Origin of the sequence: Nocardia sp. SSK8, assembly GCF_037034205.1 — a bacterium.
In the GTDB taxonomy this organism is placed as follows: domain Bacteria; phylum Actinomycetota; class Actinomycetes; order Mycobacteriales; family Mycobacteriaceae; genus Nocardia.
Window position 1 is genome coordinate 1 of record NZ_JBAGKD010000006.1, and the last position, 57,671, is coordinate 57,671.

At 69.3% G+C, this 57,671-nt stretch carries 52 protein-coding genes and 1 pseudogene; 20 read left to right on the plus strand and 33 right to left on the minus strand.

Annotated features, from left to right (window positions below; genetic code table 11):
* A partial coding sequence (locus tag WA675_RS13160) for an FAD-binding and (Fe-S)-binding domain-containing protein (protein ID WP_336084543.1) occupies positions 1–2,245 on the minus strand: 2,245 nt, incomplete at its 3' end.
* Positions 2,246–2,381: 136 nt separating this feature from the next.
* On the opposite strand from WA675_RS13160, the gene WA675_RS13165 reads away from it, so the two are divergent.
* A complete protein-coding gene (locus tag WA675_RS13165) occupies positions 2,382–4,268 on the plus strand; it encodes an ABC transporter ATP-binding protein (RefSeq protein WP_336084544.1) in 1,887 nt (628 codons plus the stop codon).
* 140 nt (positions 4,269–4,408) lie between these two features.
* On the opposite strand, the gene WA675_RS13170 is transcribed toward WA675_RS13165, so the two are convergent.
* Complete coding sequence (locus WA675_RS13170) at positions 4,409–5,404, minus strand: acrylyl-CoA reductase family protein (protein ID WP_336084545.1); 996 nt, start codon at positions 5,402–5,404, stop codon at positions 4,409–4,411.
* A gap of 115 nt (positions 5,405–5,519) precedes the next feature.
* On the minus strand, positions 5,520–6,599 hold the full coding sequence (locus WA675_RS13175; protein ID WP_336084546.1) for a DNA polymerase IV: 1,080 nt from the start codon (positions 6,597–6,599) through the stop codon (positions 5,520–5,522).
* Positions 6,600–6,822: 223 nt separating this feature from the next.
* Here WA675_RS13175 and WA675_RS13180 point away from each other — a divergent pair.
* Positions 6,823–7,230 (plus strand): annotated as a pseudogene (locus WA675_RS13180) (PaaI family thioesterase); the annotation flags it as partial.
* 382 nt (positions 7,231–7,612) lie between these two features.
* Here WA675_RS13180 and lon read toward each other — a convergent pair.
* The 6 genes from lon to WA675_RS13210 form a co-directional block, all read right to left on the minus strand.
* Entirely contained in the window at positions 7,613–10,192 is a 2,580-nt protein-coding gene (gene lon / locus WA675_RS13185; RefSeq protein ID WP_336084547.1) for an endopeptidase La, read from the minus strand.
* 92 nt (positions 10,193–10,284) lie between these two features.
* Complete coding sequence (locus tag WA675_RS13190; protein ID WP_336084548.1) at positions 10,285–10,704, minus strand: type II toxin-antitoxin system VapC family toxin; 420 nt, start codon at positions 10,702–10,704, stop codon at positions 10,285–10,287.
* Positions 10,686–10,961 (minus strand): type II toxin-antitoxin system Phd/YefM family antitoxin, encoded by a 276-nt coding sequence (locus WA675_RS13195; protein WP_336084549.1) that lies wholly within the window; start codon positions 10,959–10,961, stop codon positions 10,686–10,688. Before WA675_RS13195 ends, WA675_RS13190 begins: the two co-directional genes overlap by 19 nt.
* 120 nt (positions 10,962–11,081) lie before the next feature.
* A complete protein-coding gene (locus WA675_RS13200) occupies positions 11,082–12,146 on the minus strand; it encodes a DUF3068 domain-containing protein (protein WP_336084550.1) in 1,065 nt (354 codons plus the stop codon).
* Complete coding sequence (locus WA675_RS13205) at positions 12,143–12,313, minus strand: DUF2613 domain-containing protein (protein WP_336084551.1); 171 nt, start codon at positions 12,311–12,313, stop codon at positions 12,143–12,145. The genes WA675_RS13200 and WA675_RS13205 overlap by 4 nt, the downstream gene beginning before the upstream one ends.
* Positions 12,314–12,344: 31 nt before the next feature.
* The gene (locus tag WA675_RS13210; protein WP_442945620.1) at positions 12,345–13,127 is read right to left on the minus strand and encodes an Rv1157c family protein; all 783 of its coding nucleotides are present in this window, start codon (positions 13,125–13,127) and stop codon (positions 12,345–12,347) included.
* An 84-nt stretch (positions 13,128–13,211) separates the two neighbouring features.
* On the opposite strand from WA675_RS13210, the gene WA675_RS13215 reads away from it, so the two are divergent.
* The gene (locus WA675_RS13215) at positions 13,212–13,835 is read left to right on the plus strand and encodes a TetR/AcrR family transcriptional regulator (protein ID WP_336084553.1); all 624 of its coding nucleotides are present in this window, start codon (positions 13,212–13,214) and stop codon (positions 13,833–13,835) included.
* 265 nt (positions 13,836–14,100) lie between these two features.
* Here the strand turns inward: WA675_RS13215 and WA675_RS13220 are convergent, their stop codons facing one another.
* A complete protein-coding gene (locus tag WA675_RS13220; RefSeq protein ID WP_336084554.1) occupies positions 14,101–16,896 on the minus strand; it encodes an ATP-binding protein in 2,796 nt (931 codons plus the stop codon).
* A 212-nt stretch (positions 16,897–17,108) separates the two neighbouring features.
* Between WA675_RS13220 and WA675_RS13225 the strand changes: the two genes are divergently transcribed.
* From WA675_RS13225 to WA675_RS13250, 6 genes are all read left to right on the plus strand, one after another.
* A complete protein-coding gene (locus tag WA675_RS13225; RefSeq protein WP_336084555.1) occupies positions 17,109–18,464 on the plus strand; it encodes a hypothetical protein in 1,356 nt (451 codons plus the stop codon).
* Between the two features lie 107 nt (positions 18,465–18,571).
* On the plus strand, positions 18,572–19,363 hold the full coding sequence (locus WA675_RS13230; protein WP_336084556.1) for a TIGR03084 family metal-binding protein: 792 nt from the start codon (positions 18,572–18,574) through the stop codon (positions 19,361–19,363).
* Positions 19,364–20,119: 756 nt separating this feature from the next.
* Positions 20,120–20,782, plus strand: a complete 663-nt coding sequence (locus WA675_RS13235) for a hypothetical protein (RefSeq protein WP_336084557.1) — start codon at positions 20,120–20,122, stop codon at positions 20,780–20,782.
* Positions 20,779–21,969 (plus strand): L-2-hydroxyglutarate oxidase, encoded by a 1,191-nt coding sequence (gene lhgO, locus WA675_RS13240; RefSeq protein ID WP_336084558.1) that lies wholly within the window; start codon positions 20,779–20,781, stop codon positions 21,967–21,969. Before WA675_RS13235 ends, lhgO begins: the two co-directional genes overlap by 4 nt.
* 59 nt (positions 21,970–22,028) lie before the next feature.
* Positions 22,029–22,502: an SRPBCC family protein gene (locus tag WA675_RS13245; RefSeq protein ID WP_336084559.1), complete on the plus strand. Its 474-nt coding sequence runs from the start codon at positions 22,029–22,031 to the stop codon at positions 22,500–22,502.
* Between the two features lie 10 nt (positions 22,503–22,512).
* Complete coding sequence (locus WA675_RS13250; RefSeq protein WP_336084560.1) at positions 22,513–23,046, plus strand: ribonuclease H family protein; 534 nt, start codon at positions 22,513–22,515, stop codon at positions 23,044–23,046.
* A gap of 85 nt (positions 23,047–23,131) precedes the next feature.
* Here WA675_RS13250 and WA675_RS13255 read toward each other — a convergent pair whose 3' ends face one another.
* The 9 genes from WA675_RS13255 to WA675_RS13295 form a co-directional block, all read right to left on the minus strand.
* Positions 23,132–23,911 (minus strand): hypothetical protein, encoded by a 780-nt coding sequence (locus tag WA675_RS13255; RefSeq protein WP_336084561.1) that lies wholly within the window; start codon positions 23,909–23,911, stop codon positions 23,132–23,134.
* A 132-nt stretch (positions 23,912–24,043) separates the two neighbouring features.
* The gene (locus WA675_RS13260; RefSeq protein WP_336084562.1) at positions 24,044–25,222 is read right to left on the minus strand and encodes an MlaD family protein; all 1,179 of its coding nucleotides are present in this window, start codon (positions 25,220–25,222) and stop codon (positions 24,044–24,046) included.
* Positions 25,219–26,307: an MCE family protein gene (locus WA675_RS13265; RefSeq protein WP_336084563.1), complete on the minus strand. Its 1,089-nt coding sequence runs from the start codon at positions 26,305–26,307 to the stop codon at positions 25,219–25,221. Before WA675_RS13265 ends, WA675_RS13260 begins: the two co-directional genes overlap by 4 nt.
* A gap of 8 nt (positions 26,308–26,315) precedes the next feature.
* Positions 26,316–27,428, minus strand: coding sequence for an MlaD family protein (locus tag WA675_RS13270; protein WP_336084564.1), 1,113 nt, complete (start codon positions 27,426–27,428; stop codon positions 26,316–26,318).
* A complete protein-coding gene (locus tag WA675_RS13275; RefSeq protein ID WP_336084565.1) occupies positions 27,425–28,420 on the minus strand; it encodes an MCE family protein in 996 nt (331 codons plus the stop codon). The genes WA675_RS13270 and WA675_RS13275 overlap by 4 nt, the downstream gene beginning before the upstream one ends.
* Positions 28,417–29,442 carry an MCE family protein gene (locus WA675_RS13280; protein WP_336084566.1) on the minus strand — a complete coding sequence of 342 codons (1,026 nt, stop codon included), beginning with the start codon at positions 29,440–29,442 and terminating at the stop codon, positions 28,417–28,419. The genes WA675_RS13275 and WA675_RS13280 overlap by 4 nt, the downstream gene beginning before the upstream one ends.
* The gene (locus WA675_RS13285) at positions 29,439–30,956 is read right to left on the minus strand and encodes an MlaD family protein (RefSeq protein ID WP_336084567.1); all 1,518 of its coding nucleotides are present in this window, start codon (positions 30,954–30,956) and stop codon (positions 29,439–29,441) included. The genes WA675_RS13280 and WA675_RS13285 overlap by 4 nt, the downstream gene beginning before the upstream one ends.
* Positions 30,957–30,962: 6 nt before the next feature.
* Positions 30,963–31,826 carry an MlaE family ABC transporter permease gene (locus WA675_RS13290; protein ID WP_336084568.1) on the minus strand — a complete coding sequence of 288 codons (864 nt, stop codon included), beginning with the start codon at positions 31,824–31,826 and terminating at the stop codon, positions 30,963–30,965.
* Between the two features lie 3 nt (positions 31,827–31,829).
* Complete coding sequence (locus WA675_RS13295) at positions 31,830–32,684, minus strand: MlaE family ABC transporter permease (RefSeq protein WP_336084569.1); 855 nt, start codon at positions 32,682–32,684, stop codon at positions 31,830–31,832.
* Between the two features lie 517 nt (positions 32,685–33,201).
* Here WA675_RS13295 and WA675_RS13300 point away from each other — a divergent pair.
* Positions 33,202–33,876, plus strand: coding sequence for a S1 family peptidase (locus tag WA675_RS13300; protein WP_336084570.1), 675 nt, complete (start codon positions 33,202–33,204; stop codon positions 33,874–33,876).
* Between the two features lie 52 nt (positions 33,877–33,928).
* Here WA675_RS13300 and WA675_RS13305 read toward each other — a convergent pair whose 3' ends face one another.
* Both WA675_RS13305 and lppU read right to left on the minus strand, forming a co-directional pair.
* On the minus strand, positions 33,929–35,380 hold the full coding sequence (locus tag WA675_RS13305) for an MFS transporter (protein WP_336084571.1): 1,452 nt from the start codon (positions 35,378–35,380) through the stop codon (positions 33,929–33,931).
* Positions 35,381–35,404: 24 nt separating this feature from the next.
* Positions 35,405–36,022 carry an LppU family putative lipoprotein gene (gene lppU / locus WA675_RS13310; RefSeq protein ID WP_336084572.1) on the minus strand — a complete coding sequence of 206 codons (618 nt, stop codon included), beginning with the start codon at positions 36,020–36,022 and terminating at the stop codon, positions 35,405–35,407.
* A 116-nt stretch (positions 36,023–36,138) separates the two neighbouring features.
* Between lppU and WA675_RS13315 the strand changes: the two genes are divergently transcribed.
* From WA675_RS13315 to WA675_RS13340, 6 genes are all read left to right on the plus strand, one after another.
* Positions 36,139–37,362 carry a serine hydrolase domain-containing protein gene (locus WA675_RS13315; RefSeq protein ID WP_336084573.1) on the plus strand — a complete coding sequence of 408 codons (1,224 nt, stop codon included), beginning with the start codon at positions 36,139–36,141 and terminating at the stop codon, positions 37,360–37,362.
* A 117-nt stretch (positions 37,363–37,479) separates the two neighbouring features.
* Positions 37,480–38,799 carry a cytochrome P450 gene (locus tag WA675_RS13320; RefSeq protein ID WP_336084574.1) on the plus strand — a complete coding sequence of 440 codons (1,320 nt, stop codon included), beginning with the start codon at positions 37,480–37,482 and terminating at the stop codon, positions 38,797–38,799.
* Positions 38,800–39,108: 309 nt separating this feature from the next.
* The gene (locus WA675_RS13325; protein WP_336084575.1) at positions 39,109–39,996 is read left to right on the plus strand and encodes a L,D-transpeptidase; all 888 of its coding nucleotides are present in this window, start codon (positions 39,109–39,111) and stop codon (positions 39,994–39,996) included.
* A gap of 207 nt (positions 39,997–40,203) precedes the next feature.
* Positions 40,204–40,401: a hypothetical protein gene (locus tag WA675_RS13330; RefSeq protein WP_336084576.1), complete on the plus strand. Its 198-nt coding sequence runs from the start codon at positions 40,204–40,206 to the stop codon at positions 40,399–40,401.
* 521 nt (positions 40,402–40,922) lie between these two features.
* Positions 40,923–41,246, plus strand: a complete 324-nt coding sequence (locus WA675_RS13335; RefSeq protein WP_336084577.1) for a DUF433 domain-containing protein — start codon at positions 40,923–40,925, stop codon at positions 41,244–41,246.
* A gap of 32 nt (positions 41,247–41,278) precedes the next feature.
* Positions 41,279–41,452 (plus strand): hypothetical protein, encoded by a 174-nt coding sequence (locus tag WA675_RS13340; protein ID WP_336084578.1) that lies wholly within the window; start codon positions 41,279–41,281, stop codon positions 41,450–41,452.
* A 656-nt stretch (positions 41,453–42,108) separates the two neighbouring features.
* Here the strand turns inward: WA675_RS13340 and WA675_RS13345 are convergent.
* The 5 genes from WA675_RS13345 to WA675_RS13365 all read right to left on the minus strand — a co-directional run bounded on the left by WA675_RS13345 (position 42,109) and on the right by WA675_RS13365 (position 47,672).
* Positions 42,109–43,344: a Fic family protein gene (locus WA675_RS13345; protein WP_336084579.1), complete on the minus strand. Its 1,236-nt coding sequence runs from the start codon at positions 43,342–43,344 to the stop codon at positions 42,109–42,111.
* A gap of 103 nt (positions 43,345–43,447) precedes the next feature.
* Positions 43,448–44,200 (minus strand): MBL fold metallo-hydrolase, encoded by a 753-nt coding sequence (locus WA675_RS13350; RefSeq protein ID WP_336084580.1) that lies wholly within the window; start codon positions 44,198–44,200, stop codon positions 43,448–43,450.
* Positions 44,201–44,271: 71 nt separating this feature from the next.
* Positions 44,272–46,284 carry a M13 family metallopeptidase gene (locus WA675_RS13355; protein ID WP_336084581.1) on the minus strand — a complete coding sequence of 671 codons (2,013 nt, stop codon included), beginning with the start codon at positions 46,282–46,284 and terminating at the stop codon, positions 44,272–44,274.
* 160 nt (positions 46,285–46,444) lie between these two features.
* Positions 46,445–46,810 carry a DUF397 domain-containing protein gene (locus WA675_RS13360; protein ID WP_336084582.1) on the minus strand — a complete coding sequence of 122 codons (366 nt, stop codon included), beginning with the start codon at positions 46,808–46,810 and terminating at the stop codon, positions 46,445–46,447.
* 10 nt (positions 46,811–46,820) lie between these two features.
* Positions 46,821–47,672, minus strand: a complete 852-nt coding sequence (locus WA675_RS13365; protein ID WP_336084583.1) for a helix-turn-helix domain-containing protein — start codon at positions 47,670–47,672, stop codon at positions 46,821–46,823.
* Between the two features lie 210 nt (positions 47,673–47,882).
* Here WA675_RS13365 and WA675_RS13370 point away from each other — a divergent pair, with 210 nt between their 5' ends.
* Positions 47,883–48,410 (plus strand): hypothetical protein, encoded by a 528-nt coding sequence (locus WA675_RS13370; protein WP_336084584.1) that lies wholly within the window; start codon positions 47,883–47,885, stop codon positions 48,408–48,410.
* Here the strand turns inward: WA675_RS13370 and WA675_RS13375 are convergent.
* On the minus strand, positions 48,388–48,849 hold the full coding sequence (locus WA675_RS13375; RefSeq protein WP_336084585.1) for a DUF4190 domain-containing protein: 462 nt from the start codon (positions 48,847–48,849) through the stop codon (positions 48,388–48,390). The two genes, WA675_RS13370 and WA675_RS13375, sit on opposite strands and share 23 nt — an antisense overlap.
* A 53-nt stretch (positions 48,850–48,902) precedes the next feature.
* Complete coding sequence (locus WA675_RS13380; protein ID WP_336084586.1) at positions 48,903–49,688, minus strand: pirin family protein; 786 nt, start codon at positions 49,686–49,688, stop codon at positions 48,903–48,905.
* Between the two features lie 97 nt (positions 49,689–49,785).
* Between WA675_RS13380 and WA675_RS13385 the strand changes: the two genes are divergently transcribed.
* Positions 49,786–51,087, plus strand: coding sequence for an MFS transporter (locus WA675_RS13385; RefSeq protein WP_336084942.1), 1,302 nt, complete (start codon positions 49,786–49,788; stop codon positions 51,085–51,087).
* Here the strand turns inward: WA675_RS13385 and WA675_RS13390 are convergent.
* Entirely contained in the window at positions 51,056–51,355 is a 300-nt protein-coding gene (locus tag WA675_RS13390; protein ID WP_336084587.1) for a hypothetical protein, read from the minus strand. The genes WA675_RS13385 and WA675_RS13390 overlap by 32 nt on opposite strands.
* A 128-nt stretch (positions 51,356–51,483) precedes the next feature.
* On the opposite strand from WA675_RS13390, the gene WA675_RS13395 reads away from it, so the two are divergent.
* Positions 51,484–52,950, plus strand: a complete 1,467-nt coding sequence (locus WA675_RS13395; RefSeq protein ID WP_336084944.1) for a DUF4185 domain-containing protein — start codon at positions 51,484–51,486, stop codon at positions 52,948–52,950.
* 2 nt (positions 52,951–52,952) lie between these two features.
* Here the strand turns inward: WA675_RS13395 and WA675_RS13400 are convergent, their stop codons facing one another.
* The 3 genes from WA675_RS13400 to WA675_RS13410 are packed head-to-tail and all read right to left on the minus strand — an operon-like array spanning position 52,953 to position 55,323.
* A complete protein-coding gene (locus tag WA675_RS13400) occupies positions 52,953–53,810 on the minus strand; it encodes a biotin-dependent carboxyltransferase family protein (RefSeq protein ID WP_336084588.1) in 858 nt (285 codons plus the stop codon).
* Positions 53,811–53,869: 59 nt separating this feature from the next.
* Complete coding sequence (locus WA675_RS13405; protein WP_336084589.1) at positions 53,870–54,553, minus strand: 5-oxoprolinase subunit B family protein; 684 nt, start codon at positions 54,551–54,553, stop codon at positions 53,870–53,872.
* Positions 54,554–54,567: 14 nt separating this feature from the next.
* Positions 54,568–55,323, minus strand: coding sequence for a LamB/YcsF family protein (locus WA675_RS13410; RefSeq protein ID WP_336084590.1), 756 nt, complete (start codon positions 55,321–55,323; stop codon positions 54,568–54,570).
* Positions 55,324–55,372: 49 nt separating this feature from the next.
* Between WA675_RS13410 and WA675_RS13415 the strand changes: the two genes are divergently transcribed.
* Positions 55,373–56,188 (plus strand): hypothetical protein, encoded by an 816-nt coding sequence (locus WA675_RS13415; protein WP_336084591.1) that lies wholly within the window; start codon positions 55,373–55,375, stop codon positions 56,186–56,188.
* Positions 56,189–56,200: 12 nt separating this feature from the next.
* Here the strand turns inward: WA675_RS13415 and WA675_RS13420 are convergent, their stop codons facing one another.
* Positions 56,201–57,634, minus strand: a complete 1,434-nt coding sequence (locus WA675_RS13420) for a CCA tRNA nucleotidyltransferase (protein WP_336084592.1) — start codon at positions 57,632–57,634, stop codon at positions 56,201–56,203.
* Positions 57,635–57,671: the final 37 nt, after the last annotated feature.

The window sequence follows — 57,671 nt, forward strand, 5'->3', positions numbered from 1 at the left end:
GCGCACCGCGCGCGGCTGAGCGGGCTGGAGCGGCGGGGCCGCTGTGGCTGGCTGGTTCCGGCAGTGCGCAGGCGGGGGCGCTGCCAGCACCGTTGTCGGAGACCGGGGCGGTCGGCAGGAGGTTGTGGTGGCGGGTGTGCGGGAGGACGGTGGCGAGGGGGTCGGGGCGGGTGTTGCCGCCGAGGTCTTGCCAGATGCGGCGGAATGGGGCGGAGGCGAGGAGAGGGATTGGGCGGCGGGGGTCGATGCCCGCGGTGCGCAGCGCGAGGCGGCGGAGGTGGGGGTGGGCCGAGAGGGCGTTGAGGAGGCGGGGGGCGTGTTGGGCGGCGGTGAGCCAGCGGGGGAGTTGGCCGAGGAGGTAGTGGTCGAGGGGGCGGGGGCGGTGGTGGTAGCGGCGGTGGAGGGTTTCGGATTTGTAGGTGGCCATGTCGACGCTGGCGGGGCAGTCGGTGGCGCAGGCCTTGCAGGACAGGCACAGGTCGAGGGATTGGGCGACGGCGGGGGAGCGCCAGTCGAGATCGCCGCGGACGACCTCCTGGAGGACGCGGGCGCGGGCGCGGGTGGTGTCCTTCTCGTCGGCGGTGGCCAGGTAGGACGGGCACGTGAAGCCGCCCGCGGCGCGGGTGTCGGCGCGGCACTTGCCGATTCCTACACATCTGTGCACAGCTGTGGACAGATCGCCGGAGTCGGCGAGCAGGGCGAAGCCGGTGGCGGGGACCGGTGACAGGCCCGCAACGCGCAGGTCGGCGTCGACGGGGGCGGGGCGGACGAGGACGCCGGGGTTGAGGAGGTCGTCGGGGTCGAACAGGGACTTGAACCCAGCGAAGGCGGCGCGGGCGGCGGGGGAGTACATCACTTCGAGCAGCTCGGAGCGAGCTCGGCCGTCACCGTGCTCGCCGGAGAGCGAGCCACCGTGCCGCACCACCAATCCGGCGGCATCGAAAAGGAATTCACGAAAGCGGCGGGGTGCGTCGGCGATCGGGAAGTCCAGCCGCACGTGGATGCAACCGTCGCCGATATGGCCGTAGAGCAGCCCGCCGACGTGGTAATCACTGGTGAGCGAGGCGAATTCGCGGAGGTAGGTGCCCAGATTCTCGGGTGGGACGGCGGCATCTTCCCAGCCCGGCCAGGCGGGATTTCCGTCGGGCGTGCGTCCGGCCAGGCCAGCGCCGTCGGCGCGGATCCGCCACAGTGCCGCAGTGGCACGGGGATCGGTGACGATCCGGTGGTCATCGGAATGGGCTGTGCGGCAAAGATGTTCGGCGGTGGCGAGGGCTTCGGCGGTGGTCGCACCGGCCGTCTCCACGAACAACCAGCCACGTCCGCGCGGCAGCTCGGGCACCCGCCCGCGATGCGCGCGCACCACATCGACCAGCCCGGCATCGATACCCTCGACCGCGATCGGCGCACAGCTCAGCACCGCCGCGACATCGTCGGCGGCCGTGGCGATATCGGGATAGCCGAGCACGGTGAGCACCGTCGCGACGGGCAGCGGGGTGAGCGCGACCTCGGCTTCCAGCAGGAGCCCGCAGGTTCCTTCGGACCCGACGAACGCCTTGGCTGACGACGAACCTCGCTCCGGCAGTAGATGTTCCAGCCCATAGCCGGAGGCCTGACGGTCGAATCGCCCCAGCTCGGTCCGCAGCACCGCGAGCCGCGCGGCGGTGAACTGCGCGAGACCGGGCACCGCCGACAGGTCGTCGCCGAGCACGCGTTCGGTGCCGGTGCCGTCGACCACGCGCAGTTCCCGCACCGTGTCGGCGGTGCGGCCCCAGGCCAGCGCGTGCGGTCCGCAGGCATTGTTGCCGATCATCCCGCCCAGCGTGCAGCGGTCCTGGGTCGACGGGTCGGGGCCGAAGCGCAGACCGGCCGGGCGCAGGCGGCGTTGCAGGTCGGCGAGCACCACGCCGGGCTGGACCCGGGCCGTGCGGGCCTCGGCGTCCACGGCGAGCACCGCGCGCAGATGCCTGCTGAAATCCAGCACGATGCCGGGGCCCACGACATTGCCCGCCACCGAGGTGCCGCCGCCGCGCGCGGTGACCGGCAGGCCGTGCTCGCGAGCGAAGAGCACGGTGGCCACCACGTCGGCGTCCGTACGCGGGAAGACGACCAGCCGGGGGCGCACCCGGTAGTTGGAGGCGTCGGCGGAGTACTCGACGCGCCTGCGCACGGCGGCGTCGACCTCCCCGCCGAGCCGGGCCCGCAGGGCTCGCGCCAGCAGCCGCACACTCCGCTCGTCGTCCACCCGACCAGCCTATTGCCCCGATTTCGCTGTGCGCGGAACCGTGCGCCCGCGGAAAGTATTTGAAGTCAACCTTTGTTGAGGTTTTAGTGTCGGTGGGCAGGTGTTCGATGGGCGGACAGCGGCGAGGAGAGTGACAGTGAGTATCGAATCCGTGGCCTACAGCCAGATGTACCGGCGGATGAACGCGCCAGAGGAAGAGCGGCCCTTCCGCCTGGCCACCGCGCGCCGGATCGTGCGCTTCGCCCAGCCGCACCGCCGCCGGATCTCGGCGTTCCTGCTGCTCAGCATCGTGGCCGCGGTGCTCGGCGTGGCGACGCCGGTGCTGGCCGGACGGGTCGTCAACGACATCGTCGGCGGCTCGGCGCCGCGCGTCGTGGTGCTGCTCGCCCTCGCCATCGCGGGCCTGGCCGTGCTCGACGCCGGGCTCGGGCTGGCCATCCGGTGGCTCTCGGCGCGCATCGGCGAGGGGCTGATCCTGGACCTGCGCACCGCCGTGTTCGATCACGTGCAGAAGATGCCGGTCGCGTTCTTCACCCGCACCCGCACCGGCGCGCTGGTGAGCAGGCTCAACAGCGACGTGATCGGCGCCCAGCGCGCCTTCAGCGACACCCTCTCCGGCGTGATCACCAACCTGGTCACCCTGGTGCTGACGCTGGCCGTGATGCTCAGCATCTCCTGGCAGATCACCCTGCTGGCGCTGGTGCTGCTGCCGGTGTTCGTCATCCCTGCCCGTCGCGCGGGTAACCGGCTGGCCACGATGCAGCGCGAGGCCGCCCAGCTCAATGCCGCCATGAGCACCCAGATGACCGAGCGTTTCTCCGCCCCCGGCGCCACCCTGGTGAAGCTGTTCGGCAGGCCGCGTCAGGAATCGGCCGAGTTCGCCCAGCGGGCCACCCGGGTGCGCGATATCGGCGTGCGCACCGCCATGCTGCAGACCACCTTCGTCACCTCGCTGACCCTGGTCTCCGCGCTGGCACTGGCCCTGGTCTACGGCCTCGGCGGCTGGTACGCGCTGCGCGGCAGCCTGGACGCGGGCTCGGTGGTGGCGCTGTCGCTGCTGCTGACCAGGCTCTACACCCCGCTCACCGCGCTGGCCAGCGCCCGGCTCGAGATCATGTCGGCCCTGGTGAGCTTCGAGCGCGTGTTCGAGGTGCTGGATCTGCGGCCGCTGATCGAGGACGCGCCCGGCGCTGTCCCGGTGCCCGATGGCCCGGTCGCGGTGGAGCTGGAGGGGGTGAACTTCGGCTACCCGTCGGCGGACAAGGTGTCGCTGGCCTCGCTCGAGGATGTCGCCACACTGGACACCAGGGGCGGGGTCGAGGTGCTGCACGAGGTGTCGCTGCGGGCCGAGCCCGGGCAGCTGGTGGCACTGGTCGGATCCTCCGGTGCGGGCAAATCGACCATCGCGCAGCTGGTTTCGCGGCTCTACGACGTGGATTCGGGCGCGGTGAAGCTCAATGGCGCCGATGTGCGGGAGCTGACCACCGAGTCGATCCAGCGCACCGTCGGCCTGGTCACCCAGGACGGGCACCTGTTCCACGACACCATCCGCGCGAATCTGCTGCTGGCCCGGCCGGAAGCGTCCGAGGACCAGCTGTGGGACGCGCTGGAACGGGCCCGACTCGGTGACCTGGTCCGCTCGCTGTCCGACGGGCTCGACACCGTGGTCGGCGAGCGCGGCTACCGGCTCTCCGGCGGCGAACGCCAGCGCCTGACCATCGCGCGTCTGCTGCTCAAGCAGCCCCGCGTGGTGATCCTCGACGAGGCCACCGCCTCACTGGACTCCACCTCCGAGGCGGCCGTCCAAGAAGCCCTCACCGAGGCGCTGACCGGCCGAACCGCACTGGTGATCGCGCACCGGCTGTCCACCATCCGCGCGGCCGATCAGATCGTGGTGCTCGAACAGGGCCGCATCGTCGAACGGGGCACGCACGCCGATCTGCTCAATGCCGACGGCCGCTACGCCGAGCTGTACCGCACCCAGTTCGCCGACGAACCGGTCCCGACGCCAGCCACGCTCTGAGCCCGCATCGCCACCCCGATCCGAGACCGGCATCCGCGGCCGGACATGGCACCGCGAGATCCGGCACCCACCGGGGCACGGGAGTTCCGCCCCGCGCCGGTCCAGCCGCCGGGGCCAGGGGCGGCACCGGCGGCGTGGTCTCAGAACTCGCCCGCGACCCCGATGACGGTGCGGCCGGAGTGGCCACCGGCCTTGATCGACTGGAGTACCTCACCTACCTCGGTGATCGGCGCGTAGGACTCGATCGTCGAAAGGTGCTGGGGGCGCAGCTGCTTGCCGAGGGCCGTCCACAGTTCGCGGCGCTTGGCGATCGGCAGGAAGACCGAGTCGATGCCGAGCAGGCTTACTCCGCGCAGGATGAACGGGAGGACGGTGGTGGGCAGGTCGGCGCCGCCGGTGAGGCCGCTGGCGGCGACCGCGCCGCCGTAGCCGATGGCGCTGAGGACGTGGGCCAGTGAGGCGCCGCCTACGCTGTCGACCGCGGCGGCCCAGTTGGCCTTGTTGAGCGGGCGGGGCTTGGCGTCGGGGTCCAGCGGCAGGCGGCCGATGACCTCGTTGGCGCCGATCTCGGCGAGCAGGTCGCCCGCGTCGGTCTTGCCGGTGGAGGCGATGACCTCGAAGCCGAGACCGGAGAGGATGTCGATGGCGACCGAGCCGACGCCGCCGGTCGCGCCGGTGACGAGTACCGCGCCGTCGTCGGGGGTCAGGCCGTGGTCGAGCAGGGCCTGCACGCTCAGCGCGGCGGTGAAACCGGCCGTGCCGATGGTGGCGGCCTCGCGGGTGCTCAGGCCGTCCAGGCGCACCACCCATTCGGCGGGCACCCGCGCGTATTCGGCGAAGCCGCCGTTGCGGGCGACGCCGAGCTCGTAGCCGTGCGCGATCACCTGGTCGCCGACGGCGAATTCCTCGGTCTCCGAGGCGATCACCTCACCGGCGAGATCGATGCCCGGCACGATCGGATAGTCGCGCACCACGCCACCGCGCGGCGTGATCGCCAGATAGTCCTTGTAGTTGGCGCTCGAGAAATGAACCTTGATCGTCACCTCACCCGCGCCGAGGAAATCCTCCCCGACCTGCTCACGAGCGAGAACGATCCCACCCTCGGACTCACGGGCCACCATCGCGGAGAAATTCATGGACCCGAGCATACGAGCCCGGCCACATCCACGGGCAGACCCAGCGCGCTGGACAAGCGATCACCACGCGGTGCCGCGAGGTCCGCTGGCCGAATCCGCCACCAGAACGTGGTGATCAACTGTCCTGGTCGGGCGGGAGGAGTTCCAGCCGCACGCCGAGCAGGCGGACCGGGCGGTCGAGGTCGAAGCGGGCGATGATGGCGAGGGCGGTGTCGACGATGGTGGGGATGTCGTCGGTGGGGGCGGGGAGTTTCTGCTGTTTGCTGCGGGTGTAGAAGGTCTTGGTGCGCACGGTGACCGCGACGCGGGTGCTGACGCGGTGGTGCTCGCGCATCTCCTCGGCGACCTCCCCGGCGATGCGGGCCACCTCGCGGTGGATCTCGGCCGGGTCGGTGAGATCGTGCGGGAAGGTCTCGGACTTGCTGCGGCCCACGGGGATTCGCGGGGTGGTGACGAGTTCGGTATCGCCCTTGCCGTGGCCGAGGACCCAGAAGTACGGGCCGGTGTTCGGGCCGAACTCGGCGGCCAGGCGGGCGCGGTCGGCGGCCATGAGGTCGGCGACGGTGTGGATGTCGAGGGCGGCCAGGCGCTTGGCGATCTTGGCGCCGACGCCCCACAGCGCGTCGGTGGGGCGGTGGCCCATGAGTTCGGCCCAGTTGGCGGCGGTGAGCTGGAAGATCCCGGCGGCGGCGCCCGGGTCGTGCTCGGGTTCGGCGGAGGTCTTGCCGGTGGACTTGGCGAAGCCGGTGGCGAGCTTGGCGGTGAGTTTGTTGTCGCCGATGCCGACCGAGCAGGTGAGGCCCAGGTCGATGATGGCGGTGCGGAGGCGCGCGGCCAGCGCCCAGGGGTCGCCGTCGGTGGCGACGAACGCCTCGTCCATGCCCCACACCTCGACCGCCCCGGCGACCCGGCCGAGGGTGGCCATGATCTCCTCGGACGCGATCTCGTAGGCGTCCATGTCGACCGGCAGGAACACGCCGTCGGGACATTTGCGCTGGGCCGTGCGCAGCGGCATCCCGGCCCGCACGCCGAAGGCCCTGGCCGGATAGGACGCGCAGGTGACGACCTTGCGCGGTTGTGCCGGATCGCCCTCGCCGCCCACGATCACCGGCTGCCCGCGCAGCTCGGGACGGCGCCGGAATTCCACCGCCGCCTGGAACTGGTCGAGATCGACATGCAGCAGCCACTGGGGCACGAACGCAGTTCTACCGCACCGCACCGACGATCCGGTGCCGCCGCGCCCCGCGCTCGCGACCACCCGGTATCCGGGCCGCCGGGAGCTGTCACCCGGGGTCGCGGCCGAGGATGGCAATATCCCTAGCGCGCCAACCGATGTCGTCACCGTTCGCGATGACACTGCGAGTCGAGGGCGCCGAATACGTTTCATGCGCCACGCACATCGAAGAACGGAACACCCGATGCCGACCGAAGCCACCACCCTCGACCTCGACCTGGCTCGCCAGGTATTGGCCGCGCAGCCGTTCGCCCGGCTCGTCGGCACCGAACTCACCGAATTCGGCGACGGCGCGGCCACGCTGATCATCGAGATCCAGCCCGAGCACGGCCAGCAGTTCGGTTTCGTCCACGGCGGAGTGCTCGCCTACGCCGCCGACAACGCGCTCACCTTCGCGGCGGGCACCGTACTCGGCCCCAATGTGCTGACCGGCGGTTTCACCATCACCTACCTGCGTCCGGCACACGGCGAGCGGCTGCGGGTGCACGCCACCGTGCTGGGCGCCACCCGGCGCCAGGCCGTCACGCACTGCGATGTGTACGCCGAGATCGAGGGGGAGGAGCCGGTGCTGTGCGCGGTCGCGCAGGGGACCACGCGGCGGGTGGAGAAGGATCTGGCGCCCTCGGCCGAGGTGCAGGCCGACGAGGAATTCGACGACGAGTACGACGACGAATTCGGCGAGGAGCAGGACACGTACGAGACCGATCAGCTGCCGGTGGTGCAGCCCGAGGAACCCGCGCCCCTGCCGCCGACCGTCAGCCGCTGAAAAGGCGGGAACGCGCGAAGCCCACACGACCACCACCGACCCAAAGCCGCCGACCCACAGGAACGCGTGGAGCCCACGTGACCGCCACCGGCGCAAAGCCTCGGACACGTGGCAATGCGCGGAAACCGCACCACTTCCGCCGATCATGAGCCGCTGACACGGGAGGGCGGCGTCATCGCGATGATGACGCCGCCCTCCTTCGTGCGGATCAGGCCGTGAAGGCCAGCCCACCGGCCGCCGGTTCGACCACCGGCTCGATGGCGTAGGCCAGGATGTCGGCCACGTCGGCGACGGGGCGCACATCCAGGGCGGCCAGCACCTCGGCGGGCACCTCGTCCAGATCGGGCTCGTTGCGGGCCGGGATGAAGACGGTCTTCAACCCGGCGCGCTGGGCGGCGAGCAGCTTCTGCTTCACGCCACCGATCGGCAGCACCCGGCCATTGAGTGTGACCTCGCCGGTCATGCCGACGTCACCGCGCACCGGCCTGCCAAGGGCCAGCGAGACCAGCGCCGTCACCATGGTGACGCCCGCCGACGGGCCGTCCTTGGGCACCGCGCCCGCCGGGAAGTGGACGTGGATATCGCGGTCGAGGACCTTCGGCTCGATCCCGATCTCCTCCAGGTGCGAGCGCACGTAGGTGAGGGCGATCTGCGCCGACTCCTTCATGACGTCACCGAGCTGGCCGGTGAGGGTCAGCGAGCGCTCGCCCTCGGCGGCATTGGCCTCGAGGTAGAGCACATCGCCACCGGCGCCGGTCACCGCCAGGCCGGTCGCCACACCGGGGACGGCAGTGCGTTCCACCGAGTCCGGGGTGAAGCGGGGGCGGCCCAGGTAGTCGGTGAGGTTGTCGACGTCGACGATCAGGGTCGACACCGTATCGGCCGGGCTGGGCGATGTCGGCGCCACGCGATGCTCTAGATCGACCACGTTGTCGTAGCCGAGCGCCGGGTCGTAGCCGAGCCCCAGGCCACCGGCCACCACGTCGCTACCGGCCGCATCGCCAGCCACCGCATCGCCACCGGCCGCATCGCCAGTGGCCGTAGCGCCAGCCACCTCATCGCCAGCGGCCGCATCGCCGGTGCTGGGCAGCACACCGCCCGGGGCCGTGCCCGGACCGCCCGCCGTCACCAACTGGGTGGCGGCCTTGCGCAGGGCCTTCGCCACCAGCCGTTCCATCTGCCGCACGCCCGCCTCACGGGTGTAGTTCGCCGCGATCTCGCGCAGTGCCGCGTCGGTGATCGAGACCTCCTCGGCGGTCAGCGCGTTGCGTTCCAGCTGCCGGGGCACCAGGAAGTCGCGGGCGATGGCTACCTTGTCGGCCTCGGTGTAGCCGTCGACGGTGATGAGCTCCATCCGGTCCAGCAGCGGGCCGGGGATGGTGTCCATGACATTGGCGGTCGCGATGAACAGCACGTTGGACAGGTCGAGGTCCAGGTCCAGGTAGTGATCGCGGAAGGTGTGGTTCTGCGCGGGGTCGAGGACCTCGAGCAGCGCCGCCGCCGGGTCACCCCGGAAATCGGAACCGACCTTGTCGATCTCGTCGAGCAGCACGACGGGATTCATCGATCCCGCCTCCTTGACCGCGCGCACGATCCGGCCGGGCAGCGCGCCGACGTAGGTGCGGCGGTGGCCACGGATCTCGGCCTCGTCGCGGACGCCGCCCAGGGCGACGCGCACGAACTTACGGCCCAGCGCCTTCGCGACCGACTCACCCAGCGAGGTCTTGCCGACACCGGGCGGGCCGACCAGCACCAGCACCGCGCCGGAGCCACGTCCGCCGACTACCTCGAGCCCGCGCGCGGCCCGGCGTGAGCGCACCGCCAGGTACTCGACCATGCGGTCCTTGACCTCGTCGAGGCCGTGGTGATCGGCGTCGAGTACCGCGCGGGCGGCCGAGACATCGGTGCTGTCTTCGGTTCTCGCCGTCCACGGCAGGTCGAGCACGGTGTCGAGCCAGGTGCGGATCCAGCCCGATTCCGGGCTCTGGTCGCTGGCGCGTTCGAGCCTGCCGACCTCGCGCAGCGCCTCGGCGCGGACGTGGTCGGGCAGGTCGGCGTTCTCCACGCGGGTGCGGTAGTCGTCGGCGCCGTCGGGTTCGTCCTCGCCGAGTTCCTTGCGGATGGCGTTGAGCTGCTGGCGCAGCAGGAACTCGCGCTGGCTCTTCTCCATGCCGTCGCGGACGTCCTCGGAGATCTTGTCGGTGACCTCGACCTCGGCGATGTGCGCCTTGATCCACTCGAGCTGGCGGGTCAGGCGGGCGTCGATATCGGGGGTCTCGAGCAGTTCGCGCTTCTGTTCGTCGGACAGGTAGGGCGCGTAGCCGGCGGTGTCGGCGATGGCGTCGGGGCTGTCGAGCTGGTTGACGATGTCGATGACCTGCCAGGCCTCACGCCGCTGCAGGACCGCCACCACGAGCTTCTTGTACTCGGCGGCGAGTTCGCGGGTGCGCTCGCTGGGCGCCACGCTCTCGACCGGCTCGGCCTCCACCCACAGCGCAGCCCCCGGCCCGGTCACCCCGTGCCCGATCCTCGCGCGCCGCTCGGCCTTGAGCACGGCGGCGGGCGCGCCCCCGCGCATCCGCCCGACCTGCTCGATCGTGGCGACGACACCGTAGGAGGCGTACCCCTCGTCGAGCCGGGGCGCGACCAGCACGGCACCGGTTTTCCCGGCCTGTGCGGCATCGATCGCGGCCTGCGCGGACTCGTCCAGTTCGATGGGCACGACCATGCCCGGCAGCACGATCGGATCGGTGAGGAACAGCACCGGCAGGTTCTGAGCTGTAGTCATATCGACCCTTTCAAAGTTGAGCTTTCCCGACTCAACATGGCCGACCCGGTCTTTGTTCCACACCCCCGCCCGGTTCACTCACGGCGAACGAGTCAGAGGTCGACGACCTCCAGCATGCTGTCCAACCCGCGGAAGTCGGCGCTGTTGCGGGTGTAGAGCGGCAAGTCGTTGGCCGAGGCGATGGCGGCGATGAGCAGGTCCATGCGGCGGGGGCGGGGGTCGCGCTTCGCGGCGATCGTGAGCGCTACCAGCGTGCCGTACCGCGTCGCCGCGGCCTCGTCGAACGGGAGCGGATCGAATTCGACGATCGCCGCGCCGAGCTGTTCGGACCGCGCCGCGCGCGTCACCGCGTCCTTCGCCATCGCCACACCCTGATTGAGCTCGGCCAGCGTGATCGCGGTGATCTCGGGAACCTCCGGCAGCAGCGCCGGATCGAGCACGGCGAGGTCGAGGTAGGCGCAGGTGTCGAGGACGCCCGCGGGATGCCGGGCCGTCACCGCTGCCTGGTCCACGGGTCGTCGTCGCCGATGCGATCCTCGGTACCGAAGAACTCGTCGGCCTCCCGCCGCATCGCCGCATAGTCGACCATCGGCAGCTTGCGATGCCGCTCGACCAGCTCGGCGGCCGTGCGGCGCCGTCGCCTGCTGACCGGCCGGACCTCCGCGACCTCGACGCCGTTGCGGGTGACCCGGAAGGTCTCGCCGGCTTCCACCGCGTCCATCACCGCCGCCGAGTTGTTGCGCAGTTCGCGCTGCGAGATCACCTTCATCCTTCGAATGTAGCGCGTGGTGCTACACCGCGCTACAGGGGCTCGACCTCGGAAAACAGCGAACGCCCCGGCTGCCGGCTGGGGTGGGGCCGGGAGACGGGGCGTTCGCCTTGCAGGGGGTTAGAGGCTTCGGTCGAACCTTTCGGTCGGGGGATCGATCAGGCGGCCGCGGGTGCGGGCGCTCAGGATGCCGAGGACGATGCCGCCGATCAGGGCGATGGCGCCGACGATGCCGAGGATGATCGGGAGGGTGGTGCCGAACAGGGAGAGCTTGTCGAGGCTCTTCTGGGTGACTTCCATCTGGGCGTCGATGGTCGGCTGGTCGAAGACCAGGTGCGACTTCAGGGCGGTGACGTCGACCTGGTCGGCACTGCGGCCGTAGAACAGGTGCAGCTGCTCGCCGCCCTTGAGGACCGCGCCGGTCTTCGGCTCGACCCACACGTCGCGCGTGTTGGTGTAGAAGCGGGTCATGGTGACCGGCTCCTCACCCTCGAGGCCCCACTTGAACGCGGGCAGGGTCAGCCGGTGGGTGGCCGCCGGGGTGACGTCCCACATGTTGGTGACCGGGATGGTCTGCTGGAAGTGGTAGACCGGCACGCCGTCGATCTCCGCTTCACCCATGAAGTTGATGTCGAAGGTGGCGCGGGCGTTGAGGTCGAAGTACGGGTACGACTTCTTCTCGGTGCCGATCGGGAAGCGGTACTGCAGACCCACGCGCTGCGACGGGTCGGCCACCGGGGCGCCCGACTTGTCGACGCCGGTGGCGATCGAGCCGTTGGGCGAGGCGTCGATCGGCTCGCCGGTGACGCGGTCGATGGTGACGCGGTCCAGCGAGGCGGTCAGCAGGCCGGTGTCGCCGTCGCGGTCGGTGCGGCTGAGGGTCTGGCCCGCCTGCACGGTCATCTCGTCGGCGCCGGAGGGCTCCTCGACCGTCAGGAACCGCTGCGAGAGCAGGGGCACGTTGGTGTCGATCTTGGCCGCGCCCTCGGGCGAGGCGAGCGACTTGGAGTCCAGCACCACGCTCTCCTCACCGGGCACGCTCTTGGCCACGGTGGTGATGCGCAGATCCAGCGGGGTCTTGGCGACCTTGCTGACGGTGTAGGTGGGGATCAGGGCGGCGGCGGCCAGTAGCAGCGCGCCGAGGCCGACGAGGATGCAGGCGATGGTCCTGCGCGCGCCGCTCATCGGCTGCCGTACTGCACGTTGCCCAGCAGCGAGGAGCCCGGGTCAGCGGTGGTCTCGGGTGCGGGGATCGAATTCTGCTGTGCGGCCGCGGTGATGCCGATGACGGCAATCACCCCGAGAACCGCGCCTGCCAGCCCACTGATCAGGCCGGGAACGGCGAACTTCATAACGATCGAAACTCCAATACGTGGGGTCGGCTCAGGCGACCGAGAAGAACCCCAGGGTCGGGGCGAACGAGCAGGTGCGGACTTCGGCGTCGGCGGTCGTCGTGGTCAGTGACCCGGAGATCACCGCGGCGATCCGGCCGGCGCCGGTGTCGGCGATGGCCGACAGCGTGGCCGGGCCGTCGGGGTTGATGCCGGCCTCGGTGGTGAGCGGGGCGTTGCCGGTGCGGCGGGTGTCGAGGTTGATCCACTGCACGGTCATCGGGGGGTTCTGCACCTCGGTGGGTGTCTTGGTGCCCAGCGCGGTGAAGACGAAGCCGGTCTGGCCCGCCTGCGGTCCCGGCGGCGGCAGTTCGGCCGGGCCCGCCACGGCCAGCGCGGTGCCGACCGAGTCCGAGCTCGGGCCGATGCAGCCCTTGCCGATGGTCGGGTAGAGGAACTGCGAGATCACCGGGCCGTCGGCGGGCGGCAGGTCGGGACCACCGCCACCGCTGCCGTCGAGGAAGGTGATGACCTTCTCCAGCGTCGCCTTGACCTGCGCGGGAATGCCGGGGGTGGCCAGCAGCGCCCGCGCCTGGGCCAGGATCGCGCTCTGCGCGCCGTCGGCGATGGGGGCCGGGGCGGAGATGGCGCTTACCATCGTCGGTGCCAGGGCGGCCAGCACCTCGGAGGACACGTTCTCCGGGATCGCCGGAACGCTCGGCTGTGCCGCGGCTGGCTGCGGGGCAGCCATCGTCGGCGTCGGAGCAGCGAGTGAAGCACTCACCGCTAGTACGAATGCAGACAAAGCGGTCCGCGATCCTCGGGTGCGCAGCACTGGTCAGCCGTCCTTCTTGTTGGGAGAGGGATAAAGCACACCGGAAATGTCAGTGTTATCCCGGGTTTCAGATACTTTGGAGAGGTGACTACAGCGGACAGACGGTATGGGGGTCGTACGGTCGTCGCGCGTAAAGCCGAGCGGCGGCAGCGGTTCCTGGAAGCAGCAACGCGCATCTTCGCCGAACGCGGCTACGCCACGTGCTCGCTCGCGGAGGTGTGTGCCGCGGCGGGGTTGTCCAAGCGGCAGTTCTACGAGGAGTTCGAGACCCGCGAGGACGTCCTGCTCGCGGCCTATGACCGGATCCAGGACGACGCGGCGACGGCGGTCGCGACCAGCCTGGTCGCCCTGGCCAAGCCGACCGATCCGGCGACGGCGCTGCGGGCGGGCTTCGCGGCCTACCTCGAGTCGCTCGGCTCGGACCCGTATCGGGCCCAGGTGGCGCTCATCGAGGTGGTCGGCGTGAGTGACCGCATGGAGGACCGCAGGCGCGCCCGCAGGCACTCCTGGGCGGCGCTGATCGACGCCGCGATCGAGGGCATCGGCGCGCGCCTGCGCGGCGGGGACGCGCAGCTGACGACGGCACTGATCACCGGCGCGGTCAACGGCATGGCGCACGAGTGGCTGCTGCGCGACTCGCGACCGCCGGTCGAGGAGCTCGTCGAGCTGCTCACCGGAGCGGCCCTGTCGCTCATCGTGACGGACTGAATCGCGCCCAGCCGACGGGAGGGTGGCAACTTCGCGCACGTGCCGCAAGCTCAACCCTCTCCCTTTCTGGACATTGTGAGACCGGTCGGCTCCACAGTGTGGTCCGAGAGTTTGACACAATAGTGACCCAGATCGCAACGCCTGATTTTCCGAGACCCCCGTCACCTGCGGTGATGCCATCGATCAATGAATCAGCAGCGTGCGGATCCAGGGGCCTTGCCGACAAATATATTCTGGTCACTCGACTACTGATCAGTAGCCCCCATCACACCCCGGCAATCGAGCGGCAACCTGTTCCAGTTCCGCGGTCGGGGGCATCGACGCGGGCAAGGCCGCGGTGGCCCAGGGCGATGAAGGGGTGGGCGCGCAGGGCGGTGTCCATGGTGAGGCCCTGGCGGTAGAGGGTGCGGGCGGCGGCGAGGTGACCGGCGACGCGGGCATTGTCGGCGCGGATGCGGGCCAGGGAGCCGAGGTGGGGGAGTAGGGGGTCGGCGCAGTAGTGGGATTCGTGGCCCGCGAGGGCTTGATAGACGTTGTCGGCAGTGTGGGCGTCGGCCAGGAGTTCGGCGATGGCGCCCAGGAGGTAGAGGGTGGCGGTGCGGTGGGGGCCGGGTTCGAGGGTGGCGGGGAGGTCGCGTACGGGGGCCAGTTCGGTGGCGGCGGTGGCCAGGTTGCCGGTGAGGGCGTGGAACAAGGGTGGGAACAGGTGGGTGATGGGGGTTTTCGGGAGGTCGGTGAACAGGTCTGTGTCGGTGTGGAATTCGGGCCGGGTGCTGCCTGGTTCGTCGCCCGGGGTGATCACCGCGCAGATGAGCAGGAACAAGGGGTGTCGGACGGTGAGGGCGATGTCGCCGAGGGCGCGGGCCAATTCATAGGCGGCGGTGTCGAATTCGCGGGCGCGGGGGAGGTCGCCGAGGAGGAGGGCTCGGTCGGCGCGGAGGCGGAGCAGGTGCCAGCGGGCGAGGGGGTGGTGGGGCGCGAGGGCGGCCAGGTCGTCCAGCGCGCGGTCGCAGGTGACGAGATCGCCGCGCTGTAGGGAGGTTTCGGCTGTCCACACGTATCCCCAGGGCTGGGCCGCGGGGTATTCGGCTGAGATCGCGTGGGTTCGGGTGGTGAGTTCGGTGCGTTCGGCGAGGAAGCAGATGTCGGACAGCGCCTTATATCTCGCGCGGATCGTGTCGAACTGGACTTCCGGGTCGGTGCAGCGCCGGGCGGCCTGTACGGCCTGCTCGGAGAGCATGCGGGCCTCGGTGCCCGCACCCCGGTCGGCGGCGAAGTGGGCGTGCTGTGCCAGCAGGCGGGCGACCAGATCGGGGTGCTGGCGGGGGTCGATCCGTCGGAGAGCCTTGCTGCACAGCAGATTCAGCTGGGTGAGCACGGTCGGGATGGTGGCGTCGTGCACGACCAGCGCGGCCTCGGCGATCAGGTCCGGGCGGTCGGCCTCGTCGGCGAGCTCGGCGGCGGCGACGCAGTGGTCGAGGCTGGTGGCGATCCAGCCCGCGTCGAACTCGTCGCGGGCGAGGTCGACGAGCAGTTCGGCGCGCAGGGCGTCATCGGCGGTGCCCGCCGCTTCGATGGCCCACTCGCCGAAGCGGATCGCCATCGGGAAGGCGGTCACCGCCCGCGCGGCATGGGCGGCCCGACGGAACCAGCGCCGTGCGGCCGGGGTCGTCGCGCCCGACTCGCGCCAGTGCGTCGCGATCACGCCCGCGATCTCGGCATCAGGTCCCCCGCGATCGGCGAGTGCCTCGGCTACGGAGCGGTGCAGCTCGGTGCGCTCGGTGGGGGACAGCTCGGCATACAGCACGTCCCGGACCGGGCCGGGGAAAGTCGCTGTGCCGTCCCCGGATTCACGGACAAGACCGGCCCCGGCGGCGGCTTCGAGCATTCGCCACACCTGTTCGGGTGCCCGTGCGAGGGGTGCGCCGGTGAGCTGGGCGAGGATCTCGACATCGATCCGCTCGCCGAGCACACTCGCCGCGCCGAGCAGGGCGCTATCGGCCGGATCCAGACATCGTCGGCGAAGGAGCACCCACGCACGGAGATCAGCCGACTCCACGGCCCAGCCACGCTCACGATCTCCGGCACCAGCACGGGCTCCAACCGCGACTACGGCACGGTCTCCAGCCCCGGCCGTCCCGGCTCCGGCTTCGGCCCCGGCACGGGCTTCGGCTTCGGTCCCGGCACGGGCTTCGGCTTCGGCTTCGGCCCCAGCACGGGCTTCGGCTTCGGCTTCGGCTTCGGCTTCGGCTTCGGCTTCGGCTTCGGCTTCGGCTTCGGCTTCGGCTTCGGCTTCGGCTTCGGACACGAGTGTGCCGCCGGGATCACCGGCGGCATCGGGTGTCATGGTGGCGAGCCGGGCGCCCGCGCAGGGTGTCTCCACTGTGCCGAAGTCCGGGCACATCTGAAGAAGGAGTGGATTGCCGCCGGTCCGCTGATGGACTTCAGCGGCGAGATCGGCTCGGTGACCGGATTGTTCGAGCCAGCTGCTGACTTCCTTCTCGGACAGTGCGGGAAGCGTGAGGCACTCGACGTGGGGGTGGTGTTCCCAGTCGGGGATTTCGGCGAGGAGGAGGTGGCCCGCGGGTTCGCGGGCGGTGAGCAGGAGCAGGAGGCGGCCGGGTGGGGTCGCTGTGACGAGGTGGGTGAGTAGTTCGAGAGAGCGGGCGTCGGCGCGGTGCAGGTCATCGAGGATCAGGGCGAGGCCGGTGTCGTCGGCGTGCAGGGCGGTGGCGGCCTCGGTGAACATCCGGAATCGGCGGACCGGCACCGGAGTTCCGGCTTCGCCGATCGTGCGCAGGGCGGCGGCCAGGCCGGGTACCTCGCGGGCAGCCTGACGCCACAGCCGCAGTGGCGAGATCCCGGCGTCGTCGACGGCGGCGCGGGCGATCCGTAAGCCCGCGGCGCGCGCCAGCTCGGCGCCGCGATCGGCTAACCAGGTCTTGCCGATTCCGGCCGGGCCGCGCACCAGCACGACCCGCCCCGCCCCTGCCGCCGTGGCGAGCACCGCTGCCCGCAACCGCGCGATCTCCGCCTGCCGTCCGACCGCCGGATTCTGCATCGAACAAGTATCACCGCAGTTCAGCGCCGCGCAGGGTGGAATTCGCCCACATCGGCGCCCCGCGGCAGTGCCCACACTCACCAGGGCGGGGGCTGCCGGGCGCGGCTTCGTTCGACCAGTCCGCAGTACACCGGCCCGCGATGTGATTGGCTTATCCTCACGTTCTTGTCAGTTCTTCGCGTTTGCGCACGTCAGCACTAGGGGGCTCCTCGATGACCACACTCGCCTCCGGACTCTTCATCAACTGGGAGGAGCTGACGGGGCAGTCGAAGTTCGTGGTCGATCTGGTGAGCTTCCCGATCTTCAGCGCGCTGGCGGGCTGGCTCACCAACTGGACCGGCGTGCTCATGCTGTTCTGGCCGGTGCAGTTCAAGGGCTTCCGGGTGCCGATGCTGCACGTGCTCTACCCGTATCTGCCCCGGCGGGTGCAGGTGCTGCCGACCTTCTCCGGCGACGGACGCAAGCTCGGCTTCCAGGGGTTCATCCCGGCGCGCGCGGAGAAGATGGCCAGCATCTGCGTGGACAAGGCGCTGATGCGGATCGGCAGCCCGCGCGATTTCATCCATGAACTCGACCTCGACGGCATCGGTGACTATCTCGCCGAGCGGGCTCGTCCGCAGGTGCAGCCGATCGTCGACGAGATCATGTACCGGGAGAATCCCGACCTGTGGCGCTCGCTGCCCCGGCAGGTCAAGCAGGCCGTCTACCAGCGGGTGGACCGGCAACTGCCCGCGCTGAGCCGCCGCGCGTTCGCCAATCTCGGCGACAATATCGACCAGCTGCTGGATGTGAAGAACTTCGTCATCCGGTATCTGGAGAAGAACCCCTACATTCTCAAGGACCTGACCACCACCATCGCGGCGCCGGAACTGAAGTTCATGTCCCGCGTCGGTCTGCTCGGCGCGCCCTTCGGCCTGATCCTGGCGCTGTATCTGCACGTGCACCCGCAGATTCCGTATATCTCGGCCATTCCGGCCTGGGTGATCGTGCTGTTCGCCTCGGCCATGATCGGCGTGACGGTGAACGTGATCGCCATCAAGATGGTCTTCGAGCCGGGCGATCCACAGCCGCGCTACAAGTACCTGTGGCGCCAGGCGCTGCTGGCCAAGCGCCAGCCGCAGGCGGCCACCGACCTCGCGCACATCCTGGCCTACCAGGTGCTGACCGTGGAGAACCTGTCCAACGAGCTGCTGGACGGCCCCAACGGCGACAAGACCCGTCAGCTGATCGAGCGGGTGGTCGCCGAGGAGATCCACGAGCAGCTGGGCCCGACGGCGTTCATGGTGCGCGCGGCGATCGGCCGCAAGGGCTACGACAATCTGGCGACCGCGGGCGCTGGCGCGGGGCTGAGCCTGGCGCCGAGCATGGTCGAGGACGAGAAGTTCGTGCGCGAGCAGGCCAAGAAGATCGACGCCTTCGCCGACCGCAAGCTGCAGAAACTCACCCCCGGTGAGTTCATGGAGATGTTCTACGCGGCCGTGGAGCAGGACGCGTGGCTGTTGTATCTGCACGGCGGCGTGCTCGGTATCGCCGTGGGCGCGATCCACCTGCTGACCTTCGGCTGGTAGGACCGCCGCCAAGAACAAGCACGCATGCTTGCATTTTTTCTGGCCCGCTGCGATTCTGGGAGGGACGGCGCACGGACCGGTCGCGCCATGATCCGGCAAGGGAACAGATGGCTGACCTCGCAGCGCTCCTCGACGACTTCGCCGCCGAGTGCGCCGACCTGGAGAACCTGGTGGCGCCGCTGAGCGCCGCGCAGTGGAAGACCCCGACCCCCGCCCCGCGCTGGGACATCGCCACCCAGATCGCCCACCTGACCTGGACCGACGAGGTCTCGATCATCGCCGCCACCGATGGCGAGCGGTTCACCGCGCTGCTCACCGAGGCCGCGCCCAAGATGTTCACCTTCGTCGACGAGGCCGCCGAGGAACTCGCCCAGATCCCGCCCGCCGAGCTGCTCGCCCGCTGGCAGCACGGCCGCGCCGAGCTGGCCGCCGCGCTCGCGGCCGTGCCCGCGGGCACCAAGCTGCCGTGGTTCGGCCCGCCGATGAGCCCCGCCTCGATGATCTCCGCCCGCATCATGGAGACCTGGGCGCACGGCCAAGACGTGGCCGACGCGCTCGGCGTGACCCGCACCCCCACCGCCCGGCTGCGCACCGTGGCCCACATCAGCGTCCGGACCAGGAACTTCGCCTACACCGTGCACGGCGAATCCGGCCCCGCCGAGGAATTCCGGGTGGAACTCACCGCCCCCGACGGCTCGCTGTGGACCTGGGGCCCCGAGGACGCGACACAGCGCGTCACCGGCCCCGCCCTCGACTTCTGCCTGGTCACCACCCAGCGCCGCCACCGCGCCGACACCGCCCTGACCACCGAGGGCCCCGACGCCGAACACTGGCTCACCATCGCCCAAGCCTTCGCAGGCCCGCCCGGAGAAGGCCGCATCGAAGGCCAGTTCGCCTGACCACCCCCCTCCAAAACTCCCAGCCAGCGGCACATCCGAACTACGCCCCCGCCCTCCGCCCCCGCCCCCCGCACATCGGAAGTGCGCACCTCCCGCACTCCCAGCCACACCCCACACCCGAGGTCCGCCACCTCCCGCACTCCCAGCCACACCCCACACCCGAGGTCCGCCACCTCCCGCACCCCCAGCCACACCCCACACCCCAAGTGCGCCACCTACCGCACTCCCAGCCCCGCACATCCCGACCTCGAGGAGGGATCCGCCGCGCAGCGGCGGGTCGCGGCCGGGTCGCCGGTCAGCGCTCGAAGCGCATGCGCCGCAGGCGCGAGTCTCGAGCGCTGACCGGCGGCCCATTAAGGGGCCGCGACTCGAGCGCGCCAGCGCTCCAAAAACACAGCACATTCTGGGACCGCAAACTAAGTTCCCCACCAGCCAGAACAGGCGAGCGCCATATGTGAGCGCCATCCAGCCGACTGCCCCGGACGTCGTTGGCCGGGGGGTTGACCTCCGTGGCAGTCGCGAATGACGCTCGCCTGCCTATGGGGAGTACCCCGTGCGCGGTGTGAGAAACCCGGCACGCCCCCGAATCACCCGATGACCTGTATTGATGTGTCGCCGTTTCAGATGTGGCTCTGATCTCAGGACACGGAGCGGGTAACAACGACGGTGAACCCGTAACGTGGAAAACAACGCGTGGCTTTCAACGATGCGGGCCCGTCACCTCGGTAGCCCCACAGGCACAGGAAGGAACGCATCGTGGCCGCACATCGCCCTGCTCAGCTCGTCCGGCTGGGCGCCACCGTCGCCGCGGGAACGGCCAGCCTCTGCCTCACCGTCGCCGCGGGCGCCTACATCGTCAACCACATGCCCGCGCTCACGCCGCCCGCCGCCGATCAGGCGAGCCCGGTCGCGAGCCCGCATCCCGGACATCCCCGCCCGGTCCTCGCCGAGGACCGCGCCCCGCGCCGCTCCGCTGAGCCCGTCGAGCTGACCACCTACACCGGCCTCGCCCGGACCTTTCCCGCCGTGCACCAGTCCGGACTCGCGGCCAAGCCCGACAGCGCCTCGCTGGCCGGGCGGGTGCGGGTCGGCGGCACCTATGTCGGCGCCCAGGTCGCACCGGTGCAGTCGAATACCGTCGCGCTCACCGTCGACACCAATCTCGGCGCGACGGCCTCGAAATACCTGGGGATCGCGACCGATCCGACCGGCACCACCGCCCTGCGCACCGAATTCGACACCCGGCGTGGCGAAGTGGTGTTCGTGTTCACCGATCCCGCGCTCGGCACCCACACGCTGCGCGTACAGCGCGTCCAGCAGCCGGGCACCGACCCGCACGCGCCGCAGGTGATTCCGGCGCAGGGCCCGGCGCCCGACGACGAGGCCCCCGCGGACGACGCGACTACCGTCGGCGTGTGACCTACGACTTCTGTGTGCTCGGCGGCGGCATCGTCGGCGTGGCGACCGCGCACCGGCTGCTGCGCACCCGCCCCGGCGCGAGCCTGGTGCTGGTGGACAAGGAACCGCGCCTCGGCGCCCATCAGACCGGGCACAACAGCGGTGTCATCCACTCCGGGATCTACTATCCGCCGGGCAGTTTGAAGGCACGGCTGTGCCGGGCGGGCGCGCGCTGGACCAAGGAGTTCGCCGCCGCCAACGACATTCCCTTCCGCGAATGCGGAAAACTACTGGTGGCCACCGATCCGGTGGAGGACGAGCGGCTGCGCGCGCTCTACCGCCGCTCGATCGACAACGACGTGCGGGTGGACGCGGTGGACGCCGCGGAGCTGAAACGCCGGGAACCGCACGTGCGCGGGGTGAGCGCGCTGTTCGTGCCCGATACCGGGATCATCGACTACACCCGCGTCACCGCGGCGCTGGCGGCGCAGGTCGAGGCGATGGGCGGCGAGATCCGGCTCGGTACGCCGGTGGAGGCGATCAGCGAAACTGACGCGGCCGTCACCGTTTCCGGCCCGGCGGGCTCGATCACCGCGCGCACGCTGGTGGTGTGCGGTGGCTTGCAGGCGGATCGGCTGGCGCGGGCGGCGGGCATCCGCACCGATTTCCGGATCGTGCCGTTTCGCGGCGAGTACTACCGCCTGCCCGCCGACCGCGCCGAACTGGTCTCCACGCTCATCTACCCGGTCCCCGACCCCGCCCTGCCGTTCCTGGGCGTGCATCTGAGCCCGACCATCGACGGCGAACTCACCGTCGGCCCGAACGCGGTGCTGGGGCTGGCCAGGGAGGGCTATCCGAAGGGCAGCGTGAACCGGCGTGACGCGCTCGAGGTGTTCGGTTTCCCCGGTTTCCACCGGGTGGCGCGCGAGCACGTGCGCACCGGTGCCCGCGAGCTGCGCAATTCCCTGTTCAAGCGCGGCTATCTGGCCGAATGCCGCAAGTACTGCCCGGAACTCACCCGCGCCGATCTGCTGCCGCACCGCGCGGGCATCCGGGCGCAGGCGGTACTGCGCGACGGCACCCTGGTGCACGACTTCCTGATCGAGCGCACCCCGCGTTCGATCCATGTGCTCAACGCGCCATCGCCCGCCGCGACCTCGGCGATGCCGATCGCGAAGTACCTGGTCGAGCAGCTGTTCGCGGCATAACAGTAAATAAAGAGGATTTTTGTAGTACTTTTGGCGCCATCCGTCATCAGGGAGGGCCGATGGGCCACATCAGGTATGCGAGCGACGTCGGCGCCCCCGTCGACGCCGCGTTCGCCTATGCCGAGGATTTCTCGCACGCCCCGCGGTGGATGTACGGCGTCAGCACCATCACCGCCGACGGCGCGCCCGCGAGCGGCCTCGGCGCCGCGTTCACCATGAGAGTCCGCCTGCTCGGGGTGATCCCGCTGCGCACGACCTGCGAGATCACCGAATACCGGCGTAACGCGGTGATCGGGTATACCCTGCGTGGGCGGGTATACGGAACCGTGACACTGCGGTTCGACCCACTCGGCTACGAACGGTCGGTGCTGACCTCCGAAGTCGACTATCCACCACCACGCGGTGTGTTCGGCCGCCTGTGCCACGGCCTGGTAGACGCGGCCGCGAAATCGGCACTGCGCCGCACGGAATCGCGGTTGCGAAGGGAGATAGAGGCATTCCACGGTACCGATCTTGTCGGCCGGATCGCCTAGGGTGGCGGTCATGATCATCGTGAGCACCGACGGGTCCTGCCTGCGAAATCCCGGCGGGGCCATCGGCTGGGCCTGGGTGAATCATCAGGGCCCCGCGGCCAGCGGGGGCGCGATCACCGGGACCAACCAGATCGCCGAGCTACGCGCGGTACTCGAAGCCATCCTCGCCCACCCCGGCGGCGAGCCCATGCTCATCGAGAGCGACTCGCTCTACGCCATCAAATGCGCCTCCGAGTGGATCACCAGCTGGCGGCGCAACGGCTGGCGCACCTCCACCGGCGGCGCGGTGAAGAACGTCGAGATCATCAAGCAGATCGACCGGGCCATCACGTCCCGCGAAGGCCCGGTGCGTTTCCGCTGGGTCCGCGGGCACGTGGGCAACTACTTCAACGAGCAGGCCGACAAACTGGCGGGCATCGCGGCGCGCGAGGCGTCGGCGACCGGGCGCGAGCATCCGGCCCCCACCACCAAGACCACCGAACCGCGGGCCACCACAGGGAAGCCGGTCGCACCGGCGACACCAGGGACACTCACCCTGTTCTGACGAGTGCGACCGGAGTGCACCCGCACGAAGACGCCGCCGGCGGCAGACGATCGCAGTCTGCCGTCGGCGGCGTTTCGGTGGAAGCTCAGTTGCCGGGCGCGGGCGCCGGAGCGGGCGTCTCGGGCACCTGGGAACCCGGGGCACCGGGCGCGGTGGCGCCGCCACCGGCGGGCGCGGGGCTGTTCTTCAGCAGCGGCGAGTCCAGCTTGCTGACCAGCCACTTGCCGTCACCGGAACGCTCGAGGGTCATCTCGATGGCGAACATCATCCGGTCGGCTTCGGGCTGGGTGAAGTTGGTGCGGTACTGGGTCATGGTGACCATGGCCTTGACATCGTCGGTGCTGCCCGAGATGTAGGCGCACTGCACGTCCTCACCGCGCGACTTCACCTGGGCCTGCACCATCGCGCCCTTGAGCGCCTCGCTGGCGTCGCTGAATTCCTTCAGGTAGTCGCCGGTGGCGCCCGCCTTCATCGACTCGATGTAGGCGTCGAGGTTCTGCGAGTAGTCGTAGTTGGCCAGGATGTTGCCGTAGTCGCAGGCCGCCTTCGTCGAATCGGCGATGGCGTCCAGCTTGTCGGCCTTGTTGCTGTTCTGCAGGAAGAACACCACCCCGGCGGTGATCGCGCCGACCGCGACCACCCCCGCGATGCCCGCCGCGATCCAGCCGGTCGAGCTCGATGTCCCCGGGGCCGGGGCCGGGGCGGGGGCCGCAGCCTTCGCCTCGGATACGGTCTCTGCCTTGACAGTGGCCTGGTCGACCTCGGGCGTGGGCGCGGCTCCCTTGACGGTGGGGGCGGCCTTGGCCAGATCGGGCTTGTCCGCCGCGGCAGCGTCCTTCTTGCTCTCGGCGTCGTCGCTGGTCATCGAATCAATCCTGCTCTTTCCCGGCACATAGATCGCACCGATTTCCTTCGTATGGTCCGTGAGGCGAGCCACACGCTCTCCCGCGAGTATGCCCGGTCCGGACGCGAGGCGTCCGAACCGGGCAGCAACTCATCAGTTGACCGGGCGCGGAGTCCGCTCGTCGGGATCGACACCCGGCGGCATCTGCGCGCCGTTATTGGGCACGTTCGGGCGCGGCGCGTTGGCCGAACCACGGATCTGCTGGTCGGCGGGCGGGTTGGTGCAGTAGTTCCACTTGGGGATGGACCCGTCCTGGACCTCTTCGTTGCGACGGTACTCGGTGTCGTAGTTACACGTCGGCCGCGGCCAGATGTCGATGATCGTGTGGAACTCGCCATCGTGCGCGGGCACCGCGATGGACTCCAGACCCAGCGCCAGCGACGGGAACAGCAACCGCAGCGCGGGCTGACGCAGCTGCGCCGCCTTGGTGATGGCCACGAAGTTGGCGGCCAGCGCGCTGATCGGATCGGCGGTCTTGTCCAGCACCGCGCCCAGCGCCTCGAACTGGCCCGGCGCGTTGTCCAGGATGCCCTGGAGTTCGGCGTTGGCGTTGTTGAACTGGGTCAGCAGCGCACCGGAGTTCTGCGTCAGCGTCTGGAGATCGGGCTGAGCGTGCGAGGTGGTCTCGGCGATCACCCGCAGGTTGCCGATCAGGTTGACGGTCTGGGGCAGCAGGTTGTCCAGCCCGGCGACCGCCAGGCTGACGCCGTTGATCAGGCCGCGCAGCTGGTCGGGACCGGCACCGAGCGCGATGTCGAGCTCGTTGAGGATGGTCTTGAACTGCTCCGGGTTGACCTGCGAGATCAGCGCGCTGGTGTCGTCGAGCACCGCCCACACCGGCACCGGGGTCTTGATCTGGTCCGGGTTGAACAGGATCACCGCGCCGTCGGCCAGGAACGGGCCGACATCGCTCTTGGGCCGGAAGTCGATGTACTGCTCACCGGCCGCCGAGAGGGCCGCCACCTGGATGGTGGTGTCGACCGGGATCTTGTAGCTCTTGTCGATCTGGGCCCTGGCCGCGATCGACTGGCCCTCGTTGATCAGCTCGATCGAGGTGACCTTGCCGATGCGGTGTCCGCGCAGGGTCACGTCGTTGCCCGGCTGCAGACCGCCGGAGCGGTCCAGGTTGACGGTCACCTCGTACTCGGACCGCAGCGGGTTCACCCGCATCACGTTGACCAGCAGGTAGGTCACACCGACCAGCAGCACGACCACCAGCGCACCGTTGGCCAGCAGGATCTTGCTGAACTTGAGACTCTTCAGCCGGCTCAATTGTGGCCTCCCACTCGGCCCTGAACGATCTGCAGCACCTGGATGAAGCTGCCGACGAAGTCGTTCACGTCTTTCAGATCGGGGAACTTGCTGTTGGCCGGATCGGTCAGCAACCCGATGTCGAGGTTGGTCAGCGTCGCGTACGGCGCGAGCGACTTGCCCTGGAAGGTCGCGTTCGCGCCGGGGCGGATCGCGTGCAGCTGGTCGAGGACGTAGCCGAAGCTGTCGCCCGAGGCGGCCAGTGCGTTCATCAGGTTGTCGAGATTGGTCAGCAGGGCGGCCAGCTGGTCACCGGTGGTGTTGGAGTAGTCGCCCAGCGCCGCGCTGGCGGTGGACAGCTTGGTGAGCAGATCGCCGATGGCCCGGTTGTTCTCGGCGATGGCGCCGATGGCCTGGGGCAGGGTGTCGGCCACCTGGCCGAGCTGGCCCTTGTTGACCTCGATGGTGTTGGCCAGGGTGTTGAACTCGGTGAGCACCGTGTCGACCCGGGCGCTGTTGGCGTTGAGTTCGCCGACCACGCCGGTCATCTCGGTGATCAGGTGCGCGAGCTCGCCGCCGTGCCCGTTGAGGATCGAGCCCAGCTCGGTACCCAACCGGCTCAGGCTGGCCACGCCGCCGCCGTTGAACAGCATCGACACCGAGATCAGCAGCTCTTCGACGGTGGCACCGGCCGAGGTGAAGTCCTGGGTCAGGGTGTCGCCGTCGGCCAGCGTGCCGCCGTTGCTCGGCGTCTTCGGCTCGCTCAGCGCGATGAACACGTCACCGAGCGGAGTGGCCTGACGCAGTTCGGCGGTGCTGCCCTCGGGCAGCGTGATGTCCTTGCTGATCTCCATGTCGATCAGCGCGGTGAAGTTCTTGGTCCTGATCCCGGAGACCACACCGACATCGGAGCCGCCGATCTTCACCTTGGCCTGGTCGGGCAGGTTCAGCGCGTTGTCGAATTCCGCGTGCAGGGTGTAGGTCTCGCCCTCGGCACCCGGGGTGGGCAGCGGCAGATCCTCCACGGTGAAACCACAACCGGTGGTGATCGCCACCATGGCCAGCGCGGCCGCCGACAGCGTCGCGCGGCGGGCTTTCGTCGTCATACGTAGGGTCATTTCGTCAGTCCAAGCAGTGCGGCGGTGAGCCCGTAGTCGGGGCCGAAGTCCTGCACGTTCCCGGTGCGGCAGCCGTCGGCCTTCATCTGGACCCGTTCACAGAACACGCTCACGATCTCGCCGGACAGGGCCGTGCCGATCAGGGCGTGCAGCCGGACGAAGCGGCGTTCCTTGTCCATCGCGCCGTCGATGTTCTGCATCAGCAGCGGGACGACGTCGACGATCTCGATCATCGCGCCGGAGTTGGCGCGCAGCTGGTTGCTGACATTGGTCAGCCCGGTCAGCGACGCCGACAGCTCGTCGGCGTGGTCGGAGAAGGTCACCGAGGTGTTGGCCAGGAACTGGTTGAGCTGGTCCAGGGTGGCCTGCAGGCCGGGGGCCTGCTCGGCCAGCAGCCCCGACATCGCGGTCATCCGGTCGCTGAAATCGCGCACGGACTGGTCGTTGTCGGCCAGCATCGTCGTGAGCTCGTTGAGCTTGATGATGATGTTGGAGATGGCGTCCTTGTTGTCGATACCCACCTTGAGCGCGCCGGACAGCGCGTCGAGGGTCTCGCGGATCTTCTGGCCGTTGCCGTTGAGCACGGGGTAGAGCACCCGGCCCGAGAGTGGGCCGAGGCCCTCCTGACCCTCTTCGGGCTTGAGGGCCGCGGAGAACTGGTCGATGGTCTTGATCATCGTGTCCAGCTCGACCGGGGTCCTGGTGCGCGCCTTGGGCAGGTGGTCGCCGGACTTCAGGGTCTCGCCGCCGGTGTAGGGCGGGGTGATCTCGATGTGCCGGTCGGTCACGATCGAGGGCGAGATGATCGCCGCGATCGCGTCCTTGGGGATCTTCGTCCCGGCGTCGACGGTCATGTGGACCTCGACGTAGGTGCCCTTGGGCACGATCTTGTCGACCGTGCCCACCGCCAGGCCGAGGACCATGATCTCGTTGCCCTCGTACATGCCAGCGATGTTCTCGAAATCGGCCGTGATCTTGGTCGAGCGGCCGAGCGCGTCGTCGAACTGGCTGGGCAGCAGCGAGCAGCTGCCAAGAACCAGCGCGGTGGCGCCGATCATCATGGTCCGCGCGACAGTGCGCGCGCCACGGAGCTTGTTGGTCAGTTTCATCCTGCGCACCCCTGGATCACCTGAACGAAGCACAGCCAGTTGTCGGGGAACAGCCACGGCAGCGAGACCTCGCCGTAGTTGCCGTTACCCAGCGCGTTGTTGAAGTAGCGCGCGGTGGGCTGGCCGATCTGCAGCAGCCGGTCGAGGTTGTCCTTGTTCTTCTGCAAGCCCTCGGCCATGGTGTTGAGCTGGCCGATGGTGTCACCGATCTGGTTGCCGTTCTCGGCACCGATCTCCTCGAGCTGACGGGTCAGCGTGGCGATGTTGTCGAGCAGCTGACGCAGCAGGCTCTGCCGCTCCATCACCCGGTTGGCGATGGCCTCGCCCTGGGTGATCACCAGCAGGATCGAGTTGCGGTTGTCGGCCAGCAGCTGGGTGACCCGGTTGAGGTCCTTGAGCAGCCCGTCGACATCGGACTTGCGCTGGTCGATCACCTTGGCCACCGCGCCGACGCTGTCGAGCGCCTGCGCGACCAGCTCCGGCGAGTCGCCGAGCTGGGAGTTGATGGTGTTGAGCGACTGCGCCAGCAGCTTGGTGTCGAGCTCCTCGAACTTCGGCGTACCGACCTGCACCACATCGGCGATGTTGTACGGCACGTCGGTGTTGGTGCGCGGGATGACGTCGTCCTTCAGGCCCGAGCCGTCGCCGGGCTGCAGGTCGACGTAGCGCGCGCCGAGCAGGGTCGCCATCTTGATCGCGGCGTGCGCGTCGGGACCGAACTTCAGCGAGCTGTCCACATCGAGGGTGACCACCACGTGGTCGCCTTCGATCTTGGCGCCGGAGACGGTACCGACCTGGACACCGGACACGGCGACCTTGTCACCGACCTTGATGCCCGCGGCCTGCACGAACTGCGCGTCGATGGACTGCTTGCCGAGCCCGATGAACTGGTAGACCGTCGAGCCGACCAGCAGCAGCACGATCACCAGCGAGCCGATGACACCGAGCCAGAAGTTGCGGTTGCCAAGGAACGTGGCCTTGATCTTGCTCATCGGCACACCTCCGAATGGCTGGTGCCACCGATCTGGCTGAACAGACCGCGCGGGAAGAGCACGCCGTAGAGCGAGACGTCCAGACCGCACAGGTAGGCGTTGGCGTAGGCGCCCTCGGAGGTCATCCGGCCGAGGTCGGCCAGCATCGACGGCATGTCGATGGCGGCCTGGTCGAGCTTGGCGCCGTTGGCCAGCAGCAGGTTCAGCGCGGCGGTGGTCGAGTTCTGCGCCATCGCCAGCTTGGGCTGGATCTTGCTCATCATGCCGACCAGGGAGGTGGTCGCATCGGCGAGCGTCACGGTGGACGCCTGCAGCGACTGGCCCTGGTCGTAGAGACCGCCGATCAATGCCCGGGTCTGGGTAACCAGGGTCTCCAATTCATCCCCTCGCTTGGCCAACCCGGCCATCACGCCGGACAGGTTGGTGATCACGTCGGACAGGATCGCGTCGCGACGCTGGAAATCGGTGGCCAGCTGCGCGGCCTGCACGATGAACGCCGACAGCGAGACCCCGTCGCCCTGCAGCGCCTGGATCAGCGTCTCCGACATCGCGTTGACCTCGGCGGGCTCCAGCGCCTGGAACAGCGGCTGGAAACCGTTGAGCAGCGCCGAGATATCGAAGGACGGCTCGGTGCGGTCCAGCGGGATGGTGGCCCCGCTGCTCAGCTCCTTGGGGCTGGGCGCCTCGCCCGGGGCCAGCGCCACATAGCGCTGGCCGATCAGGTTCTGGTACCGGACCAGGGCCTTGGTGTCGTCGAAGACCGGCTGGTCGCTCTGCACGATGAACGACACCTTGGCGTCGTTCTTGCCGTCGAGCTCGATCTTCTCGACCTTGCCCACGCGCACGCCCGCCATGCGGACATCGTCGCCGGGCCGCAGGCCGAGTACGTCGGTGAAGATCGCGGTGTACTTGCGGGTGTCACCGTCGACCGTGCGGGCCAGCGTGTTCCACACGACGACCGTCACCAGTAGCGAGACGAGCGCGAAGATACTGAACCCGATCAGTGGCTTGCGGATACTCATGCGCCACCCCCGTTTTCGGACACGTGCAGGGTTCCGCCCTTCATGATCGGACCGAGCAGCAGATACTCCGAGACGTTCGGTTCACGTCCCAGCAGCTTCGACATCGCCGCGTCGCCGGTGTAGGAGATCGGGGTGCCCGCGGGCACCGTCGCCGGTTCCGGCGCGGCGGCCGGTTCCGCGGGGGCCGGTTCCGGCGCGGCCGCTGGCGCGGGCGCGCCACCGAGCACACCGGGCAGGCCCGGAATCTGGATCGAGGGCACCAGACCCTCGAGCGGCGTACCGGCGAACGGCTTGATCTCGGTGCCCTGGGCCGCCTGCAACGGCGCGACCGGAGTGGTCAGGCCGGGAATCTCGGGCAGGCCCGGGATCATCTGCAGCGGCGGCAGACCGGCCGCGGAGTCCAGCGCGCGCGGGCGCAGGTTCTCCGGCATCGGCGGCAGCGAGACCTCGGCCGGTGCGGTGAAGCAGCTCGGGCCGAGCAGGTCGCCGTAGCGCGGGCAGTCCGCGACGGTGTTGGGCTTGTACGGGGTGAACGTCAGACCCGCGTTCCACACCATCTGGTTGGCCGGACCACCGTGCATGGTGGAGTTCAGCGCGGCCAGCGAGGGACCGAAGACCTGGAAGGTCTTGGTGATCGAGGCCGGGTCCGAAGCGAGGGCACCGAGGGTCGCGTTCATCCCCACGGTCACCTCCTTACCGACATCCGGGTTGCTGGCGAACAGGTCGTTGACCTGGTCGGTGGTGGCGCTCGCACCGGCCAGCAGGGCGATCAGCTGATCGCGCTTGGTCGCGATGGTGGTGGCGGTCTGCACCGAGCTGCCCAGCACGTCCATCAGCTCCGGCGCCGACTGGTTGAGCGCGTGCGCCGAGGCGGAGAAGTTGTCGAGCATGCCGCCCAGGTTCGGGCCCGCTTCGGCGACGGTGGTCAGCCAGTGGTCCAGACGCTGGATGGTGGAACCGGGGACGCGGCCGCTGCCGTCGAGGGCCTGGGTGAGCGTGCCGAGCACGCGGCCCAGCTGCACCGGGTCGACCTGGTCGAGGATGTCGCGCACCGTGGTGAGGGTGTCCTGCAGCGCGATGGTGCCCTCGCTGCGGTCCTCGGGGATCTGCGCGCCCTCCTTCAGGTACTGGCTGGATGGGCCGTTGAAGACCAGCTCCACCGAGGTGACCGCGAACAGGTTGCTCGGCACGACGCGGGCGGTGACGTTGTTCGGGATGTCACCGGCGAACTCGGGCTTGAGCTCGATGTTCACCTTCTGCTCGGCGCCCTTGTTGGCGATCTCGACGTCCTTCACGGCGCCGACGAGCACGCCGCGGAACTTCACGTCGGCCTTGGACGGCAGGCCGTCACCGGTGGTCGACAGGTTGGCGACGACGTTGACCTTCGGCACGAAATAGCCCTGGTAGCGGGCCATCAGGAAGCCGAGGATCACGGCGAACACCACCACACCGCAGGCACCCGCGATGTAGAGCTGTTTCATGGTGGGACCGCGCCCACTGGGATCGATGATCATCGCGCGCTACCCCGAGATTCTGATTCCGGGGTCGACGCCCCAGATCGCCAATGTCATGAACAGGTCGGCGAACACCACCAGGATGATGCACATCTTGATCGCGCGACCGGCCGCCACGCCGACGCCTTCGGGACCACCGGAGGCGAAGAAGCCGTAGTAGCACTGGATGAAGGTCGTGATCATGACGAAGATGATCGCCTTGAGCAGCGAGTACAGCACGTCGGTCGGTACCAGGAATTGGTAGAAGTAGTGCGAGTACGTGCCAGAGGCGGTGCCGCCGATCAAGCCGACGGTGACCGAGCAGGCCAGGTAGGCCGTGGCCAAGCCGATGCAGTACAGCGGCACGATGGCCATCACCGCGGCCATCATCCGGGTGCTGACCAGGTAGGGCAGCGGGCGGATGGCGATGGAGTCGAGCGCGTCGATCTCCTCGGAGATGCGCATCGCGCCGAGCTGGGCGGTGAATCGACACCCCGCCTGGGCCGCGAACGCCAGTGCCGCCAGCAGCGGGCCGAGTTCACGGGTGGTGGCGAAGGCCGAGATGGCGCCGGTGATCGGGCTCAACCCGAGCAGGTTCAGCGAGGTGTAGCCCTGGATGGCCACCGTCATGCCGCCGAAGGCGCTGATGATCAGGATGACGCCGATGGTGCCACCACCGACGACGATATTGCCGTTGCCCCAGGTGACATCGGAGAGCAGGCGCCAGATCTCCTTGGGGTACTGCTTGAACGCCAGCGGGATCGAGCCGACCGAACGCAGGAAGAAGAAGACCTGGTGACCGAGGCGCGCGAGCAGGTCGATCGGCGCCCTGCCGACCGCCTTGAGCTGGCGTATCGGCCGCAGCAGCGGAGGTACGTACGTTGATGACATGGCTCAGACCACCTGTGGGGGAAAGACAGCGGCGTAGATCTGGGTGATCGCGACGTTGACGCCGAGCAGCATGACCATCGAGCTCACGACCGCCGAGTTCACCGCGTTGGCGACACCGCCGGGGCCGCCGCGGGCGTTGAGACCCGAGTCGCAGGCGATGATCGCGGCGATGATGCCGAAGATCACCGACTTGAGCAGCGCCACCGCCAGGTCGCGGGTGACCGCGAAGGAGGCGAAGGTGCTCATGTACGAACCGGGCGTACCCGCCTGGGCGAAGATGTTGAACATGTAGCCGGTGATGAAGCCGACGAAGACCACGAAGCCACACAGCAGCAGGCTGACCAGCATCGCCGCGCCGAGCCGGGGGGCGACCAGCCTGCGCAGCGGGTCGACGCCCATCACCTTCATGGCGTCGATCTCCTCGCGGATGGTGCGCGAGCCGAGGTCGGCGCAGACCGCCGAACCGACCGCGCCCGCGATCATGATCGAGGTGACCAGCGGTGCGCCCTGCTGGATGATGCCGAGGCCGTTGGCCGCGCCGATGAACGAGGTGGCGCCGACCTGACCGGCGACGGCGCCGACCTGGATGGACACGATGACCGCGATCGGGATGGCGACGAGCAGCGTGGGCGCGGCGGCCACGTTGGCCATGAACGCGCACTGGCGGACGAACTCGTCGAAGGGGAAGCGCTTGCGGAAGATCGCGACGATCAACTCCGTGATCGCCTCGATACCCATCGTGATCTGTCGACCGAACGTCTCGAGGGACTTCTTCGGATGGTCGTCCCAAAGGCCCTTGGTCCAGTCGACAGCTTCACTGACTCGTGAACGTGTGGGCGGACTCTTGGTCGACTGCACTGCTAATACCCCTCTCGACGCCAGGTCATCAACACCCCGACGACTTGTTTGCTTGACGCACCTTACTACGGAGTAGCGCAGAACACACCACCGACATGTGAGCGCAGTCATAGATCGACGTCACTGTCCAGAACTGCTATGAGCCCTGCCATCCCGGACCATACAGCCCGAAATTGTCGATGCATGTTCGATTGCGCCGGATGTCGTTTCGGACATGGATTCCCAGTACCGGGGGTCGCGGGAAAAGAATATTGCGGAAAACTGTCATCCATAACGAACGGCTCGCCGGAATATCGGAACGAATCACGAGCGCGACTCGAAATGGACGGTTGATCACAATTTCGATAGACATTCGCTATCGCGGAGTGTCGGGACCCCACGCCTGGTAGGCAGCAACCACACTCTGTTCGCGGAGAGTGTGCCGAGCGGCGCAGCGACGGGGCACGCCCGGGACGTAATACAGGCACGATAGCCAGACCGAATTGATATCGTGCGGGCTTCCGACGTCTGGAGGGACATGTTCAGCAAACTCGCCAAGGTGGCCACCGCCGCCTTCGCCGTCGCCCTGGGTGCCGCGCTGATCGGTACCGGCGCGGGCGCTTCGCACGCTCAACCCGGCCCCCCGGTGCTAGGCGGCGGGTCCGGCATCGTCATCGACAACATGTTCCAGTGCACGCTCACCACCGTCGGGCACGACGGCGCGGGCAGGCTCGTCGGGCTCACCGCGGGGCACTGCGGTGACGCGGGCGCCGCGGTCGCCGCCGAGGTCGATCCCGGCTACGGCCAGATCGGCCGCTTCGTCTACAGCGACCCCGAGCTCGACTACGCGGTCATCGAGTTCACGCCGGGCCGGATCGTGCCGGTCAACCGGATCGGCAACGTGACCATCACCGGGGTCGGCGCACCCGCCCAGTTCCCCAACATCGTCTGTAAGGAAGGCCGGACCACCGGCAACACCTGCGGCGTCGCCTGGGGTGACGTCTTCCAGACGAACATGGAGACCTGGTCGCAGATGTGCGTGGTGGAGGGCGATTCCGGCGCGCCGGTGGTGATCGGCTCGACGCTGGTCGGGATGGTCAACGCCTATCTCGCGGTGGCCTGCTTCGGCCCCGAGGTGGGCACGCATATGAACGCCATCATGAACGACATGAACGCCCGCGGCGCCCAAGGCGCGGGTTATCACCCGATCTGACCTGGCATTTCCCCTTTTCGAACGGGCTGCGCGGAGATTCCGTGCGGCCCGTTCAGCGTTTCTCGACCGGGGCCAGAGCTGGTCCATCGGCACCGGCGCAGTGGGGGAGGCAGTCGACGCGGTCGGGATCGGGGGCCTGACGCGGAACCCGCAGCAGGATGCCCGCGATCACCGCCCCGGCCACCAGCAGCGCCGCGCACCAGCTCATGGCGGTGTCGAAACCGGCGGCGAAGGCGACCGGATCGTCGAAGGCGCCCGACATTCCGGCCAGGCCGGGCAGCGCGGCCACCGCCAGGAGCTGGGCGGTGCGCGCGACGGCGTTGTTCACCCCGGAGGCGATCCCCGCCTCGCCGACGCGCACCGCCGCCAGCACCGCGCCGGTCAGCGGCGCGACCAGCACCGAAAGGCCGAGCCCGAAGACGAATACGCCCGGCAGCACATCGGTCAGATAGTTCGCGTCCGGTCCGACGCGTCGCAGCGCGAACACCCCGGCGGCGGCCAGTAGCGGACCCAGCGTCATCGGCAGGCGCGGTCCGTGGCGTTGCGCCCAGCGGCCCGCGGGCGCCGACAGCACCAGCATCAGCAGCGTCACCGGCAGGCTCGCGGCGCCCGAGGCCATCGGCGAATAGCCCGAGACCAGCTGCAATTGCAGTACCAGCAGGAAGAACACCCCGCCCAACGCCGCGTAGACGACCAGCGTCACCAGATTCGCCGCCGTGAACACCCGCGACCGGAACAGCGCGGGCGGGACCAGCGGATTCGGGCTGCGCAGCTCCACCACCACGAACGCGGCCAGCGCCACCACCCCGGCCAGCGACAACAGCAGATGGGCATTGATCAGGCCCATCGTGAGCGCGCCGAGCCCGACGGCCACGATCACCGCCCCTGGCACATCCAGGCGCGCGGTGGCCTCCGGATCGCGGCTCTCCGGCACCCAGCGCGTGGCGACCAGGGCGACGACCACCGCCAGCGGCACATTCAGCAGGAAGATCGCCCGCCAGCCGACCAGGTCGATCAGCCCGCCGCCGAGCAGCGGCCCGAACGCCCCGGCCACCCCGCTGAACCCGGACCACAGGCCGATCGCGCTGCCCTGGTCCTGTTCGTCGATCGAGGCCGAGATCAGCGCGAGGCTGCCCGGAGTGAGCAGCGCGCCCGCCACCCCTTGCAGCAACCGCGCCCCGACCAGCATCTCGATATTCACCGCGGCCGCGCACAGCAGCGAGGTGAGCGCGAATCCGACGATGCCCCAGACGAAGACCCGCCTGCGCCCGAGCCGATCGCCCAGCGAACCGCCGAGCAGGATGAACGAGGCCAGCGTGAGGGTGTAGCCGTTGACGGTCCACTGCAGGCCAGCCACATCGGTGTGCAGGGATTCGCCGATGCGCGGCAGCGCCACCGAGACGACGGTGGCGTCCAGCGAGGCCATCGACGACCCCAGGATGGTGGCGAGCAGAATCCACCGGCCGGAGGCCGAGTTCAGGCGAACCGTGCGGGTCGCGGGCACCACACCACGCTAACCCCTGGTGGGCTACAAACTCTGGACGCAGACCACAATGCGGCGCTCGGCGTACTTGAAGCCGGAGTCGGCCGCGTCGGGGCAGTCGTCGACATCGTCGGAATCCTGCTGGATGGTGACCACCTTGACCGGCTCGACGCCGGACTCGCTGCATTCGATCCGCGAGGGCTCGTCGCCGCCGACATCCATGCAGCCGCCGACCACCCAGTCGATATCCAGGCACAGCGCGCCGGTCTCGATGCCATTGAGGGTCTCGGCGTAGAAGTTGTCGCGGTCGCTGACGCAGCCGGAGCTGGTCTTCGCCTTGCCGATGACCTTGTAGTTCGAGGCGCGGCTGCCGCAGGAGGCCTTGTCGATGGTGGCGTCGTCGACCGTGCCGCCCAGCGCCACGCAGTCACCGATCTCGGCGTCGAAATCGGTGGTGCCGCCGCGGCTCGAGGTCGGGGCCGGTTTGCTGGTGGTCGGTTTGCTCGACTTGGTCGTCGTCGGCGCGGCACTGGTCGCGGGGACGACATCGATCGCGGGCTGCGCGTGACCGTCGATGGTGCCACCGCACCCGGACGCGACGAACGCCGTCACCGTGATGGCGACCGCGCCGACGAGCCGGCCGATGGGCAGATCTGCAAACACCCATTGTGAATACACCACCGAAGCCACCGGCGTCGACTCCAACTCGAGCGCCGGGTCGCGGGCTACCCTTGGATTTCCGGCCTCCCGGGCCGACCCCGCATCAGGAGGTGATTCCGATGGTGGCAGTTCGTCCCGGCGCCCACGCCGTCGCCGCGCCACGGCAGATGCTCGTCGACCCCCGTTTCCTGCGCCTGGCCGATCACTTCTTCGGCATGTTTCCCCAGCCCAGCCGGGGTGGCGGCGCGCTGGCCATCTATCTGGACGGCGAACCCGTCGTCGATGTGTGGGCGGGCTGGGCGGCCAAGGACCACCGCTGGGACGGCGAGAACATCGCGCTCACCTTCTCCACCGGCAAGGGCGTGGCCGCGACCGTGCTGCACCGGCTCGCCGAACGCGGCCTGCTCGACTACGAGGCGCCGGTGGCGCGGTACTGGCCGGAGTTCGCCGCGCACGGCAAGGCCGAGATCACCGTGCGCGATGTGCTCTCCCATCGCGCCGGGCTGCACCGGGTGCGCGGGCTGGTGCCCGGACGCGAGGGCATCCTCGACTACGACGCGGTGGTGACGGCCCTGGCCGAGAGCCCCGCCGACCCGCGCCGCATCCGCACCTCGGGCTATCACGCCATCACCTTCGGCTGGCTGGTCGCCGAGATCGTCCAGCGCGTCACCGGGGAGCCGTTCACCGAGGTGCTGCGCCAGGAGGTCGCGAAACCGCTTGGCACTGAGGAGTTCTGGTTCCAGGTCCCCGGCGCGCAGCGGCACCGGATCGCCAAGATCTTCCCGCATCTGGCGCCGCCGGGAATCCGCTGGAACACCGCGTCCTCGGTGCTGTCGTGGGTGCGCCCGGCGCGCGGGCTGGCCGAGGCGGGCATGCCGGAGAGCTTCGACGAACTGGTGCGCGACCCGCGCGTGCACGACGCGGTGATGCCCGGCTGGAACGGGGTGTTCTCCGCCAGGGCGCTGGCCAGGATGTACGGCGCGCTGGCCAACGAGGGCGTGGTCTACGACGGCACCACCCCGGTGCGCTTCCTGCGCGCCGAGACCATCGAGACGATCAACCGCACCCAGCGCACCGACAGCCGCGACTACGTCCTCGGCCTGCCCCTGCGCTTCACCCTCGGCTACCACCGCCCGGTCCTGATGACCAAACAGCAACCCCGACATGCCTTCGGCCACTACGGCATCGGCGGCTCCGGCGCCTACGCCGACCCGGACCTGCGCATGTCGATCGCCTTCGTCACCAACCGGCTGGGCAATGCCGTCACCGCGCTGGGCGACGCCCGCCTGGCCAAACTGGCGGCCATCGCCCAGGGGACCGTCCACAAACTGCGGGCGCAGTGAGCGCCGACGGCAGCGCGGGCATCGCTACCGGCCCGCCCGCGCGTCACTGCTCTCGGCACCGCCGGGGCCGGACACGCGCTGGTGAACCGTCCGGCGCCGCACCTCGTACCTGGTGATATGCCCGCCCGCCGCGTCGCCCCGCCCCGCTGGGCGCTGCTGCACGCACTGGCGGCGGGGCGCGACTTCGAGAGCTATCTGCGGCGACGGGCCGCGACCGAGGATCCGTTCCCGGTCGGCTTTCCCGGTTTTCCGCCGGTGCTGTTCACCGGGACGGCCGACGGCGCGCGTGAACTGTTCCGGGCACCGATTCCCCTGGTCACGCCGCCGCGCCCGAATCCCATCGAGCCGATGGTCGGGGCCGCCTCGCTGATTCTCAGCTCCGGGGAGCGGCATCGCACCGACCGGGCGATCCTGGCGCCCGCCCTGCACGGGCGGCGCATCCGCGCGCTGGGCGAGACCATTCGCGACACCACCGTGCGTGAGCTCGAGAAATCCTGTGGACCAGGGCAATCCATGCTGGTGGACGCACTCACCTTGGCCCGCGACATCACTCGCCGCGTCATCCTCACCGCCGTCTTCGGCAGCGCCGAGCACCGCGACGACGAGTACGCGGGCGCGGTCACCGAATTCCTCGATGCGTTCACCACCCCCTTGCTCGTGGCACCCGTATTACGCCGTGGCCTGGGCGGTTTGGGCCCGTGGGACCGGTTCGCCACGGCCAGAACCAAGCTGGACGACCTGCTGCTGGCCGATATCGCCCATCGACGCGCGAGCGGCCCCGGCACCGGCGACCTCCTCGACCTGCTCCTGGCGACCCGCTACGCCGACGGCACCACCCTCACCGACCCGGACCTGTGCGACCAGCTGCGCACCCTCCTCGTCGCCGGTCACGAAACCACCGCCACCACCCTGACCTGGGCGCTCTACCACCTGCACCGCGAACCGGGCCTGCTCGCCAGAACCACCGCCGAGCTGGCGGGCACCGATCCCGTCGACCAGACCGGCCCCGGCCTGCTCGATGCCGTCTGCCTGGAAACCCTGCGCCTGCACCCACCGGTACCCATCGTCCTGCGCACCCTCACCGGTCCATGGCGCTGGTGCGGCGTGGACCTGGCGGCCGGGCAGACCATCGGCCTCGCCGTCGGCGTGCTGCACACCCGGGCGGCACAGTGGCCCGCCCCGCGGCTGTTCCATCCGGACCGCTTCCTCGACCGCGAGATCCCGCCGTTCGCGTTCGCACCCTTCGGCGGCGGGCACCGGCGCTGTATCGGCGCGGCCCTGGCCGACTACGAGCTGCGCATCGTCCTCGCGACCCTGCTGACCACGGTCCGCTTACGCCTGACCCCCGCGCTCGCCCTCGGCCCGCGCCCCCGCTCGGTGCCCCGGAATCTGGCCAGCGCGCCGGATCGCGCGATCCAGTTCACACCGCTGTGGTGATCTCGCTCACGCCAGGTTTGAGACTCACACCGATGTGCTTCCACGCAGCTGGACCGCACCGCGCGCGACTCACCGCCGTGAGCGCGGCGTTTACCGAAAGCCGATGGATAACAAGGCGTTATGTGACCCAGGGCACATAGTTGCCGGGCTGTTATCGCCGCTCCGCGCCGCTGGCACGCGGTGACCTCGGACAGGTAGGAATGGACGGTCAGGGTCGGGGCGTCGTTACCCCGTGGAGACCCACCGCTGCGGTCTCCGCGTCAATCACGAAGATCTCGTGCCGCGCCAGGCGCGGCGGCGAGAGATGGAATGGACGAGATACCTATGCACTTCCAGGCACATACGCGACAGTCGCGCTGGCTGCGCCGTGGTCTGCTGCTGTCGGCGGCGATCGCGGTGTCCGGCGCCCTGGTCGGCGTGTCCGCGCAGGCCCAACCGGTGCTGCCCGGCATCGGCACCGGCTCCACCCAGCCCACCGTCGATCAGCCCGCGCAGGCACCGTTCGCGCCGCCGAACATCAATATCGCCGACGGCGAGACCGTGGGCGTCGCGCAGCCGATCATCATCACCTTCAAGGAGCCGGTCGAGGACCGCGCCGCCGCCGAGAAGGCCATCAAGGTCACCTCGAGCACCAACGCGCCCGGTGGCTTCTACTGGACCAGCAGCAAGCAGGTGCGCTGGAAGCCCGCCGAGTTCTGGCCCGCCAACACCGACGTGAACGTCGTCGCCGGTGGCACCACCAGCTCCTTCCACATCGGTGACGCGGTGGTCTCCTACGTCGACGACGACACCAAGACGATCACCGTCACCGTCAACGGTGAGGTCGTCAAGGAGATGCCGACCTCGCTGGGCAAGCCCGGCTACGAGACCCCCAACGGCACCTACATCGTGGGCGAGCGCCTCGAGAAGATGACGATGGACTCCTCGACCTACGGCGTGCCGGTCACCGACCCCGAGGGCTACAAGCTCGAGGTCGAGTACGCCACCCGCCTGTCCAACAGCGGCATCTTCGTGCACGCCGCACCGTGGTCGGTCGGCCAGCAGGGCTACTCCAACGCCAGCCACGGCTGCCTCAACGTGAGCACCGAGAACGCCAAGTGGTTCCTGGAGAACTCCCGCCGCGGCGACGCGGTGATCGTCTCCAACACCGAGGGCGGAACCCTCAGCGCCGGTGACGGTCTGGGCGACTGGAACTGATTCACCCCCACTGAGCCGAACAATACGATCAAACCAGGTCGTGTTGTTCGGCTTTTTGCTGTACGAGTCCCGCGGGATGTGGGCTCCGAAGTCGTACATCCACTGCAACATCCCCCGCCCTATTGCGAAACCAATTGGTTTCGGAAATTATCAAGAGGAGCGGCAGTGGCAGTTCTGACACTCACAGCCGGCCAATTGTGTTGAAGATTGTTCGGGCGCAATACAATTCGCTCCACAACCTTTGGCGCTATTCGCAATATCCAGAGCCGCGACAGTCCACCGCTCAACCCCACACCGGGGCAACAGACGGACTCGGTCGGACGCTACTTCGCCTCGTTCGTCGTCGAAACGACCGACGAGCCGTTGCCGGTCATCGCCGCTGAGGTGGGTGTCGACCTGGGCTGACCACGTTCGCGGTCCTATTCAACGGCACGACCATCTTCTCACCGAGGTTCCTGCGGCGTGCTGGGCAGTCCACGACCGGGACTTGAATGCCGCGAAGAACATCCTCGCCCCGATCCTGGTCCGGACCTGGGCCGATGATCTCGCCGAGGGTCATCTCGTTGGGGTACGGTTCACCCCAACGAGTAGGAGGTGAGACCACTGTCGTACGAACCGAAGCTGACTGCCGCGCTTTCGGGTGCGACGCTGCGTCAGCTCGCGCACTGGCGGCGTTCGTTCCCCAATCGAGCACCGGTTCTCACCCCTGAAATCTCGGCTAGCCGACCGATTCTCTACTCCTTCAGAGACGTCGTCGCGCTGCGCGCGTGCGTCCGGTTGCGCCAGGAGGCGTCATTGCAGCGGATCCGGCGTGCCCTCGACACCCTCCGCGACGGTCTCGGCGAACGCGATCACCTGTCCAGTATCGACTTGTCGCTGACCGGGACACCATCTACCTGGCAGAGCCGGACGGAGCGACCGACCTCGTGCTCGCTCGCACGCAGACCGTCATCCACGAGATGGTCGAGGTCTTGGAGCCCTTCTACCGCGATGGACGGCACATCCCAGCGCTGCTCACGCCGCGCACCCACGTATCCGTCGACCCAGCCGTTCGCGGCGGTGAACCGATGATCGAGGGGACGCGCGTGCCATCCGCCGATGTCGCCGCGCTCGTCCGTGATGGCGTGCCACCCGAGCAGATCTCCGACTACTACCCAGCCGTCAGCGCCGAAACCGCACGCGATGCCGCCGACTTCGCCGATTACGTCGACAGCTACGGAGACCGACCGACCCCGGCGGTCGCTTCTTGAGACTGCTCCTGGACGAGAACGTCCCACGGCCGATGGCTGACATCATTCGAAATGCGATCGCCGCGCTCGAAGAGTCGAGCGGGCAACGTCTGATCTCGCTCAACGGCATCGACCCGACGCGCGGAGTCCGCATTCAGGTCCTCGATCCAGCATCGGTTCGGCCACCGCATTGGCCAGATACCACCGCGGATCTGTCAGCGAGCTGACCTGCGCGAACCACTCGACCCGGTTCGAACGATCGCTGAAATCCCCTGTTTGCCAATGTGTTACTCTCGCAACACAAGTCAGGCCCCACAGGAGCTAGCGACTCCCGTGAGGCCCTGGGCGAGGAACTGAACAGACCAGTCCGACGCCGTAGGCGAGGAGCCTACCGCATTCGGCTATTCAGCCACCTTCCCCCGCTTGTCCGCTGTGCGCCCGAGCGAGCACCACGGGCGATGCGCCTCACCCGCGCAGTCGTCGCCCGTCAGAGGGGCAAATGCACCTATTCCGATGAGGCAGAGCCGCGCGTAAAGGCGGACTCGGAGCGCTCCCGTGTGGTCGCGGGACAACCATCGGACGACATCCGGGTTCCCCGCGCACTGCGTCCGACGGCAGGACTCTGCCCAATAACCCAGTCCCGAGGACCGGCCGAGCAATATCCGGCGTCCTGTGCGAACCAACCGAGGCGAAACGACCGACCGACCGGCGGAAGACCCACCCAGCTCCAGGGGCGCACCCAGTACCCGCGGTACTGGGGTACCCCTGCCCTCCCCGCCACTCCCTCTCTCCCGGCGGGTCAGGCATCTCGTCCGCGGACATCGTCGTGCCTCGCTGGATGCGCATGTCCTCGAACAGTCGCTTGTCGCGCTCACGGCGGTACTCACGTTCCAGGAGTCCGCGCAGGTACTGCTTGGCGGATTGCCCGCACGTCGGCGGCACTACGCTTGCCGATCGCCGCGCTGAGGGCGTCGAGTTCGGCGATGACGTCGACAGCGGCCCAGACACGGTGCCGTTTGGACTCGGCGAGCACTTCGAGCACTCCGGCGGCGGTCAGGCGGTCGAGGGCGCGGTAGGTGCTGGCCTCGGTGGTGCCGGTGATGCGGTGGGCGCTGTCGATGTTCAGGATGGGCCGGTCGAGCAGATGGGCCAGCAGAGTCTCGTCGGAGGACCCCGCCCTCGGCCGCGCGATGTCGCGCCAGCGGTGCGGCAGCGTCGCCAGGTTGCGGGCCGACTCGGCGGCGGCTTCGCTGGAGTGGACGGCGGCCAGGGCCAGGTACTCCACGAATTCGTCGGCGTTTCCGACCCGATAGCTGGTCAGCTGGGCGAAGTAGCGCGAGGTGTCGGCGAGCATGACCGAGGCCATCGGCACGGTGACGCGATCGGTCAGCCCGCGGCGGCGCAGAATGGCGCTGATCAGGGCGCGGCCGATCCGGCCGTTGCCGTCGACGAAGGGATGGATCGACTCGAACTGCGCGTGCGCGATGGCGGCCTGGGCCAGGATCGGGAGATCGGTGCGCCGGGCGAAGGCCAGCAGATCGTCCATCAGCGCGGGGACGAGTTCCGGTGGTGGTGGAACATAGAGCGCATCGATAGGGGTGTAATCACTGCCGCCGATCCAGTTCTGGACATCCCGGAAGGTGCCCGAGTCCTTCGCGGCGTAGTAGTCCGGGGCCATGAGTAGGCGATGGGCGCCCAGCAGATCCTCGGCCGTGATCGGCGCGGTCCGCGCCGCATCGACCAGGGCGATCAGCGCCTGGACGGCCGCCAGCTGGGAGCGCGCCTCGTCGCTCGCCTTGCCACCGCCGATCGCCTTGCCGAAAGCCCGCCACCCGGCGTCGATGTGCTCGATCTTCGATGACGCGACGGACTCGCTGCGCAGCAGGAAATCGCTCAGCGGCGCGAGGTATTGGCCGTGACCGGCCTCCAGCCGAGCGACGGCGATGACGGCGGCCTCGTGCGCTCGGGCGACCGCGCCGACCGGTTCGTAGGCGAGTCCGGCGATGCGGGGAGGGATCGACACCTCGATGCTGTCGAGCGTGTGGTCAGCGCGGGAACCCTGCCGATGGCGTGGATTCCAGGGGCGGATCTCGGTCTGGTGCTCGGGCCAGGTCGTCATGGTCGAACACTCTCGAAAAGTACAGCAACCATGCCCTTACTATACTTTGATACACCTAAACGCGACTAACTGATGGCGTATTCGCGTGTACGTGCCAGCGCACTCACAGGCGTTGGTGGGGTGCGTTCTCTCTGGCTCGGGCTACGGCGGTGGAGATGCCGTTGGGCCAGGTCGGGCCGTGGCCGGGGAGGACGAGGTCGGCGGGGAGGGATTCGAGGGTGGTGTAGCCGGCGATGGTGGCGGGGGTGTCGTGGTTGAAGAAGTTCGGGAGAGGTTGGGGGCCGGTTATTTTCGAGGTGGGGTGGGCTGTCACCAGGGCGTCGCCGGTGGCGATGGCGCCTGCCTCGGGGAGGTGGTAGGCGGTGTGGCCGGAGGTGTGGCCAGGGGTGGGGATGGGGACGGGGTGGCCGGGGAGGTCGAGGGGGCCTTCGGTGGGGAAGGGGTGGATGTGGGGGACCGGGTTCTTGCGGAGGCCGCCGGCGGCGGTGATGCGGGCGGCCCAGGCGATGGTGTTGCGGTCGGTGAGGCGTTTGATGACGTCGAGGGGGGTGGCGGACTCGTGGTAGTCGCCGTGGGCGTGGGGGACCTCGGTGGGGCTGGTGTAGGCGGGGAGGGCGTAGTGGCGGTGGAGGTGGTTGAGGGCGCCTACGTGGTCGAGGTGGGCGTGGGTGAGGAGGACGGCTTGGATGTCTTCGGGGCGGTGGCCCAGGGCGCGGATCGATCGTTCGATCAGGGTGGCGTCGCCGTACCAGCCCGCGTCGATCAGGGTGAGGTCGCGGCCGTCGCGGAGCAGGAACATGTTGACGTCGGTGCCGCGGATGGTGAAGACGTCGTCGGCTACCTGGTGTACACGCATGCGGTGATCCCTCTCCGGTGCAAGGGTTTCCGACCCTACCGGCAGTGGGGGCCGCCGGTAGGGTCGTGGTGTCACCAGATGCTCACGCGCTCTTCCGGCTTCAGGAACAGCTTGTCGTCGGGCTTCACGTCGAAGGCCTCGTAGAAGCTGTCGATATTGCGGACCACCGCGTTGCAGCGGAACTCCGGCGGGGAGTGCGGGTCGACGGCGAGGCGGCGGATGGCCTCCTCCTGGCGGGCCTTGGTGCGCCAGACCTGGGCCCAGCCGTAGAAGACGCGTTGCAGGCCGGTGAGTCCGTCGATGACGGGGGCCTCGGCGCCGTCGAGCGAGATCTGGTAGGCGGCCAGGGCGATGGACAGGCCGCCCAGGTCGCCGATGTTCTCGCCGATGGTGAACTCGCCGTTGACGGTGTGTTCGTCGGCGAGCTCGGCGGGGGAGAGCACGTCGTACTGGTCGATCAGGGCCTTGGTGCGCTTGCCGAATTCGGCGCGATCATCGTCGGTCCACCAGTCCTGCATATTGCCGTCGCCGTCGTACTTGGCGCCCTGGTCGTCGAAGCCGTGGCCGATCTCGTGGCCGATCACCGCGCCGATGCCGCCGTAGTTGGCGGCGTCGTCGGCGTTCATGTCGAAGAACGGCGGCTGCAGGATGGCGGCCGGGAAGACGATCTCGTTCATGCCGGGGTTGTAGTAGGCGTTGACCGTCTGCGGGGTCATGAACCACTCGCCGCGGTCCACCTCGCCGCCGAGTTTGCCCAGGTCGCGGTCGTGGTCGGCGGCGTAGCCGCGGCGGTAGTTGCCGACCAGGTCGGCCGGGTCGATCTCGACGGCGGAGTAGTCGCGCCAGGTGTCGGGGTAGCCGATCTTGGGGGTGAACTTCTCCAGCTTGGTGAGCGCGGCCGCGCGGGTGTCGGGGCCCATCCAGTCCAGCTCGGCGATATTGCGGCGGTAGGCCTCCTGCAGGTTGGCCACCAGCTCGACCATGCGGGCCTTGGCCTGCGGCGGGAAGTGCCGGGCCACATACAGTTTGCCCACGGCCTCGCCGAGCAGCTCCTGCACCAGCGACACCCCGCGCTTCCAGCGCTCCCGGTTCTCCTTGGCGCCGGTGAGGGTGCGGCCGTAGAAGTCGAAGTTCTCCTCGACGATCGCGTCGGTGAGCAGCGCGGCGCGCCCGTGCAGCACCTGCCAGGCGGCCCAGGCCTGCCAATCCGCGCGCGGCAGCGCCGACCAGGCGGCGGCGAAGGCGGTGAGGTAGTCGGGCTGGCGCACGACGAGTTCGGCGAACAGCTCCGCGCCCGAGCGGTCCAGGCCGGTGGCGACGGCCTCGACCCAGGCCGCCCAGTCGAAGGCGGGGTGGGCGGCGGCGAGCTCGGCGAAGGTGGTGAGGTTGTAGCTCTTCTCGGCGTCGCGGCGGCGCACCACATCCCAGTGGCCCGCGGCGAGGGTGTGCTCGACCTCGAAGACGCGGCGGGCGGCGTCTTCCGGGTCGGCGGGCAGCAGGCCCGCCAGGGCCGGGTCGGCCGCGGCCAGGGTGAACATCTTGGTGATGTGCGCGCGGTAGGCGTCGCGGATCTCGGCGAATTCCTCGGAGCGGTAGTACGACTCGTCGGGCAGGCCGATGCCGGACTGGGTGGCGTGCACCAGGTAGCGGGTGGAGTTCTTGTCGTCGGTGTCGACGTAATAGGCCACCGCGCCGCGCACGCCGGTGCGCTGCAAACGGCCGAGCAGCGCGGCGAACGCGCTCGCGTCGGCGACCTCGGCGATGGCGCGCAGGTCCTCGGCGATCGGGGCGAGCCCGGCCGCCGCGACCGCGTCGGTGTCCATGAAGCTCGAGTACAGGTCGCCGATCCTGCGGGCGTCGGCGTTCTCGGCGCCCTCGGCGCTCTCGGTGATGATCGCCTGCACGTCGAGCTCGGCCTGGTCGTAGAGCGTGCGGAAGGCGCCGTCGACGGCGCGGTCGGCCGGGATCTCGTATTCGGCCAGCCACTGCCCGTTGACGTGCGCGAACAGATCGTCCTGAACGCGCACATCCTGGTCACGGAAGGACAGGTCGATACCGGAAGGGGTGTTCAGATCGGAGGTCACGGCCTCCAGTATGCAGTGATATCGGCGGCTGGCGCCGCGGGTCCTCGGCCTGTTCCCTTGATCTTCCCTCCCTACGGGCACTCCTTCGTCCCTACGGGCACTCCTTCGTCGCACCCTCCGGTCAGTCCAGATCAAGGCGGCCGAGAACCATGGAGTCGAGCTATGCGCAGACGAACTCGTCGTCGCGGACCCCCGCGACGAAGGCTTCCCATTCGGGGGCGGTGAAGTGGAGCAGGATGTCGTCGTGGCGGAGGGTGGCGGAGCCGTCGAGGCTGACGTGGGCGACCAGGTCGGGGTGGCGGCGGTTGGTGAGCAGGCAGTGGAGGAAGGCTGTCCACAGGGGGGCGTCGACGGTGATGATGGGCTCGTCCGAACCGAGGTTGCGCGGGTTGCGCCGGAATTTGCTGTCGCGTATCTGGACGATGTCGCCATCGAAGCGGACCTCGACACATTGGTTGCCGTTATTGGAGCGTGACGAGGTGAACCAGCCGTGTTCGGCCGGGCGGCGTCGAGCGGTGGTGGACATACCCCGAATCTTACACGCTGGCATACTCGCTGATCAGGGCCAGAGATTCGGCGCGGGAAAGGGATTGCTCGCGGGCGCGCACATAGGCGAAGCCCAGATCGCGGACCTGTTCGGCGTCGTCGACCGGACCGCCGAACACCGCGCTCTCGGCCCACGCGAAGGTGGGTAGCTGATCGCTTGCGAAGTCGAGCAGATGGAAGCTGGAACCGCCCAGCACCGCCCCCTCGGGCGCGCTGAACGGGATGACGCGCACCTCCACGGTGTCGAGCTCGCGCACCAGCGCGACCAGGTGCCGCAACTGCTCGCGCAGCACCCGCGCCCCACCGGTCTGCTGGCGCAGCGTGGCCTCGCCGAGCACCGCGGTCAGTTCGAGTGGGTCGGGCCCGCGCAGCCGCTGCTGGCGGCGCATCCGGAGGGCGACCAGCTGATCCACCTGGACCGGCCGGATCATCACATCGGCACTGATCAGCGCCCTGGCATAGGCCTCGGTCTGCAATAGGCCCGGCACCAGCAGGCTGTCGTAGCTGCGGATGCTGAGCGCGCCCGCCTCCAGCCCGTAGAGCCGCTGTAGCTCGGGGCCGATCAGCGCCGAGGAGGTGGACCACCAGCCGCGCTGTTTGCTGGCCTCGAGCAGGGCCAGCAGTTCGCGGCGTTCGTCGGGGGTGACGTCCAGGACGTCGAGCACCGGTTCGATGGTGGTGCGGGTGAGCACCCGCCTGCCCTTCTCCACATGCGACCAGTTGGCCGGGGTGAAGCCGACGCGGCGCGCGAAACCCGCCGAATCGAAGCCGCGCTGCTCGCGCAGCTCACGCAGGCGCAGGACCAGTTCCCAGCGCGCCGCGGTCGGCGAAACAGGAGCCATGCGGCCATATCGTACCCCGATGGACACACCAGCTACTGACTATTGTCAGGCGGGTTGTGCGGCACTAGGCTGTTATGAACGTCAAATTTCTCCCATGTCCTGGCGTTATAGAAAAGTTTCCCGCTGCACCCGGTAGTTCGATACCGGAACTTCCCGATCGAGCGAATCACCAGCTACATCGAGTCCACCGTCGACGGAGACGAGGTCGTGATGAGCACGTCGCGCACAGAAGACAAGGGCGGGTACACCGTGGCCGAGGAGTACACGGCCACCCAGGACGCGCTGGCGCGATGCCGTCACTACCGCAAGCACAACGGGCTCTACGGCGTGGTCGATTCGACGCTGGGGCGGATCATGCTCGAGATCGGCGCGGTGGGTGCCGTGGTGATGCCCTCGCCGCTGGGCGAGCGGGTGCGCGGGCTGCTCACCGGGCGCGGGCAGCGCTGCGGGCCGATCATCGCCCATCCACGCTCGGGCCGCTGGACCTTCCTGACCGGCCCCACCGACAATTCCTACCTCGACACCGTGCTGTTCGCCGAGCTGTTCCGGGTGTGCGCCTCGGTGGCCTTACCTGGCAGCGAGATCGTGCTGCCCTCACCCGCCGACGAACGCAGCGGCTACCGGCGCTGGGTACAGGTGCCCGACGGCGACTACCGGCCGGATTTCGCCCAGATAGTCGCCGCCACCAGGACCAATGCCCGCTCGGCCGCCCTGCTCAGCGAGCCGGGGTCGGCGTAGTCGGGTACTTGCTCTCCAGCGTGCTGGAGAAATCCTCGGCGCACTGCTGCACGGCGGTCTGGTCGTTGCCCGCCTTCTGCAGGCAGTCGATGTAATCGGTCCCGCCGGAATCCTCGAAGAACTTCCAGAAGAACAGCCCGATCAGCACGGCGATCAGGATGCCCGCCAGGCCCAGTGCCAGGCCGAACCCGGCCATCACGCCGCCGCCCGCGCTCCCCGACCGCGCCTTGACCAGCGCGATGATGCCGAAAAGCACCGCGAGCACGCCGAATCCGACGCCGCCGAACACCGTCCACGACAGCAGCAGGGCAATGATGCCGAGGACCAGCGCGGTGATCGCCAGACCCTTGCCCGGCGGCTGCTGGTACTGGCCGTACTGGCCTCCCGGCGGCGGATACTGACCCGGGGGCGGGTATTGCCCCGGCGGTGGATACGACATCTGTTCCCCTCTCCTCGTGCCCACGATGACATCGCGGGTCGGCCGCGCGGGCGTTAACCGCGCGAGGTCTCACCCAGCCGGGCGTGCATCTCCCACACCAGGATCTCGGCGGGCCCGTGCGGGCGCACTCGCTGACCGCCGGTGCGGGTCATCCGGACCGCGTCGCCCTGGGCCAGGGTGCCGAGGCCCTCCAGCTCGACTTCGCCGCGAGCGACGAAAAGGTGCAGGTAGGGGGCGTCGGGCAGGGTCACGCCGGGACTGTCGGCTGGCAGCCGGGCCACGTGCATGGCCGCGTGCGAGGAATTGATCGCGATGGCGGTGCGGTCACGGTAGCGGGGCAGGCCGGAGGCCACCGTGATCAGCTCGCCGCGCGCGAGTTCGGCATCGATCTCGAGCTGCTGATAGCCCGGGTCGACGCCGGGTTCGTCGGGCACCACCCACATCTGGACGAAATGCACCGGCTCGTCGTGCTCGGGCAGTTTCCCGTCCAGCCGCCAGGAATCGTTCTTCTCCGAGTGCAGGATGCCGGTGCCCGCGCTCATCCGCTGGGCCAGGCCCGGATAGATGACACCGTTGTGGCCCAGTGAGTCCTGGTGCACCAGGCTGCCGCCGAGCACCCAGGTGACGATCTCCATGTCCCGATGCGGATGGGTGTCGAAGCCCTCGCCGGGCAGCACCACGTCCTCGTTGTTCACCAGCAGCAGTCCGTGGTGGGTGTTGTCGGGGTCGTAGTGCTCGCCGAAGGAGAACGAGTGCTTGGAGTCGAGCCAGGAGATGCGCGTCTTCGCCCGGTCGCCACCGCGATGCAGCTCGATCCGGGGTGTCGTCGGTGTGGGCATCACCCCTCAATTCTGGCACCACTATCCTCACGACGTGTCGACTCATCGCCCTGACGGCTCCGAACCGGCGGGTGAGCGGCCGATCCCGATCCGCGACATGCTGCGCGATCCGCGCCCGCTGATCCGCCGCAATCCGCAGATGCCGCGCCTGGCGCTGCTGCGGCTGGCGGCCCAGTTCGGCGACGGCATGTTCCAGGCGGCGCTCTCGGGCGCGATCCTGTTCAACCCCGAACGCGAGACCGATCCGCTGGCCATCGCGGCGGGTTTCGCGGTATTGCTGCTGCCGTATTCGGTGCTCGGGCCCTACGCGGGCGCGCTGCTGGATCGCTGGGACCGGCGCACGGTGCTGCTGGTGGCGAGCGTGGCCAGGGCGCTGCTGATCGCGGCGACGGCGTTGTGCCTGTTCGCGGGGGTGGGGGAGACACCACTGTTGCTGCTGGCGCTGGCCACGGTGGGGATCAGCAGGTTCGTGCTGGCGGGCGTGTCGGCGGCGCTGCCGCGGGTGCTCGAACAGCGCTGGCTGGTGCCGATGAACTCGCTGCTGGCCACGGTGGCCTCGGCCTGCGCGGGCATCGGCGCGGCGGCCGCGGTGGCGGTGATCGCGGCGCTGGGCGCGGGCGACACGGCCTCGGCGGTGGCGGTGGCGCTCAGCGGTGCCGGTTCGGTGCTCGGCGTCGTGCTGGCGATCGGGTTCCCCGCCCAGATCCTCGGGCCCGAAAGCGGTTCGGCCGGTTCGGAGAGCACGGTGCACGCCATCGCGACCGGCCTGCGCACCGGCGCGCGGGCGGTCTGGGAATCGGCGCAGGTGACCACCGCGATGATCGGCATCGGCGCGCACCGGGTGGTGTTCGGGATGAACACGCTGATCATGGTGCTGGTGTTGCGCCAGCCCGCCGGTGACGCCCAGATGACCGGCGGGCTGGTGGGATTCGGGGTGGCGATCGGGTTCGCCGCGGCGGGCATGCTGCTGGCCGCGGTGCTGGCGCCGATCCTGATTCCGCGGCTGGGCAGGCCGCGGACCGTGCTCGTCGGCCTGGTGACCGCGATCGCGGTGCAGCTGACCCTGGTGACGCCGATCGCGGTGGCCGCCGCGGGCAACGACCACGCGCACCGGATGCTGCTGGCTGGCGCGTTCGGCCTCGGCCTGGCCGGGCAGACGATCAAGCTGACCGGCGACGCGAGCATGCAGATCGACATCGCCGACGACCAGCGCGGCCAGGTGTTCGCCCTGCAGGACACCGTTTTCAACATCACCTTCGTGCTCGCGATCGCGGCGACCGCGCTGGTGATCCCCGCCGACGGCCGCTCCCTGGCGGTGGTGCTGACCGGGGCGGGGGTCTACGCGGTGGGCATCCTGGCCGTGGGCCTCAACGCCCGGCGAGCCAGGGCGGCTCGCTGACCGGCGACACCGGTTCCTGGGCGAGCACGCTGCGATGGTCGACGCCGAGGGGGATGTCGGGGAACAGGTCAAGGGCGGCGCGGCCGACACCGGTCACCACGGCGTCGAGCGGCGGATCGCAGTCGGGTAGCGGGAACGGCTCGCAATCCCACAGGGCGGCATCGCCGTCGAAGTCGAGCCAGAGCGTGTCGGGGTGCGTGGTCTCGGCCAGGGCCTGTTCGGCCTCGTGCGCGAACCCGGTTCCGAGGTCGTACTCGATTTCGTTCACATCTGCTTGGACGCACGGCGACAGCGATCGGTTCCGGTAAGTTCTACGCGCAGCAGAGGTGTTGGCCGGACACCGATTCGAGGGAGTACCAGGTGCGCACATCACCGCAGAGATCCGCAGCGTTGGGTGTGTTTCTCGCCGCCGTCCTCGCGGCGCCGACGAACGCCGCGCCGCTGCCATGGGCGCCGCCGCCGGTGAACATCTGCGGGGAAACGGGATTCGACCCGGTCAACCGGCTGCCCGACCCGTCCGCGCCGCCCGCGCCACCGCTGCCGCCGAGCTTCGATATCCCCGTTCCGATCCCGCAGCTGACGCCGGTGCCGATTCCCGATCCGCCGCACGACAACACGCGCGTGGCCCAGGCGCCGCTGCCCACCGATCCGTGCCGCAATCCGTGCCCGGAGGTGACCGACGCGCCGAAGCCCGCGGCCGAATCCACCGAGACCTCCACCGGCTCGGCCGACTTCCTGCCGCGCATCCGGATCAACCCCGAGATCGAGCCGATCCCGATCCCGGTGCCCGGTGAGAACGGCGAACCTGCCCAGCCCGCACCGGATCCGGTGGTGCGCCCGATCGAACCCGGACCGGTGTCGGCGCCCGTCGCGCCCGCGGTGGTGGAGTCGGTGCGGCTGGTCGAGCAGGTCACCGGGCCCGGGTCGAGCAATCGGACCGACAAGCGCTGGCAGGTCAACGGCACCGACCTCGGCCTGTTCTGGGAGACCGAGCCGGGCAAGGTCGCCATGGTCTTCGGGGACACCTTCGGCGACGGCTGGGCCTACGGCGGCGCGGGCGCCGACACCGCCGACTGGCGATCGAACGTCCTGGCCTACAGCTCCGATCGCGACCTGGCCGACGGCCTGCGCATCGATGCGATGGTGCAGGACAAGCCGTGTCACGCCGCCGAGCTGCTGGGCAGCCGCAAGATCAAGAACTGGGAGACCACCACCATCCCGACCTCGGGCTTCGCCCTGGGCGAGCGGCAGTTCATGAGCTACATGTCGGTGAACCACTGGTCGCGGATTCCGGGCATGTGGCTGACCAACTACGGCGGGCTGGCCTACTCCGACGACGGCGGCCAGACCTGGACCAAGGATCAGCACGCCCGCTGGGAGAACATGTTCGGGCTGGGCAAGTTCCAGGTGGCGGCGATGGTGCCGCACGGCGACTACGTCTATCTGTTCGGCACGCCCAACGGGCGGATCGGGATGATCGGGCTGGCCCGGGTGCACCAGGCCGACGTGCTCAACAAGACCGCCTACCAGTACTGGGTGGACGGCGATTGGGCGCCTGCGGCGGAGAATTCGGCGACGCCGCTGGCCCTGGGCACCGCCAGCGAGCTTTCGGTGCGCTACGACGCCGAGCGTAAGCAGTGGCAGATGGTCTATCTGGACTCGGCCGCGGGCAAGATCGTGCTGCGCACGGCCGCCGAACCGCAGGGCCGGTGGACCGATATCGTGCCGCTGGTGTCCACCGAGGACTATCCGAAGGCCTACGGCGGCTTCATCCATCCGTGGTCGACCGCGCAGGACCTGTATTTCACGATGTCGGCGTGGGACAGCTACAACGTCTATCTCATGCACGCGCGGCTGCGCTGACCTCAGCGCGCGGGCACGAAACGTAATCGGTCGCCGGGCCGGGCCTGGGCGACCCGGTCGACATCGGCGTCGAGCACCACCGCGATCACCGGATAACCGCCGGTGATGGGGTGATCGGCGAGGAAGACCACCGGCTGCCCGCTCGGCGGCACCTGCACCGACCCCAATGCGACGCCCTCGGCGGGTAGTTCGCCGGTGATCGCGCGGACCAGCGGCGGCCCCTCGGCCCGGTCCAGCCGCGCGCCGACCCGATCGGTGTCGGTCGAGACCGTCCAGGACCCGTCGAACAGGTGCGCGGGATCGGTGAACCAGTCGGCGCGCGGGCCCGGCAGCGCGCGCACCGTGAGCAGCTCCGGCGGCACCGGGACCGGCGCGAACTCGACGGTGGGCAGGGTGCGCGGCGGGGGACCGACCGGCAGCTGACGGCCCGCGCGCAGCGGGTCGGGGCCGATGCCGGAGAGGGTGTCGCGGCTGCGCGAACCGAGCACCTTGGGCACATCGATGCCGCCGCGCACCGCCACGTAGCTGCGTAATCCGCTGGTGGTCAGGCCCAATCGCAGCACCTTGCCCTCGTCGAGTTCGAGCACGCTGGCGTGGCCGACCGGGGTGCCGTCGACGGTGGCGGGGGCGGGCGCGCCGGTGATCGCGACGGTGAGGTGGCCGTCGGCGCGCAGAGCCAGCCCGCCGAGCAGCACCTCGATGGCGGCCAGGTCCTCCGGATTGCCGACCAGCCGGTTGGCCAGGCGTAAGGCGGCGCGGTCGGCGGCACCGGCCTGGCCGACGCCGGAATCGAACCAGCCCGGCCTGCCCAGGTCCTGGATCGTCGCGAGCGGCCCCACCCGCTCGATGAAGATCAGCATGCTCGTTCTCCCCGATTCGCTCCTCTGGTGGCGGCGCGTCGTTGAGCAGCCCTTGGGGGTTATTCCTCGGTGGCCTCGACGAAACGAATCGCCGAACCGGCCCGGACCAGCGCGGGCGGGTCGCGCTCGACCGCCCACATCCGCAGTTCGGTGCGCCCGATCAGCTGCCAGCCGCCCGGGGTGCCGCGCGGGTAGACCGCCGAATAGCCGCCTGCCAATGCCACCGCGCCGGGCGGGATGGCGGTGCGCGCGCGGTCGCGGCGGGGGACGGTGAGCCTGCCGTCGGGCGAGGTCAGGTAGCCGAAACCGGGCGCGAAGCCGACGAAGGCGCAGCGCCAGAGGGTGCCGGTGTGCGCGGCGATCACGTCGGCGACCGAGAGGTCCAGCAGCCGGGCTACCTCCGGCAGATCCGCCCCGTCGTAGCGCACCGGGATCTCCACGATGTCCTCGGCGCAGCCCTCGACCGGCGCTGTTCCACGGGAAACATCGGCTGAATCCGGTTGCGGCGGCTCCTGATCCAGCCGGTCGAGCAGGGCGAGCAGCTCGCGGCGCACCTGCACGCCGTAGCTCACCGCGTGCAGGGTGACCAGCACCGTTTCCGCGGCGGGCAGCACATCCTGCACCCCGGCGATGGCGTGCACGCGCAGCGCCGAGGCCAGCCGCTGGACCGGACGTGGGTCGTCGAGGGTGATGAGCATGGCGCGATCACCCGCGGGCCGGATCCGCGCGTCCCAGTCGTCCATCCTGCCTCCCACCCTCAGCTGAACGGCTCCACCGGTATCCCCGCCTCGTCGAGCGCCCCGCGGATCCGGCGGGCCATCTCCACCGCGGCAGGGGTATCGCCGTGAACGCACACACTGGCCACGGACACGGCGACCGTACCGGGACCGTCTACGGTACGCGCGGTCCCCGACAGCGCAAGGGAAACCGCCTGTGCCACGGCGTCGTCGGGTGCCAATACCGCCCCGGCGACCCCGCGCGGGGCCAGCGTGCCCGCCTCGGTATAGGCCCGATCGGCGAAACCCTCGCCGACGAAACGCACCCCGAGCCTGCTCGCCGCGCGTTCCAGTTCGGTCTCGGCCGGACCGAGCAGGGCCAGCCCGGACTCCGCCTCGGCCACCGCCGCCAACACCGCGTCGGCGAGCAGCCGGTCGCGCGCGGCCGCGTGGTACAGCGCGCCATGCGGTTTCACGTAGCGCACCCGGTCGCCCGCGGCCCGGGCGAAGCCCGACAGCGCGCCGATCTGGTACAGCACCTCGTCGCGCAGATCGGCCGGGGCGATGGCGATATCGCGGCGGCCGAAGCCGACCAGGTCGCGATAGCCCACGTGGGCGCCGATCCGCACGCCCTTGGCCACGGCCAGTTCGCAGGTGCGGCGCATGATCGCCGGATCACCCGCGTGGAAGCCGCAGGCGATATTGGCGCTGGTCACGATGTCGAGGACGGCGGCGTCGTCGCCCATCCGCCACGGGCCGAAGCCTTCACCGAGATCACTGTTCAGGTCCAGCGGCATGCGTCGACCATAGCCGCCGGGGGCGCGGCCAAGTACGCTCGGAGCCATCATGGCCACGTATTTCGATCCGAAGTCCTGGTCACTGTCGGGCGCCGTCGACCTGGGCAGACGCCTGCTCGACCCGTCGTGGATCGACCAGTGGCTCGGCTTCACCACGTCCTGGGCGGATCCGGTCGCCGACCTGGGTTCCGGCACCGTCACCGCGCTCATGCCCGATGTGCTGATCACCGTGCTCAGCGAGGGAATCCTCAGCCGTTTCGGCGGCCAGGAGGTCACCGCGACACTGCTCGGACACGAACTCACCGCCACCCTGGACGTGCTCAAGGTGCGCAGGCGCGGCGCGCACTTCCAGTCCAAGACCGTGCTCTCCGACCTGGTCTGGGACGCGCACCCGTTCGAGACGGTGACCGTGATCGCGCACGGCGTCCGGCTCATTCCCGGCGTACCCACCAAGGTCCGGGTGCAACAGCTCGACATCGAGGGCACCATCGAGATCGGCGCGCTGCTGGAATGGGTGGACGCCCAGGACCTGGAATGGCGGATCCGGCTCGACGAGCAGGGCCGCATCGCCGCCAGCCATCGCACCCGCAAGATGACCGCCGTGGTCGACGCGCAGGTCTACGACAACCTGCTCACCATCGATATCCGCAAGGCCAGCTGGCACGGCATCCGCCTGCCGCGCCGCGCGGTACAGGCGCCCGCGCTGCTGCTCGACGACCTGCCCAACCGGGCCAGTATCTCCTACGCGCACCGGCGCGGGGACGTGGTGAAGTTCCGCATCGAGCTGCCCGAGACCACCGGCTCGTTCGACCTGGCGCAAATGCGCTCGGCCATCATCGCCGGGACCGAACTGATCGTGTTCTGATCAGCTCGGGGTTCAGTTCTGCTGGGACCACCATTCCCGCAGGGCCGCTTCGGCTTCCTCGCGGGTCATCGGGCCGCGGTCCAGGCGCAGGTCCTTGAGGTACTTCCACGCCTTGCCGACCTGCGGACCGGGCTCGAGGCCGAGCAGTTCCATGATCGCGTTGCCGTCCAGGTCCGGGCGCACGCGGGCGAGGTCTTCCTGCTCGCGCAGCTTGGCGATGCGTTCCTCTAGCTCGTCGTAGGTGGAACGCAGGGCGGCCGCGCGGCGCTTGTTGCGGGTGGTGCAGTCGGCGCGGACCAGTTTGTGCAAGCGATCGAGCAGGTCGTCGGCGTCGGTGACATAGCGGCGCACCGCCGAATCGGTCCACTGGCCCTTGCCGTAGCCGTGGAAGCGCAGGTGCAGGAACACCAGGCGGGCAACCTCTTCGGTGAACGCCTTCGGGTATTTCAGCGCGCGCATGCGCTTGCGCACCATCTTGGCGCCGACCACCTCGTGATGGTGGAAGCTCACGCCGCCGCCCGGCTCGTTGCGCTTGGTGTCGGGCTTGCCGATGTCGTGCAGCAGGGCCGCCCAGCGCAGGACCAGGTCGGGGTCGCCCTCCTCCTGGTCGATGGCCTGGGCCAGCACGGTCAGCGAGTGCTGGTAGACGTCCTTGTGCTGGTGGTGCTCGTCGATCTCGAGCTTCATCGCGGGCACCTCGGGCAGCACGCGCTGGGCCAGACCCGTGTCGCACATCAGGTTGATGCCGTCGATCGGGTGGTCGGCGCCGATGAGTTTGTCCAGCTCGGTGCGGACGCGCTCGGCGGTGATGCGGTCGATCTGCTCGGCCATCTCCACGATGGCTGCGCGCACGCGCGGGGCCACCTCGAAACCCAGTTGGGCGACGAAGCGGGCGGCGCGCAGCATGCGCAGTGGGTCGTCGTCGAACGAATCCTGGGGCAGCGCCGGGGTATCGAGCACGCCGTCGAGCAGGGCGTCGAGGCCGTTCAGCGGGTCGACGAACTCGAGCGAGCCGTCGGCGGCGATCTTCACGGCCATCGCGTTGACGGTGAAATCGCGGCGCACCAAGTCGCCCTCGAGGGTGTCGCCGAAGGTGACCTCGGGATTGCGCGAGACGCGGTCGTAGGTGTCGGCGCGGAAGGTGGTGATCTCGAGCTGCTGGTCGTCCTTGGCCGCCGAGACGGTGCCGAAGGCCAGGCCACCGGTGTCCCACAGGTGATCGGCCCAGCCGCGCATCATCTCCTGGACGAGCTCGGGGCGGGCGTCGGTGGTGAAGTCCAGGTCGTTGCCCAGCCTGCCGAGCACCGCGTCACGGACGCTGCCGCCGACGAGGTACAGCGAGTGCCCCCGCTCGGCGAACATCGCCCCCAACGGATTCAGCACGTCCGAGAGCCTGCCCAACGTCACCGCCGCACCGGCCAGCAAACGGGCACGGCGATCCGCCACAGCATCAGGGACAACGTCGGGGGACACCACGAACAGA

Bases quoted from the DNA above. Each gene is read 5' to 3' on its own strand.
- WA675_RS13170 (WP_336084545.1), bottom strand. From the start codon at position 5,404: ATGAATTTCTCCGCGATGGTGGCCCGTGAGTCCGAGGGTGGGATCGTT.
- lon (WP_336084547.1), bottom strand. From the start codon at position 10,192: ATGACTACAGCTCAGAACCTGCCGGTGCTGTTCCTCACCGATCCGATC.
- WA675_RS13195 (WP_336084549.1), bottom strand. From the start codon at position 10,961: ATGAAGGTGATCTCGCAGCGCGAACTGCGCAACAACTCGGCGGCGGTG.
- WA675_RS13200 (WP_336084550.1), bottom strand. From the start codon at position 12,146: ATGAGCGGCGCGCGCAGGACCATCGCCTGCATCCTCGTCGGCCTCGGC.
- WA675_RS13205 (WP_336084551.1), bottom strand. From the start codon at position 12,313: ATGAAGTTCGCCGTTCCCGGCCTGATCAGTGGGCTGGCAGGCGCGGTT.
- WA675_RS13220 (WP_336084554.1), bottom strand. From the start codon at position 16,896: ATGCAGAATCCGGCGGTCGGACGGCAGGCGGAGATCGCGCGGTTGCGG.
- WA675_RS13225 (WP_336084555.1), top strand. From the start codon at position 17,109: ATGACCACACTCGCCTCCGGACTCTTCATCAACTGGGAGGAGCTGACG.
- WA675_RS13230 (WP_336084556.1), top strand. From the start codon at position 18,572: ATGGCTGACCTCGCAGCGCTCCTCGACGACTTCGCCGCCGAGTGCGCC.
- WA675_RS13245 (WP_336084559.1), top strand. From the start codon at position 22,029: ATGGGCCACATCAGGTATGCGAGCGACGTCGGCGCCCCCGTCGACGCC.
- WA675_RS13250 (WP_336084560.1), top strand. From the start codon at position 22,513: ATGATCATCGTGAGCACCGACGGGTCCTGCCTGCGAAATCCCGGCGGG.
- WA675_RS13255 (WP_336084561.1), bottom strand. From the start codon at position 23,911: ATGACCAGCGACGACGCCGAGAGCAAGAAGGACGCTGCCGCGGCGGAC.
- WA675_RS13265 (WP_336084563.1), bottom strand. From the start codon at position 26,307: ATGACGACGAAAGCCCGCCGCGCGACGCTGTCGGCGGCCGCGCTGGCC.
- WA675_RS13270 (WP_336084564.1), bottom strand. From the start codon at position 27,428: ATGAAACTGACCAACAAGCTCCGTGGCGCGCGCACTGTCGCGCGGACC.
- WA675_RS13275 (WP_336084565.1), bottom strand. From the start codon at position 28,420: ATGAGCAAGATCAAGGCCACGTTCCTTGGCAACCGCAACTTCTGGCTC.
- WA675_RS13280 (WP_336084566.1), bottom strand. From the start codon at position 29,442: ATGAGTATCCGCAAGCCACTGATCGGGTTCAGTATCTTCGCGCTCGTC.
- WA675_RS13285 (WP_336084567.1), bottom strand. From the start codon at position 30,956: ATGATCATCGATCCCAGTGGGCGCGGTCCCACCATGAAACAGCTCTAC.
- WA675_RS13290 (WP_336084568.1), bottom strand. From the start codon at position 31,826: ATGTCATCAACGTACGTACCTCCGCTGCTGCGGCCGATACGCCAGCTC.
- WA675_RS13300 (WP_336084570.1), top strand. From the start codon at position 33,202: ATGTTCAGCAAACTCGCCAAGGTGGCCACCGCCGCCTTCGCCGTCGCC.
- WA675_RS13315 (WP_336084573.1), top strand. From the start codon at position 36,139: ATGGTGGCAGTTCGTCCCGGCGCCCACGCCGTCGCCGCGCCACGGCAG.
- WA675_RS13320 (WP_336084574.1), top strand. From the start codon at position 37,480: ATGCCCGCCCGCCGCGTCGCCCCGCCCCGCTGGGCGCTGCTGCACGCA.
- WA675_RS13325 (WP_336084575.1), top strand. From the start codon at position 39,109: ATGGACGAGATACCTATGCACTTCCAGGCACATACGCGACAGTCGCGC.
- WA675_RS13340 (WP_336084578.1), top strand. From the start codon at position 41,279: ATGGCTGACATCATTCGAAATGCGATCGCCGCGCTCGAAGAGTCGAGC.
- WA675_RS13345 (WP_336084579.1), bottom strand. From the start codon at position 43,344: ATGACGACCTGGCCCGAGCACCAGACCGAGATCCGCCCCTGGAATCCA.
- WA675_RS13350 (WP_336084580.1), bottom strand. From the start codon at position 44,200: ATGCGTGTACACCAGGTAGCCGACGACGTCTTCACCATCCGCGGCACC.
- WA675_RS13360 (WP_336084582.1), bottom strand. From the start codon at position 46,810: ATGTCCACCACCGCTCGACGCCGCCCGGCCGAACACGGCTGGTTCACC.
- WA675_RS13365 (WP_336084583.1), bottom strand. From the start codon at position 47,672: ATGGCTCCTGTTTCGCCGACCGCGGCGCGCTGGGAACTGGTCCTGCGC.
- WA675_RS13370 (WP_336084584.1), top strand. From the start codon at position 47,883: ATGAGCACGTCGCGCACAGAAGACAAGGGCGGGTACACCGTGGCCGAG.
- WA675_RS13375 (WP_336084585.1), bottom strand. From the start codon at position 48,849: ATGTCGTATCCACCGCCGGGGCAATACCCGCCCCCGGGTCAGTATCCG.
- WA675_RS13380 (WP_336084586.1), bottom strand. From the start codon at position 49,688: ATGCCCACACCGACGACACCCCGGATCGAGCTGCATCGCGGTGGCGAC.
- WA675_RS13385 (WP_336084942.1), top strand. From the start codon at position 49,786: ATGCTGCGCGATCCGCGCCCGCTGATCCGCCGCAATCCGCAGATGCCG.
- WA675_RS13400 (WP_336084588.1), bottom strand. From the start codon at position 53,810: ATGCTGATCTTCATCGAGCGGGTGGGGCCGCTCGCGACGATCCAGGAC.
- WA675_RS13405 (WP_336084589.1), bottom strand. From the start codon at position 54,553: ATGGACGACTGGGACGCGCGGATCCGGCCCGCGGGTGATCGCGCCATG.
- WA675_RS13410 (WP_336084590.1), bottom strand. From the start codon at position 55,323: ATGCCGCTGGACCTGAACAGTGATCTCGGTGAAGGCTTCGGCCCGTGG.
- WA675_RS13415 (WP_336084591.1), top strand. From the start codon at position 55,373: ATGGCCACGTATTTCGATCCGAAGTCCTGGTCACTGTCGGGCGCCGTC.